Consider the following 53,397-nt stretch of genomic DNA (forward strand, 5'->3'; position numbering starts at 1 on the left):
GGACGGTGATGAGTGCTGCCGCTGCAAATTTTAATCATTGAAGATGACCGTGACATTGCCACGCTTGTCGAAAGCACGCTCACCAGTGATGGCTTTAGTTGTCGTTTGTGTCATGATGGCCTGCAAGGGCTAGAGTTAGCCAAAGACCTCCAACCCGATTTAATTATTCTTGACCTGCTGCTACCGCGCCTTGATGGCCTTGAACTGTGTGCTCGTCTGCGTCAAAAGCCCCTTGCCAAAGATCCTTATATTTTGATGCTGACAGCTAAAAGTGATGAAATTGACCGTATTGTGGGTCTTTCCACGGGCGCTGATGATTACTTGGTGAAGCCCTTTAGCCCTCGGGAACTCATTGCCCGGGTGCGGGCATTGTTGCGACGGAGTTTACGCCAAGGGGGGCAAACCCCCATCTACCGTACGTCCAGCTTTACCCTTGACCCCGACCAGCGAAAGGCAGTGCGCCATTTAGGTCACCAGCCCCCAGAAACCCTTGATTTAACAACCCTTGAGTTTAACTTACTGATGCACCTGATGAGCCAACCCGGGCGAGTGTGGCAGCGAGAACAATTAATTGAGCGGGTGTGGGGGAGCGACTACTTTGGGGATGATCGCGTTGTCGATACCCACATCGCGCGACTGCGAAAAAAGGTGGAACCAGATCCCAGTGAACCAAGGTTTATTAAAACTGTCATTGGAGTGGGGTATAAGTTTCAAGACCATGCTTGAGTAGAGGTATGCTGGCGCGGGTTTGGAGTGCAGCGGTTTTGGGCATTGATGCCATTCCAGTAGGGGTTGAGGTGGATGTGGCTGGGGGGCTGCCCGCCATTGTGGTGGTGGGGTTGCCGGATGCAGGGGTACAAGAGGCTCGGGAGCGGGTGAAGGCGGCCATTCGCAATGCTGGGTTTAACGTGCCGATGCGGCGGATTGTAGTCAATTTAACGCCAGCGGATTTGCGGAAGGAAGGCCCCAGTTTTGACCTGCCCATTAGTCTTGGTATCTTGGCGGCCTCTGGTCAGGTCGCCACGGAGGTGCTGGGGGATTATCTCTTTCTGGGGGAGTTGTCTTTAGATGGCACACTACGTCCGGTTGCTGGGGTGCTCGCGATCGCCGTTGCTGCCCAAGCCCAAGGCATGAGCGGGTTGGTGGTGCCCATGGCCAATGTAGCTGAGGCGGCGGTGGTGCAGGGCTTAAGGATCTACGGTTGCCAGACCCTTACGGAGGTGGCCGCATTCCTCAATGACCCGGCATCGCGATCGCCTACAACAGCACTGTCGGAACCAGTGCAGCGCCCTTCCTTTMCCCTTGATCTAAAAGATGTCAAAGGCCAGTACCAAGCCCGCCGCGCCCTAGAAATTGCTGCTGCCGGCGGCCATAATCTGATCTTTGTCGGGCCACCGGGGAGTGGTAAAACCATGCTGGCACGGCGACTACCCACGATTTTGCCACCCCTGAGTTTTAGCGAAGCCCTAGAAGTCACCAAAATCCACTCTGTTGCGGGGTTACTCAAGGAGCGGGGGCGGCTGATCCAAGAGCCACCCTTCCGCAGTCCCCATCACTCAGCCTCAGGTCCCGCCCTAGTGGGGGGTGGCAGCTATCCTCGTCCGGGAGAAATCTCCCTTGCTCACCGTGGTGTCTTGTTCCTAGATGAATTAACGGAGTTCAAGCGGGATGTTTTAGAATTTTTGCGCCAGCCCCTTGAGGATGGACAGGTTACCATTTCCCGCACCCGCCAATCGGTGGTTTTTCCCGCACAATTTACCCTAGTCGCCAGTACCAATCCCTGCGCCTGTGGCTACTATGGCGATCCGGTGCAACCCTGTACCTGCTCMCCCCGCCAGCGGGAACACTACTGGGCAAAGCTTTCTGGCCCACTCCTAGATCGCATTGATCTGCAGGTGAGTGTGAGTCGTCTTACCCCTGAGGAAATTACCCGCCAGACCTCAGGGGAAGACTCGCAAACAGTACGGCAGCGGGTTTTGGCAGCGCGGCAGCGATCGCAACAGCGCTTTGCCCACGACCCCGGTCTGCACTGTAATGCCCAAATGCAGAGTCGCCATTTGCGCCAGTGGTGCCGCCTTGATGACTCCTCGACCACCTTACTCGAAGGGGCGATCGCCAAGTTAGGCTTATCGGCGCGGGCAACAGACCGTATCCTAAAAGTAGCCCGTACCATTGCCGATCTGGCTGCCAGTGAACCCCTACAAGCACCCCATGTGGCCGAAGCCATCCAGTACCGCACGATTGATCGACTCCAATAGGCGCTGGTTACTGCTTGGCCTACTGGCACTCCTCAGCATCCTGCTGGTGGGATGTAGTGCGCCCCGTGCCAGCGATCGCCTCGAGATCACCTTCTGGCATGGGGTCAACCCCCCTGCTAACCGGGTTGTCCTGCAACGCTTGGTCGACCGCTTCAATGCTCAGCATCCTCAAATCCACGTCCAAGCCCTCTACGTCGGGCAACCCGACCAGCAATTGCCGAAAATCTTGGCCGCTGTTGTGGGGGATGCCGCGCCAGATCTGCTCTGGTACAACCCCACCATCACCGGCCAATTTGTCGATCTGGGGGCATTGCGTCCCCTTGATGACTGGTGGGCTACCACCCCCTATCGGAAGCACATCAGCCCTGCCCTCCTGCCCACGATGCGCTACGGTGACCACTACTGGTCCATTCCCTTTGCCACCAACAATGTCGGTATTTTTTACCGCCCCAGCCTGTTTGCTGCCGCAGGCATTACCACTCTCCCCACCACTTGGCAGGAGCTAGAGGCCGTTGCCCAAACCCTGAAAACCACGGGAACCATGCCCCTGCTGCTGGCTCTAGGACAAGGGGAATTCACAGTCTTTACATGGTTGCCCTTTTTTTGGAGTGCCGGGGGGCACCTCGGAGACACTGCCGCCACCGCCCACATTGACACCCCTGCCGCCATCACTGCCCTTGAATTTTGGCAACGCCTCCGCCAAAAAGGGCTAGCCACCCTGTCTGCCCCCGAGCGCGGCTACGAACTGGATCAATTTATCCGTGGGGAGGTGGCGATGCAAATTAGCGGACCATGGACCCTAGGGCAACTGCAACAGTCAGGGGTGGACTTTGATGTTTTGGCCATCCCTGCCCTGACAACCACCGCCACAGCTCTCGGAGGTGAAAACTTGTTTGTCTTTCGCTCTAGCCCTGAGCGTGAACAGGCCGCCCTAGAATTTCTGAGTTATGTCCTCAGCGAGGAGTTTCAAACCGAGTGGGCCGTGGGAACCGGCTATTTACCCGTAAATGAAGCCGTCTTGACTAGCGATCGCTATCAAGCATTTTTAGCCACACAGCCCACCCTGAAGGTATTTTTGGAACAACTACCAACAGCTCAAGCACGGCCAAATTTTCGCGGTTATGCCCGCTTTTCCCAAAATGTGGGTCGCGCCATTGAAAGTGTCTTACTACAAAAAGCGACTCCCACAGCCGCTGTCAAGACTGCTGAGAGCCGCTGGCAACTGATGCGCCCCCGCTAGGCTTAAAATAGACTGGCCGCCGCCTTCACCATATTGCCGGGGTTAAAGGCATCCATAGCCGCAGTGGGTTCATAACCACAGTGCACCATACAATCGCGGCACTTGGGATTACCACTCTTGTGGCCATAGTTCTCCCAGTTCGTATTGTCTAGGAGTTCTTGCCACGTTTGATAATGACCTTCGTTCAGTAAGTAGCAAGGCTTCTGCCAGCCTAGCACACTGTAGCTCGGCATCCCCCATGGAGTACACTCATAATCTTTCTCGCCAACAAGAAAGTCGAGGAACAGGGGATTGTGGTTGAAGTTCCAGTTCTTCTTGCCCGCACGGTAGGGTGCCAGAATCTCGCGGAAAAGGGCACGGGTTTGCTCTCGCTTCAGGAAATGCTCTTGATCCGGTGCCCACTCGTAGGCATACCCCGGAGAAATCATCATCCCATCCACACCAAGGGAGCTAATAAAGTCAAAGAAGGCTTGCATGTCTGCCACATTCGCGCCCTCAAAAATTGTCGTGTTCGTGGTGACGCGAAAGCCTTTTGCCTTGGCTGCCTTAATGGCCTTGACCGCAATATCGAAAACTCCCTTGCGATCCACACACTTGTCGTGCCACTCCCGTAAGCCATCTAAGTGAACGCTGAAGCTAAAGTAGGGGGAGGGCTTAAATTTGTGGAGGTTCTCCTCCAGTAAAATACCATTGGTACACAGATAAACAAACTTGCGCCGTGCCACTAGGCCACTGACAATTTCATCAATTTGCGGGTGCAGTAGGGGTTCGCCGCCGGGAATGGCCACAATGGGCGCGCCACACTCTTCAACCGCCCGAAAGCACTCTTCCGGGGTGAGGTATTTCCGCAAAATGTCTAGAGGATGCTGAATTTTGCCGCAACCGGAACAGGCAAGGTTACAACGGAAGAGAGGCTCAAGCATCAAGGTGAGCGGAAAGCGTTTTTTCCCTTGGAGGCGTTGTGAGATAATGTAGGTGGCGACTTCCACTGCTTGCTTGATGTGGACTCCCATGCGTTAATCTCCTCAATGGGGCTAATGACTCCATCTAAAACTCTTAACAGATGTTTATAGATGCTTATAGTTGTAGCAGCTTTACAGGCGATCGCTAAAGTGTCCTATCAAGTTTCCAAAGTGTCACACACGAGAGGTAGGGGTGGGTAGCGATCGCCACCAGCTCCAAGGGGCAAGAAAGTTTTTTCTAAAGACCCCTAGTCAATATTGACAGAGGTGCGTATAATCAGAGACCATTAGAGTAACTGTAGAAAAATGACTCTAATACTTAACTTTAATAGCCCAAGAGACAAAAAGTTAAGTACTCCCATCTCATCCCAGTTGGCCTTCGGTGGCATCTTTACTACCTGCAACCTGTGCAGAGTCTTCAGGTATCACCAATTTTGCATTCTAGCGTTCGTTGCCAACTGACCTCTACAGCAACTCTGACACCAACCTTACCTCTAGCCATACGTGCTGTCGTCTCCACTGTTTGCGGGGGGCAGCGATGGCTTAGATCTAGCCGTTAGCTTTTTAGCCAATTCATGCTTACGTTTGTTGCGTTAAACTATCCAAGGATAATGAATGCCTAAGCAAATTATTATTGCCGAGCAGCATCGGCTGGCGGCAGTTTTTGCCGAAGATCAAATTCAAGAGCTCATTGTAGCCACCGGCAGCCATCAGGTGGGAGATATTTACCTCGGTGTGGTTGAAAATGTGCTTCCCGGTATTGATGCTGCCTTCGTCAATTTGGGTGACACCGCCCGCAATGGCTTTATCCATGTCACTGACCTTGGACCGCTGCGGTTAAAGCGTACCGCTGGGGCAATTACCGAACTGCTCAGCCCCCAACAAAAGGTGCTGGTGCAAGTGATGAAAGAACCCACTGGCAACAAGGGGCCACGGCTGACGGGGAACATTTCCCTGCCCGGTCGCTATCTGGTGCTCATGCCCTACGGGCGAGGGGTGAACCTGTCGCGGCGCATTGCCAACGAAGCGGAACGGCACCGGCTGCGCGCCCTCGGTATTTTGGTGAAGCCAGCGGGGATGGGGCTACTTGTGCGCACTGAAGCAGAGGGCATGAGCGAAGAGGCCATTCTCGAAGACCTAGAGCTATTGCAACGGCAGTGGGAAACCATTCAACAGCAAGCCGCATCTAGTCGTCCTCCCCTGCTGCTAGGGCGAGATGACGATTTTATTCAGCGGGTGCTGCGGGATGTCTATAGCAGTGATGTGAACCGTATTGTGGTGGATACCGCCGGTGGGGTGAAGCGCGTGAAGCAGCACCTAATGAACTGGAACAGTAATAAACCCCCCGTGGGTGTGCTCATTGACCATCACCAAGAGGCCATTCCCATTCTCGATTATTTCCGGGTCAATGCTGCAATTCGTGAAGCCCTGAAGCCACGGGTCGATTTACCCTCAGGGGGCTACATTATCATTGAACCCACAGAAGCCCTAACGGTCATTGATGTTAACTCTGGCTCCTTTACCAGTTCGGCCACCTCCCGCGAAACAGTGCTGTGGACCAACTGCGAAGCAGCAACGGAAATTGCCCGGCAACTGCGACTGCGCAATATTGCAGGGGTGATTATTGTTGACTTTATTGACATGGACYCCCGCCGTGATCAACTTCAGTTGCTTGAGCACTTTAGTAAAGCACTGCGAGCCGATAAAGCCCGTCCCCAAATTGCCCAGCTTTCAGAACTGGGACTGGTCGAGCTGACGCGGAAACGGCAAGGGCAAAATATCTATGAATTGTTTGGCCGTCCCTGTGCAGCCTGTGGAGGCTTAGGTCATTTAGTGCATTTACCCGGGGAACCGGACGATAGCCCCGGAGAAAGTGTGGAGCGATCGCCCCTGCCACGACCGGCAGACCCCCGCCGTAGCATCGATAACCGCAGCGAACCCAACGGCTTCACCTCAAGTGGTACCACCACAGAGACGCAGTTTCTCAATCATCCCGACTACCAAGAGGTAGGCGGAGCACGGCGATCCACCTCGCGCTCCCCCCGCGGTTCTAGTGGCAGTAATAGTCGTCCGCTGCGCCGCAACAGCGACAGCCGCAGTAGTGAGAGTAGCAATGGTCGCAAGGTGATTACAACCCCCACAGTGGTTGAGGTTGCCAGCCCTGTGGTCAAGCTCAGTCCTGAAACCCGGTCGGCTCGTCCACCGCGCCCCAGTCGTTCGGAGCCGCCAGAGGTGGTCACAGTCACGATGACGGATCAAGAGCAAGCTATCTATGCAGAAATCGGTATTTCACCCTTAGTTTTGCACAGCGAGGAGGTTAAAAATCCGCGCTCAGCCATTGTGATGGTGGCTAGCCCGGGTCAAGAGCCGCTGCCCTTACCAGAGAAAGTGACGCGCCCCCTTGGGGATCCATTGCCAGAGGATCCCCTTGAAGGTGAGACCCCCTTAGATAGCAGTGATAGCAGTGGGGAGTTGCCGCCCATCCCCCTTGAGCCGATCGTTGCGACCGTGCCACCAACTGAAATAGAGCAGGTCGTAGAGGTTCCGCAAGCAGCCCCTACGGAGAGTTCACTCCCCGCGGAGCCAACCGTATCGGCAGGACGACGGCGACGGCGGCGCGTCACCAGCGGTAGTGACTCCTCTGCTCCTGACACCTAGAGACAGCCAGCATGGTGGAACGCCTGCGGCAGCTACAATCCGAGCAGATTTATGAGTGGGTGGGTCGGGTTCCCTTAGACGGCACCCCGCTGCAACGGCTTCCCAAGGTTGCAGCCGATGCCTTTGCCTTTGAGGTGCTGACCCATGACTATGCATTAACTGTGGGCAATGGGGCATTATCGTTTCCCTTAATGAGTGTGGTGAAGCCGTTTTTGTTGCTCTATGCCCTCACGCATTGGGATCAGCAGGTGTGGGAGTGGGTTGGGCAGCGTCCCTCCGAGTACCCGTACAACTCTGTCTTGCAATTAAGCTTGGATCAGGGGTGGCCCCGAAATCCGATGATCAACAGTGGAGCGATCGCCTTGGCCAGCCGTTTGAGTCAAGCCGGTGGCGTGGCTGCATTTCAAGAGTGGCTGAATCAGTGTGCGGGGACAGCCTTGACGGTTGATCCGGTTGTGCTTGCAGCGGTCTATCGCCATCCTAACTGGCACAATCGCAGTTTGAGCTACTACTTGGCAGAGGCGGGTAGCATCACAGATGCAATGGCCGCCTTAGACAGCTATAACCAAATCTGCTGCCTTCAAGGGACCATTCACGATGTTGCCCGCTTGGGACTGCTTCTGGCGTGCCCCCATCCTGCAATTCGCGATCGCCATCGCCACATAGTGAATACCCTGATGCTCATGTGTGGCCTCTACGAGGATTCGCCCCGCTATGCCCTTGACATTGGCTTGCCCATGAAATCTGGAGTGAGTGGCCTTGTCCTAGCAGTGGTACCTCAACAGGGGGCGATCGCCTGCTATAGCCCTCCCCTTGATGCCAGTGGTAACTCTGTCTTGGGGCTGCACCTCCTCCAGTGTATCAGTCGCCACCTCAGCCTCAGTCCCTTGAGCTAGGTAAACTCAGTAAACTCAGTGAACCTCACAGCTTGAAAAATGTCTCAAATTCTCACCGTATCTTGCAAACTGGAGGTGTTGCCGCAGCAGGCTGAAACACTTGATGCGGTGCTGGCTGCCGTTGCAAAATGCTGTGAGATCGATAGATAATCAACCTACAAACGTTGTTCCCTTTTGCAAATGTATTGTCGGACATCACTCTCATTACACTAACGAGGCTAGGACATGCAACCCCCTAACCCCGACCAGTTTACCGACCTCACGGTACCTCTGGGCACGGGCAGCACCGAAGGAGTTTGGCAAAAACCGCTACTATGTTGAGTAACAATTTTAGCGTTGCCTATTCGGATGAGTCCCTCGACCCGCAGTCCTGACCTTGAGGTGGAACAACTCCCCCAGTTATTACAGGCCGCTCGTGCCCGCTATCTGGCCGGGGAGCGATCGCCAACGGTTGTCAAGCCTCTGTGTCAAGCCCTGCGAGCCATTTTAGAGCGCAGTATCGATCCCAATGGCGACAGCCAGCAACGGGGGGGCTACCTCCAACGCCTCGTTGAAGCCTATTTTCGCTTATTTCCCCGCTGTTTGGACGGTGTGAGCCGCACTCAACTGCAACAGCAATCGCTCCACAAAACCGTCCTGCGGCTGCTGCAAATTCCCGCTACAGTGATTCAGGATGAGTACAATCGTCTCAATCGGGGACACTATAACGGCCCACTCAAACAACTGGTGCTAGCGTTTAGTCGGCCAGCGCTGATGCAGCGCACCCCACCCCCAACCCTCACAGAAGCAGAGTGTTTTCTCGCCTTTTTTATTCAATGCTTGCGCCAAGAGCTGGGAGCCAGCGTTCTGCTGACCCCCCAATTTCGCCAAGAGTATCGGGATCTGCTGCGCACCGTTTGCCTTGGCAGTGCTGACCCCGATCACTGTCAAAGTAATCTTATAGGATGGCTATGGGAAGCCATGAAATCCTTTGACCCGCTGAAGCCCTTTAGTGCCAGCGGCCATGGCCGACCCACCTTTGAAGCATGGGTTCGCACCGTTGTCAGCAATAAGCTGGCGGACGAAAAACGAAAACTGCTGAAACGGGAAGCGGATGAACTGCTATTTTACGAAAGCCGCGCCCTGCAAGTCTTTCAGGATCGCTACAGCGCATCGCCGCCAGAGATTCAGCGGGAGATTGACCCCAAGGCCTGCATCAGCCTGATTACGATTGTGCAAACGGAAATTACCGATCCGCGCATCCGCGCCTCCACCGCTCGCCTGCGGCAGCACATCGCCCAACTACTCGGTTGGAGCATTGAATATACCCGCGATGTCCATCAGCAGGTGCGGCGCATTTTGGGGCGTTACGTCCAGTCCACCCGCTCCTTGAATATTTGCTCCACTGATAGCAACCAAGAATGGATTGATAACTATCCTGATGCCCGCTCTCTACCCAGTAACAGTGGCCAAGGCATTGAATGTATGGTGGACTTTCTCAATGATCCCCAAACCCCCACATGGGTACGGGACTGGTGTGAGCGGCGCCGCACCCAAGCGGAAATTGCCCGCGAACTCTTTGTGAGCCAACCAACAATTTCCCGTTGTCTGGGTCGTGAATATCGCCTCTGGCTCTACCGTAAATTCTTTCAAGATCCGCAGATTCCTGAGTGGATGAAACGCTGGTATGACACCCAATCAATTCCCAGTCCCCATCAACGGCGGCAAACTCGACGGGAGATTCACCCCGAATATGCCCGTGGTACCTGCACTGCGAAGCAAATTGATGACCAAATAGAAACCAAACTCGCCCAGTGGTGCGATCGTAACGGCATTTACTATCTTCCCTAGGCGGTTTGGCTCAGTTTCTCGTACTTGGTTTGGATAATAACTGCTATGACTTCTTTCTTGGCACCGGTTGTTCCCATTCGTTCCCTGACATTAGATGCCGCCCACGCCGTCCTCAAGGAGTGCCGCCCAAGCCGCCAGCAACAGGTACTGCCCTATCTTGTAGCTCTCTATACATTTATTGACTGGTGGGAACATGAAGGGGTGCTGAGTAAGGCAGACGACTGGGAGGATGTGCCTCCACAACTTACCCTTAGTACAACATGGTGTGAGCGTCCAGATGTTTTAGATTTACTCGATATTGCGGATCTGAATTTGGAAGGGGTGCAACTGGCTCTTTATCCTGTAGAGCAAGGTAAGGCGCTAGAAATCCACTGCCCCACCTTCTTAGGGGTGGTGAATGCTGATATTGCGGTTGCTGTTGCCCTGGATCGCGATCGCCGCTGGGCACGAATTCTCGGCTTTAGCGATCGCCAAACCCTCGTCAATCATTGGCAACAGTTCCCTGCGAATGCCCAAGGCTTCGGTACCTTTCCCCTAGAGCAACTGCAACCCATTTACTATCTTGCAGAGCAAATTAGCTTCCTGACTCCGCTGCCGGAAGCCCCCCCCAAAGCTGCCCCCACCAAGGGCAATACCTATGGCGAGCCGTTGCACAACATTCCAGAGTTGGCCGCCTTACTACAAACCCTTGAGAGCGAGCCTCCTCTGGAGCGCTCCAGCATCGATCAAGCAGCGGTACAGCGTCTTTTGCAAGCGCTTCAGCAGGGCTATGGCACTCCGGCCTCGGAAACTCCCTTATCGCGGGACTAGATCTCAGCGACTGCTCGCTCAATTAAGCGGCGTGCTAAGGTCTGAACCCCTGTGTGGTAGTAATAATTCGTGGTCATGTCGAGGAATGCCCCTAAGTAATCAAGGTTATCCTTCGAGAGTTCAATAAAGTTCTGTAAACTGTTCACCACCTTTTCGGGCGTTAGATCCCGCGAGGCCACAAACTGACTCATCCAACCTTGCACCGCGCCAACGCTTTGGAGAATAAAGCCCAACTGACCCGCAGGGCTGCCGCCGGGGACAACGCTACTAATGGCCTTGAAGGTTGGATTTTCTTGCAGGTCGTTGGGTTGCAGACTGTGGAGCGTGTTGAGACATTTCAACAAAAAGTCGGGGCCTAAGGGAATTAAGCCATCGAAGCAGATCAGTGCCGCCATACGCATTAAGGATTCGCCACCATAGTCCCCGAGGGCGCGGAGGAAGTCACTGAGGCTGTCCCCCGGAATCCCGTTGATTTGGCAGAAGGCAAGGATCTCAACAATCAGTTTAATGCTCAGATCAATGGCTTGTGCCCGCTCGGGTTTTGGGGTGATTTTGTCGAGAAAGCCAAGGAAGGAGATTTTTTCACCGACCTTGTTCGCTAAGGCGGCGGCACCTAGGAGTGCGTCGGTATTATCCACGGTTTGGTACAGCCACAGTGCCCGCTGATACCCCTGCGACCGATCGTTAAACAGCCGTACAGCGCGCTCGCCAATTTGTCGCACCAAGGCTGGATCGGTTTCTCCCGTCACATGGCGGATGGTGTTATCAAAGCCAACAATATTCTGCCACTGTCCGGGGATGACGAAATCTAGGGCTTTTAGCGACATCACCGTAATGCCGCCGCTGGGAAGTTGGTCAACAACTTTGAAGATGGCCTCGCTCACGGAATCTCCTTATGACTGGGGGATAGGTTACTGCGCTAGTTGCGCCAAACCAGCTAGGTCAAACTTTTCAATCCAAGCGCGGCGATCGCTGGCGCTAAAGCTTGGATCGCGGGAGAGCACTTTCACCTGATACCGATTGGCCACCAGAATGGCGGTTTGAGTGGTACCAATTTYGAGGGCAGGGTAACCCGCAATGGTAGTGGTGCTGTTTTGGAATTTGGCAGCGGCGTCCGGCAGACTAATGGTGTCTGAAATCGCTAGCATGGCAAGGTCTTTGCCATCTTTTTTGAGTTTTGCTTCCGCAAACCCTTTTTTCTCTTGCACGTAAATTCGCTCGTAGCCATCACCCTCTGGGGGAAAGAAGCGGTTAAATTCACTGCCTTGGGTGGCCTCGCGAGCCACTGCTGCCGGAGCATTGCGCTGGGTGCTCTCCTGCTGAACCTGTTGGTAGGGTGACGGAGGTGTAGCGGCACAACCAGTCACCACTAAGGTGAGGGCTAGCAGTAGGGCGGTGAACCAGCGGGTGAACGGCATTATTGTTCCCTATTCCAACACGCTGATTCTAGCTTAGAGGGTTTGGCCTGCGACCAATGTTGCAATTCTCTTAACGTCTTGCCATTCTGCGTGGGTGAGCGGTTCGGGGGTTAAGGTGACGTGCCACTGCTCGGCAAAGGCGCTCAGGAGAGCGTCTTGTACCCGCTCCGGTGGCGGTAAGGCCAATGAATGGGGTGCGCAGCCAAAGACCTGCTGCCAAAGATCACGGTTGGGTTGCAGGAGAATAGAGCCGTGCTGGAGGACGCGATCGCCTCGCCAGCCCTGAGCACTGCCGATGATCTTCTCACCACTGAGCAGGGTAATATCTGCGGCGGTGGCGGKGGCAAAACAGTTGACGGGTTGTTCCCCGTAGGCACTGAGGGCTGCATGGCCAAACGCTAGGGAATACCCTAACGCTTCCCAGCCCTTGAGGAGAAACTGGCAGAGTTGCCTATAGAGGTGATGGCGCGATCGCCCTAGCCCCCACACCACAATACTGTAGGTCAGATCCCCTTGGTGAAGCACCGCCCGCCCACCGGTGGGTCGCCGCACTAGCGAGAGGGGTTGCCCTTGCCACCCCAAAGAGCGCCAAGATGCTGGGAACTGCCGCTGATGATACCCCAAGGAAATGGCAGCGGGTTCCCATGTATAAAAGCGCAGGCAGGGGCGATCGCTGTGGTGCCACAACCACGTATCGATGGCCATTTGTAAGGCACCCGTGGTGGCGATCGCTGGAATGTAGCGCCAGTTCAAATCCCCTTGCAAGGGCATCCTAGTAAGTAGGAACGGTGGGATCGACCTCTTGGCTCCAAGCGTTAATCCCCCCCTTGATGTTAATCCCCTCAATGCCCGCTTGCTTCAAGATTGCCAGTGCCTTGGCCGAGCGTCCCCCCATCTTGCAGTGCACAAGAAGACGATGCCCATTCACCAGTTGACGGACTGTTTCGATCCCAGTGCCGTTTTCAATCTCTGAGAGGGGAACCAAAACTGAACCCGGGATTTTGGCAATCTCGTACTCGTTCGGATTGCGGACATCCACCAGAACATAGTCCGTCGCACCGCTATCTAGGAGGTGTTTGAGTTCCTGAACCGTCATTTCTGGAATGTCTGCCATTTGCGCTGCCTCTTGGGCTTGGGCTTGTCGAATACCGCAAAATTCTTCATAGTCAATGAGCTTGTCGATGACAGGGCGCTCTGGATTGGGGCGCAGTTTTAGCTCGCGAAACGTCATCTCAAGAGCGTTAAACAACAGCAGCCGACCACTGAGGGTAGTGCCCTTACCAAGAATAATTTTGATGGTTTCTGTGGCCTGAATCACGCCAATAATGCCCGGCAAAATACCCAGAACGCCCCCCTCTGCACAGGAGGGAACCAATCCCGGGGGTGGCGGTTCAGGATAGAGATCGCGATAGTTAGGACCACCTTCGTAGTTAAACACGGTGGCTTGGCCTTCAAAGCGGAAAATAGAGCCATAGACATTGGGCTTGTTGAGCAATACACAGGCATCATTCACCAAGTAGCGAGTTGGGAAATTATCTGTGCCATCCACCACAATGTCGTAGCTTGCGGCAATATCGAGGGCGTTAGCGGCATTCAGACGGGTTTCGTAGAGATCCACTTGGCAGTAGGGATTAATCTCAAGGATGCGCTGCTTGGCCGACTGAATTTTCGGCTTGCCCACCCAAGACGTGCCATGGATGATTTGCCGTTGTAGGTTAGAGCTATCGACAACATCAAAGTCCACAATGCCCAAGCGGCCAATGCCTGCGGCTGCAAGGTATAGCAGCAAGGGGGACCCCAGCCCACCGGTACCAATGCAGAGTACGCTAGCGGCCTTGAGGCGTTTTTGTCCCTCAACGCCCACTTCCGGCAAGATCAAATGGCGCGAATAGCGCTCATAGTCATCTTTAGTTAGTTCAATCGTTGCAAGATCAGGATTTAGCATGGTGAGAATGCAGTAAGGTCAAGCTGATCTAACCTGATCAGCAAAGGTGAGGGGTTAGTCTCTCCATTGTACTCAGAGAGTCCTCTCGCAACGCTCTAACTTGCAAGTGGTCTCAACGAAGATGAGTGTCGCGAGCCGTTCATCCAAATCCCTCGCCCTTACCAATATGCAGTGTACTGCTTCGCCGATGGGGGTGGTTGAAGGGTTTAGAGGACTGGTGCAGAATCCCCATCTGTTAGGGCAGGGGAATATGCCAACATAGGACTATTGAGTCAACACTATACGCTCTCGGCATGGATATTAAACAGGGATTTGTGGGTACTATTGGTCAAACGCCCCTCATTCGCCTCAACTACTTTAGTGACCTGACAGGTTGTAACATTTTAGGCAAAGCTGAGTTTCTCAACCCCGGTGGCTCCGTTAAAGACCGGGCTGCGCTCTACATTATCGAAGATGCCGAAAAAAAAGGATTACTCAAACCCGGTGGCACGGTTGTTGAAGGGACGGCTGGGAACACGGGAATTGGCTTAGCCCACATCTGCAATGCCAAGGGCTACAAGTGCCTAATTGTTATCCCCAACACCCAATCCCAAGAGAAAATCGACCTGCTGCGCACCCTAGGTGCCGAGGTGCGAACCGTGCCCGCCGTTCCCTACAAAGATCCCAATAATTACGTCAAGCTCTCGGGGCGGATTGCGGCGGAAATGGAGAATGCCATCTGGGCAAACCAGTTTGATAACCTTGCGAACCGCCAAGCCCACTATGAGACGACTGGTGCGGAAATTTGGCAGCAAACGGATGGCCAAGTGGATGCATGGGTTGCAGCCACGGGAACGGGTGGCACCTATGCTGGCGTGGCACTATACCTGAAGGAAAAAAATCCGGCTATTCGTACGGTGGTGGCAGATCCGATGGGCAGTGCCATCTATAGCTATGCCAAAACGGGAATCCTTAGCAGCAGCGGCAACTCAATCACGGAAGGGATTGGCAATAGCCGCATTACCGCCAATTTAGCGGGCGCACCCATTGATGATGCCATCCAAATTACTGATCAAGAGTGCCTGGAGGTGATCTATCAATTGCTGCATTACGATGGCCTGTTTATGGGTGGGTCAGTGGGCATCAATGTCGGTGCAGCCCTACGCTTGGCCAAAGAACTTGGCCCCAATCACACTATTGTCACAGTACTATGCGACGGTGGCTCCCGCTATCAGTCTCGCCTCTTTAACCCGGAGTGGCTAGCCAGTAAGGGACTCACGGTTCCTGAGATTAAGAAACCTTAAGGACTGGGAACAAGACGCTAGGGCTACCGGTCACAGGAGGGCAAGTAGCCCCTAGGCGTGGGTGTGGATTTTTGCACTGCTTGTGTGCTGTCTAGGTGAAGGATCAAGTTTGCCGTGAAACAAAGACGCTGGTTCCTGCTGTTAATGAGTGTGGTGTGTGGGCTAGCCATTGTCCTGCACCCCGGCATGGTACAGGCTCAAAACCTTTGGCAGCGCCTCCTGCTACAGGGAGTCCAAGTTCTCCAACTGTCCAATATTTCACCGCGACAGGAGGTGGCGCTTGGGCAACAGATTAATGACCAAATGCTGCGGCAAGGAATGCGTATCGTTCGCAATCGGGCAGCTCAGGATTACATTAACAGCATTGGCCAACGATTGGTGAGTGTAGGCGATCGCCGCGGTTTGCCTTACCAGTTTCAGATCATTCAAGACCGACAAGTGAATGCCTACGCAACCATGGGCGGGTTTGTGTATGTCACCACCGGGCTGATGCTGCGGGCTGAAAACGAGGCCGAGCTAGCCAGTGTGATTGCCCACGAAATTGGCCACATTGACCAGCGCCATGTGATCCGGCAGCTACAGCAGACCGCTATTGCCCAAGGACTGATGACCGCCGCTGGTTTGGATCGCGATCGCGGCATTCAACTGGCGATGGAACTGGCCTTCCGCCGTCCCCGTAGCCGTGAGCAGGAATTAGACGCCGATCGCTATGGTCTCAACCTGTTGACCCGCAGTAATTATGATCCGCGGGGAATGGTCACCTTCCTGCAAAAGTTACGACAGCAGGGGGGAACCCCACCAACCATTTTGAGCACTCACCCTGCCCCGGGCGATCGCCTCGCCATTGCTGAGAACTTAATTCGGTCTGGTTTAGGGAATGCGTGCTTGCATACCCCGCAGCCGATGTGTGGTACCGATACCATTGCCTATCAGCAAACCCTGCGTTCGTTTAGCAACTAGGCTTGCTCTCGCCACCGCGCATAGCGACCTAAAGCAGTCAAGGGAAAATGCTGTTGGTAGTAGTGGTACTTCAGGTAAAAATGGCAAGGAAACCCCGTCCCCGTAAAATAATCCTCATTCCATGTGCCATCACTACGCTGGGTTTCTAGGAGGTAGGTTACCCCACGCTCAATTGCCGCTGTTGCAGCCTCCCCCGTCGCCTCTGCCGCCGCTAGCAGGCCAATGAGCGCCCACGCCGTTTGCGAAGGCGTACTATCCCCTTTGCCTTTCAACGAGGGATCATTGTAGCTCCAGCAGGTTTCCCCCCAGCCACCATCCCTATTTTGGCACTGCACTAACCATTCCGCCGCGCGGCGAATTCGCCAGCGATCGTAGCGGGGAGCAACCAGAGCTAACGCGGAGAGCACCCCACTGGTGCCATAGATATAATTCACCCCCCAACGGCCAAACCAGCAGCCTTCCGGTTCCTGCTCATTGCGCAGGTAAGCCAAGGCGCGATCTACTGCCGTGCTGTCAAACGAAAGAGCGCATCGCCCCACCATTTCCAGCACACGTGCCGTTACATCCGCCGTATTCGGATCAATCATCGCCTTGAGATCGCCGTAGGGAATAGCATTCAACCAATCTTGGTCGTTGTCCACATCAAAGGCTGCCCACCCTCCCGGACGGCACTGCATTGAAGCCACCCATGCGGCAGCACGCTCCATGGCCTGTCGTTTCACCTTTTCGTCAGGAAGTGTGACCGCCTCTAACGCCATCACCACCACGGCGGTATCGTCAACATCTGGGTAAAAGCGATTTTCAAACTCAAACGCCCAGCCACCGGGCTGACCCGTTTTATTTTTAACGCACCAGTCACCATAGTCGAGAATTTGCTTTGAGAGCAACCACTCCCCTGCCTTGACCAACGCAGGATGATCCGCAGCTATCCCTGAGTCCACCATTGCCCGCATCACCAGCGCCGTATCCCACACCGGCGAGACACAGGGCTGCACACGGTACTCCGTCTCTGTTTCAATGGCAAAGCGATCAACCGCCGCCATTCCCCGCTGCACAATCGGGTCATCCACTGCATAGTTCAGAACCCGCAGCGCCAGTAGGGAGTTCAGCATCGCCGGAATAATGCCCCCCCAGTCACCGCTGGCCTCTTGTCGCTCGAGCACCCATTTTTCTGCTGCCTTGATCCCTTCCTGCCGCAGAGGGGTGAGATTCCATGCTTCGCAGACCTTGAACACCTGATCCAAGCCAATAAACACATCCCCCCAGTTACCTTGGCGCGGCAGTTCATAGGATGCATTGGCGCGGCCTTCCACGTACAGTTCATCGAGGCTAAGGGCAGGCTGCATCGGATAGACAGGTTTGCGATCCATCACAATCAGCAAGGGCACCGTACTCCCTCGTGCCCAACTAGACATGTCATAGATGGTGAACGGGCTGCCCTCAGGCAGGAGCATAATCCACGGCGGCAGTGAAGGGATCCCCCGCCAGTCATAGCACCCCAAGAGGGCAAGATGCAGCTTGGTAAAAATACGGGTTTTGGTAATGCCGCCCCGTGCCAGAATAAACTGTCGGGCTTTGACTAGGGCAGGATCATCCACGGGAACCCCCAGCAGCCGTAACCCCATGTAGGCTTCGACACTGGTGCTGAGGTCGCCGCCATCACTGTAGAACAATTCCCAACCACCATGCTCTCGCTGGTGAATGCGCAGGTAATGCTCGGCTTTAGCTAAAGGAAGTCGCTGCTCAGTGCCCCAAATTTTGTGCAGCAGAATTACCTCTGCCGTCATTGTGACATTTGACTCCAATTCCGCCCACCAGTAGCCTTCTGGATATTGCTGGGAGAGTAAATAGTCTTGGCTAGCGCGAATGGCCTGTTGGAGCTTCTGTTGATCAATGGCAGGAGCAAGTTCAGTGTGCATGGGGTTCCGGTTGTTCACTGAAGGTTAGTTTAGCCGTGGCGATGCCCTGTCGCAAGTTGTGCGACGTTGAGCTAGGATCAGTACTTATGTCTCTCCGTCAGCAACAACATCCCCTCATTCAACGCTTGGCCGATCGCATCGAGCAGATTTGGCAGACTCACCTGCAGCTTGCTCCTTACGAGTTACCCGCAGACCTTGGCTATGTTGAAGGCAAACTGGAGGGAGAGCGCCTCGTCATTGAAAACCACTGCTACCAAGCTCCTCCCTTTCGCAAACTGCATTTAGAATTGGCACGGGTGGGGAACACCCTCGATATTTTGCACTGCGTGATGTTTCCGCAGCCAACCTATGATCTGCCCATGTTTGGCTGTGACTTAGTGGGAGGGCGTGGGCAAATTAGTGCTGCCATTGTTGATCTGTCTCCTGTGACTGGGGAGCTACCCCCTGCCTACACTACTGCCTTGAATGCACTGCCCAAAATAGCTTTTAGCCAGACGCGGGAACTGCCGCCATGGGGCTATATTTTTTCGCCATTTTGCCTTTTTATTCGCCCCCAAGGTGCTAGCGAAGAGCAGCAATTTTTAGATCGCATTGGCGACTATCTAGCGCTTCACTGCCAGCTAAGCCAACAGAGCACCCCCCTCCTCGATCCCCAGCCAGTGATTGCTGGTCAACAGCAATATTGCCAGCAACAACAGCAAAACGACAAAACACGGCGAGTCCTTGAAAAAGCCTTTGGTCACGATTGGGCGGAGCGGTATATGACCACTGTACTGTTTGATGCACCATAGCCACCCATACTCTAGTCAAAGGGTTGTCTGAAGCTTGCTTGCAGGCAAGATCAAATCAGCCTGTGGGTCAAGACTGACCAATTGAAGACTGTTTTTTAGGGCAATCAATCAGTTGATGTGGTCAAGGCACCTAGAATCTAGGGTTCCATTGGCGAACACCCTCTGCTATACTCAAAGATCGCGATGAATGGGTCGGTGCCCGAGTGGTTAATGGGGGCGGACTGTAAATCCGTTGGCTACGCCTACGCTGGTTCGAATCCAGCCCGGCCCATCAAGACAAAACACCTCATAAGGTTGTATTTGTAGCCAAATCATAGCTGCTTGGCTGCTTTTTTCTCTGTTTTCTTACCAAATTCAACACTCGTGGATAGCTACATGTAGGGCTCAAGAATAGAGTGATGACAGGGCACCATCGCATCTCCACTGTTGGCGCAGTTCTAGAGAGGCAATCGTTCACTTCTGGTCGCTAGCTAGGGATTTGAGGGCTTGCTCCAGTTCCTTTTGGGAGCGGGGCATCCAGTGTTGTCCCCGTAGTCGCCGTAGCATTTCAAGCGCCTCTTCACGGCTTTGGCCGGTATTTTGCTGATGGCGTTGCCAAAAGTCATCCCACCAGCCGGGAGGTTCCTGCTTACTGCCGGTATATTCTGTGGGTCGCCCTGTATCCCCATCAATAACAAGGCTGCCCACATAATCGGCATTACTATAGACCTTGGCGATCTGATCGTGAATGTGGCGCATATCCGCTGCCGAGACAACGCCATTATCGGTAGCTTTATAGAATTGCACCGTGACGCGCACGGGGAATCGCGGATCTCGTTCAATGGGTAAATTATCAATTTCTGTAAAGGGACCTTCCACCTTGCCGTGGCTAATGACAGCAGCCTCTACATTAGAGCGACTTAGACCGGTAGGGGCAGCCGACTCAAAGACAACAGATGGAGCAGGGAACACGGACATTGGCTGACGGGGGCGTGGGGTTTGTTTGAGGGGGACTTGAATGAGCATGACCATATTCATACCAGCGGCTTCTGCTTGGGTAGAGGTGATCTCGCTACCACCGCTGATAACGCCAAAGTCACTGGCGCGCTGTCCCACAAGGCTCGCTCGCTCGCCATTTTTGTTAAAGAAGAGCCGCTGCCCCCACGTCATTCCTGCTTCAAAGGCATCCCGCTTGTTGTCAATGATAGTGGCACTGGTGCCTTGGCGGGTCACAAGAATGGTTAAAACCGCCGGATTTTTCTCATAGCTTTGGTAGTTAAAGAGGACGGGGTTAAAGGTGGCTTCTCCTTGAGCGGGAATTGGTAAGAAGCAGGCTTGGGCACTTACGAGGACGTGGCTGTCGCGCGCAGCAAGTAACGAACGCCGGTTCCCAGCCCAAGAACGGGGGTTGTGCAGGTATTTTCGGAAGTTCCCTAAAAGTTCCTTTAAGCTGACCCGCTCTAGGGGTTTGCCTTTTTCATTCCCCACAAGGATAAAGAAGCGCTCGAGGGGAATATCCGCAGTGCGATCGCTGAAATTGGGAAAGCGAATCACGGGCATGAGGCTGAGTTCGTAGGTTTTAGTGCGGGGGTTGTATTGTTGAATTTGAATGGTCATGTCGCTAATGTTGGGGCCTACCGCAGAGTTCTGATAGCGGCCTGTATCTTCCCATGTCACATCTAGGATGTTGAGGCCGTACTGCTGTGCTAGGCGTTGAGCCTCAGGATTGTGGATCATGCTGCGGGTTTGCTCAATGACGTGGCGGTAGCGATCGTACTCAATGGGGGTCGTCGTTGGTGACGGGGGGGTAGAGGCCACGGATGGCGTTGTGTCAATGCCCCAACTGGGTTGACTCTGGGCAGGTTGGATCATAATGGCATCTCCTTGGGGGAGCGATCGCCCCGATAAACTGAGTCCTAAACCAAAAACAGCCGCAAGGGTAAGGCTAAGCTTGAGTGGCGCAGACATAGGGCACATCCTGAGGGTAGGCTACTGTCTAGCCTAGACAAGGTATCGCAGCATAGGATGGTGGTTTCACTTTTTGCAACATCACAGGTAGATCACGATATGCAAACTGAGGTTCTGGTGGTGGGAGGGGGCACAGGGGGAGTTGCTGCTGCTTTAACCGCTGCTCGTTGTGGTGCTAAAACCCTGTTGGTAAGCGAAGAGCCATGGTTAGGGGGTATGCTCACCAGTGCTGGGGTGCCTGCGCCTGACGGCAATGAGCTATTGGCATGGCAAACGGGGGTGTGGGGACGGTTCCTGCGGGCGATCGCCCAACGACAATCCCATGGCTTAGATCATGCGTGGGTGAGCTTTTTTACGTTTGAGCCTAAAGTGGCTGCTGCCATATTCCATGATTGGGTGACGGCCAGCCCCAACTTAACGTGGATGGCCGGTCACACTCCCCAAGCGGTTTTGCGTCGGGGCGATCGCATCACCGGGGTAGAATTTAGTGCCTTTACCGTCTATGCAGAGATTACGATTGATGCCACGGAACTAGGGGATCTGCTGCCCTTGGGAGAGATTCCCCACCGTTGGGGGTGGGAGTGGCAGCCAGAGACCGGTGAACCCTCGGCACCCCGTGCCCCGAATGCGCTGACCACAACCTATCCTGTGCAAGCCCCCACGTGGGTAGTGATGTTGCGAGATTACGGCAGTGGTGAAACAGCGCCAGAGATTCCGCCGTCTCCCCTGTGGGATGATCATAAGTTTGAGGGAGCATGGCAGGGGTACGATCCAGAGCACTTCTTGAACTATGGCCGCCTGCCGGGCGATCGCTTCATGCTCAATTGGCCGCAGCAAGGGAATGACTATGGGGTGAACCTAGGGCGATTAGTGCAGTCTGCCACTGCTAAGCAAGAATTTCTGCAAGAAGCCCGCTGGCACAGCCAAGATTTTGCTTGCTACATACAACGCCACTTGGGTCGCCGTTATGGTCTTGCCGAGGATACCTTTCCCGTCCTACCAAACCAGCTTGGTGGGGGAGCCTATGCCTTGCATCCCTACTACCGTGAAAGCCGCCGCCTGATTGGCCTAACCACCGTGCAAGAGCAAGACATTTTGCCAGTGGCGGGGGGCATCGTAGCCCCAGCTCCGAGCACCGTAACAGGGCGCTATACAGGGGTGGCGATCGGGAATTATGCCAACGATCATCATTATCCGGGACACAACTTTGCCCTTGCGACCAAATCCATTCGCTGGGGCGGGCGCTGGACCGGTACACCTTTTATGATTCCCTACACCTGTCTGATTCCCAAGGACATCGACGGCTTCTTAGTAGCTGAAAAGAATATCTCGGTGACCCACATTGCCAATGGGGCAACCCGACTGCAACCCGTTGTAATGGCGATTGGTCAGGCGGCAGGTTGGCTGGCCGCTACTGCCGTTCAGCAACACCGACAGCCTCGGGATCTGGTTGATAGCTTAGATCTTATACCCCTCATTACTGAGCATCGGCAGGCGATTTTTCCGTTTTTCAACCTCCACCCCGATCACCCAGAATGGGAAGACTGGCAATGCCACACCCTCCGCACCTTTGAGGCCACACGTCCCTTGAGCGGCTACGCCCCCTTGCAAACCCCCGCACCAGACCCCTCCCCTGAGGGCTTGGTCTCTGTTTGTGGTGAGTTCCAAAAACTAGGGGACCAGCAATACCAACTTCTTGAGGGCGATCGCCAGTGGCCGTTGGTCACCCTGCGCTCAACGATCAATGACCGTCTGCACGAGTGTGTAAGCGGTCAGCAGGTACACATTATGGGGGTTGTCAATCCCTATGCACCATGGATTCGCGTTGAGATTCTTGACAGCTAAAATAGCCGTGGCGGTTGGCAGCTGCTCCATGCCTTAAGCAAATAGTGTTATGACACCCTTTGGTACAATGACATCGCCAGTCTCTTGAAACCTTGGCATGACCATCACCGCCCTTGGAATTGATTTTGGTACCTCCGGTGCCCGGGCGATCGCCCTCAACGCCAAGGGTGAGATACTTGCCAGCACTCGCCGCACCTTAGCCCAGCCAGATAATCCTCAAGAATGGGCGGCAACCCTGTGGGAGTTAATTCAGGAGATTCCCCTTAAAGTACGGCAACAGATCCAGCGCATTGCCATTGATGGCACTTCTGCCACGGTCTTATTGTGCAATCCTGACGGTGACCCCATTTCCCCCGCTCTTCTCTACAACGATGATCGTGCTCAAGAGTCCCTCAAGGTATTAGCAGGCATCGCGCCAGCCAATCATCTCGTCCTCAGTGCCACTAGTAGTCTTGTGAAACTGCTGTGGTTATGGGAGCACTACCCCACAGCAGGCGGTTATTTCTTGCACCAAGCAGACTGGCTAGCCTTTTTGCTCCACGGCCAACTGGGTATATCGGATTGGCACAATGCCCTCAAATTGGGGTATGACCCCGCTGCCGAGACCTATCCTGACTGGTTTTATCATCCCATCCTTGCCCCTTTGCAACCGTTGCTCCCTAAGGTTGTTGCCCCTGGAACAGTCATCGGCACTCCAACAAGGATAGCGCAATCGTTGGGACTGTCGTCAGAGTGCCAAATTTGTGCAGGCACCACTGATAGTATTGCTGCCTTTTTGGCCAGTGGTGCCCATCACGTGGGGGATGCGGTAACGTCCTTAGGCTCAACCCTAGTGCTGAAACTTCTGAGTAACCGTCCTGTGCAGGATCGGGCAGCAGGAATCTACAGTCATCGCCTTGGCGATCTCTGGTTGGTGGGGGGTGCCTCTAACTGCGGTGCAGCAATTCTGGGACAATTTTTTACCCCTACAGAACTAGAGCATCTCAGTCGCCACATCAATCCTCAGCAGCCTACGGGGTTAGACTATTATCCCCTCCTCAGGCGAGGAGAGCGTTTTCCCGTTAATGATCCGCACCTTGAGCCGCGTTTAGAACCACGACCTGCTGAACCCCATTTGTTTTTGCAAGGACTTCTAGAAAGCCTCAGCCGCATTGAACAACAGGGCTATCAGCGATTACAAACCCTTGGTGCGTCACCACTGCAACGGGTTTGGACAGCAGGGGGAGGTGCCCATAATCCAGCATGGCTAGCCATTCGTCAACAATTTTTGGGGGTGCCCGTGGCCATTTCGCCGCAAACAGAGGCGGCCTACGGTGCTGCACTCCTTGCCTGTGGCTCAACCAACTCCTTACAAAATCGACAACAAAGCTACCCTTTTACAAGCGGCTGCTGAGCACACATTACTGGTTTTCAACGCTCTATGTGTAGCAGCTATTTGGAGAATTCGTATTATATCCCCATAGCTAAAGCTAGGGGCTTTACGGCGCTTTTTCGGTAGAATAGAGTTTCTGTGCTGTATCAGTAGCGATCCATGCGCCTGTCGCAAATGCTTTTTGTCACCTTGCGGGATAACCCTGCGGAAGCGGAAATTCCCAGCCACAGGCTATTGCTGCGGGCTGGCTATATTCGCCGCATTGCCAGTGGGGTGTATAGCTACTTACCCCTGATGTGGCGGGTGCTCCAGAAGGTGAGTGCCATTGTACGCTCCGAAATGGATCGCAGTGGTGCCCTTGAGTGCCTGCTGCCGCAATTGCAGCCCGCTGAGCTATGGCAGGAATCTGGCCGTTGGGATACCTACACCCAAGCAGAAGGCATTATGTTTGCCCTCACGGATCGGGCAGAGCGGCAGTTGGGGCTAGGCCCAACCCATGAAGAGGTCATTACCACCCTTGCTAAGGATCTGATTCGTTCCTACCGGCAGTTACCGGTGCACCTGTATCAAATTCAAACTAAGTTCCGCGATGAAATTCGCCCCCGGTTTGGCCTGTTGCGGGGACGGGAATTCATCATGAAGGATGGCTACTCCTTCCATGCTGATGTGGCCAGCCTTCAGGACACCTATCAGGTGATGTACGACACCTACAGTCGTATCCTCAGCCGTTGCGGTCTTACTTTTCGGGCAGTTGAGGCAGATTCGGGGGCAATTGGCGGCTCTGGCTCCCATGAATTTATGGTGCTAGCCGATGCGGGTGAAGATGAAGTGCTCTATACCGCCGATGGTGAGTATGCTGCCAATGTAGAAAAGGCGGTGTCTGTGCCGCCAGCGGCTGTACCTAGCCCCTATAGGAAAATGGAAACCCTCAGCACCCCCAATGCAACCACCATTGAGGCATTAGTGGCGCAACTGGGCTGTGATCCGACCCAGATTGTCAAAACGGTTCTCTATCGTGCTGGGTTTGATAATGGTTGCTGCGGCTTAGTATTGGTGAGCATTCGTGGCGATCAAGAGGTGAATGCGGTGAAGCTTCAGAATGTGCTGACGGGTTTAGCTGCCAACTATGGAGCCAGTAAACTGTTGGATCTGAGGGTGGCCGACGCTGAAACCGCGCAGGAGTGGGCAGCACAACCCTTACCCTTTGGTTATATTGGGCCTGATCTGCCGGATACGTATCTAAAAACCACGGCCAACCTCATTCCCCAATTTATTCGAATTGCCGATACAACGGTGGCCGAGCTGAAGCGGTTTGTCACGGGGGCGAATAAGGCAGAGCACCATCGGGTTGGGGTGAACTGGGGCAACACCTGTGCCCTGCCAGCGTTAGTGGTGGATGTGCGCAAGGCGCAAGCGGGCGATCGCGCCTGTCATGATCCAACGCAGTACTTAGAAACTGCCCGTGGGATTGAAATTGGCCATATCTTTCAACTGGGCACTAAGTACTCCCAAGCTATGCAGGCTACCTATACCAATGAGCAGGGGGAGGAGGTGCCCTTAGTGATGGGGTGCTATGGCATTGGTGTCTCCCGCTTAGCCCAAGCTGCTGTGGAGCAGCACCACGATGCCAACGGGATTATCTGGCCGTTGGCGATCGCCCCTTATCAGGTCATTATTGTTGTCCCCAACATCACCGATCCCACTCAGATGCACTTGGCCACTGAACTCTACACCAAGCTGCAAACAGTCGGAATTGAGGTGCTGCTAGATGATCGCGATGAGCGTGCTGGGGTCAAATTCAAAGATGCGGATCTCATTGGAATCCCCTATCGGGTGGTAACGGGGCGCACGAGTGCCAAAGGGGAGGTGGAATTAGTAGAGCGCGCTACGGGCAAAACCGTGACTCTCTCTGTGAGCGAGGCGATCGCCTATCTGCAACAGCAAGTAGATCAGCTTTGACATTCCCTTAAAAGATGGATCATGGCTCCTGCAACCCGCACCGAATCCGATTCCCTAGGTACGATTGAGGTTCCCGCTGACTGTTATTGGGGCGCCCAGACGGCACGATCCCTAAAATACTTTCCCATTGGCGGCCTAAAAATGCCCCTTGCGGTCATTTATGCCATGGCACGGCTGAAGCAAGCAGCGGCGATCGCCAACCGGGATCTAGGTGTTCTGGCGCCGGAGAAAGCGGCGTGGATCTGTCAAGCAGCAGCGGAAATCATTGACGGTCGTTGGGATAATCAGTTTCCGCTATCGATTTGGCAGACCGGCAGTGGCACGCAAACCAATATGAATGTCAATGAGGTCATTGCCAACCGTGCCATTGAGTTAGCGGGAGGCACAAAGGGAACCAAAACCCCCATTCACCCTAATGATCACGTTAACTGTAGTCAGTCCTCGAATGATACGTTTCCCACCGCAATGCACATCGCCACTGTCTTAGAGGTACAGGAGCGGCTGCTGCCCATGCTGCAAAACATGCTGGCGGCTCTGGAGGAAAAAACCGCTGCGTTTGCCAACATTATTAAAATTGGGCGCACTCACCTGATGGATGCGGTGCCCCTCACCCTTGGTCAAGAGTTTTCGGGGTATGCTAGCCAGTTGGCGGCCTGTCAACACCACTTGCAGTACTGCCTCCAGCACCTTTATCCCCTAGCCATTGGCGGTACCGCCGTCGGCACCGGCTTAAATGCCCCCCCCGGCTTTGGCGATCGCGTTGCTCAAGAGTTAGCCCGGATGACCGGCTATCCCTTCTGTGTTGCTGAAAATCGCTTTGCGGCCTTGGCGGCTCACGATCCCCTAGTGCTGTTGAGTGGTGCCCTCAAAACGCTGGCGGCGGCCTTGATGAAAATGGCCAATGATATTCGCTGGTTAGGGTCGGGTCCTCGCTGTGGGTTGGGGGAATTAATCTTGCCCGCCAATGAACCCGGCTCATCGATTATGCCTGGCAAGGTGAACCCGACCCAGTGCGAAGCCTTGACCATGGTGTGTGTGCAGGTGATGGGCAATGATGCGGCCATTGGTATTGCTGGTAGTCAGGGCAACTTTGAACTCAATGTGTTTAAGCCCCTCATCATCCACAATGTGCTGTGCTCCATTGAACTCCTCAGCGATGCGGGGTCTGCCTTTACGGACTTTTGTTTGCGGGGGCTACAGCCGAATCACCCCCAAATTCAGACGCATTTAGAGCGATCCTTGATGCTCGTGACCGCCTTGAACCCCCGTATTGGTTACGACAAGGCGGCAGCCGTGGCTAAAAAAGCCTATAGCGAGCAGAAAACCCTCAAGGAGGCTGCCGTAGAGCTGGGCTACCTCACCCCAGAGGAGTTTGATCAGTGGGTGCGTCCAGAGGACATGCTTGGCGAAAGCGCCGACAGTTGACCCCGTAGGGTGCGCTGCCAGTAGGGGGTATTGTGGCAGCGCGATCGCAGGCTTTGGGCATTTACCGTCCATGCTGCCGTCGGATCAAACAGGATAACGTTGCGGCTAGGGGGCTGCAACTGCGGGGGGGCAAGGCCAAGAATGCGGGCAGGCGCGGTACTGATGGCGTGCCAGAGGTCAACCGCCGTGAGGTGCCCAGGGGCGACTAATCCCTGCCAGAGGGCGGGCAAGGCCAACTCCAGACCAATTGCCCCCGGGAGGGCTTCGGCAAAGGAGATCATTTTTTCCTCGTAAAGGAGGGGGGTGTGGTCAATGGCGATCGCCTCAATCACGCCTGTTTTGACCCCCTCAATTAAGGACTGGCGATCCGTAGGGGTTCCGAGGGGTGGCTCAAGGCGCAGGTTTGGATCGTAGGTGGCCAAGTCCCCAGTGTCAAACAGTAGATGCAACCAACAAACGCTGGCGGTAACAGTCTCCGGCTTAGCCTGCGTTAAGATTTCAACACTGCGAGCGGTGGAGAGGCGCATCAGATGAATAGGGGTCGTGACGGTGCGCCCTAGCTCCAAAATTGCCAGTAGGGGAATGGTTTCACAGCAGATTAGTTGCTCTGCCAGACCCAAGCGCAGGGCGTCTAAACTCTCGCGGGCAACGCCATGGGCCGCCAAGGTTGCGTCAAACGGCCAAAGCGCCACACATTTCTGGATAGGTTGCAAATAGGTGAGAGCGCGCTGCAATAATGGCCAATTGACGAGGCCGGAGTCATCGCAAAACCCCACTACGCCGGCTGCGGCCAGTTCCGCTAGATTGCTAAGAGCCTTGCCTGCACCCCCTTGGCTGAGAGCCGCCCACACCCGCACCTGCGTCCAACTCTCTGCGGGCAAATCGTGCTGGATTGAGTTCCACACCGCTGGATCATCAATGACGGGTTGGGTAGTAGGCAAAAGAGTCAGGTGCTGCACCCCCCCCGCCGCCGCAGCAGCAAGCAGAGAGGTTAGGCTTTCGCGCGCTTCGTACCCTGGTTGGCCGCTGTGGCTGTAGAGATCTACTAAAGGGGGTGCCAAAATTAACTGCTCAGCAGGGACCCGCTCGCTCTCAGGGGGAATGTCCGCTGGGGCGATCGCCACCAGTTCATCGCCCCTAAAGAGCACATCCGCACGGTAATCTGCGCGGTTGAGCGGATCCACCACCCGCACCTGTTGCAGCAGTCGCCATGCCATGGCTTTACAAGGCTCCGGCTGCCGTCCGATCCAGCACGCCCCCTAAATGGGTGGTAATGTTGACCGCCTGTAGCCGCGGCAGCCCTCCTTTTAGCGGATAGTCAATCACCGTCACACTGCCATTGCCTTGCTTAAAGAGCCAGAAGTTCTCGATCCCTAGGCCGACAATATGACACAGCAGCACTTTATTCGTGGCATCGTGAGCCACAACCAAAACATTGTGGGGGGTGAGGGCACTGGCTTTCCATGCCTCGAGCCACTGCTCCCACGCTGTGACGACGCGATCGTGCACCTGTTGCAGGTTTTCCCCGTGGGGCATTTGCACCGCCGCTGGGGTGGTGCGCCACCGCTCTAGCTCCCCTGGGTACTGCGCTTCCACCTCTGGCTCAAACTTGCCTTCCCAGTCACCATGGCTAATTTCTGCCAAGGCTGGCTCTAGCTCTAAGGAAACATCGGGATGGTGCTGCAAAATGGCTAAGGCTGTGTCTTTGGGGCGCAATAGGGGGCTACTCAGGGCATGGTGGAAGGTTACATCCTTGAGAAAATCTGCCACAGTTGCCGCTTGGGCACGACCATTCTCATTGAGGGGCACATCAATCTGGCCTTGAAACCGTCCTTCGCGGTTCCAATTGGTTTCACCATGGCGCACCAAAAAGATACGCAGGGTGTGCGCCTTAAACCGGGGTTCCGGAAAGGGATCGTTGAGATGACTGGTAAGGTTCAGGGCTTCTATCTGCGCCGGTTGGTGCCGACCGTGGGCAAAGTTGAGAACACTGATGCCGCCATTGGCCTGTTGCAGCCGCAAATAGCCCTTGACCCCCAAGCCCAAGGCTGTGCAGATTAAGGCGCGGTTCATACCACTGTGGCCCACAATCAGGATAGTATCATTGTCGTGCTGGGGCAGCAGCGTATCCAAGACTAGACCGGCCCGATCAAACAAATCTAGGACTGGGAAGAAGTCCTTTGGCTCCCCAGTCTCATCTAGGGTCCGCATGACTAAGGTGTCCGGTGCCTCTTGCCAGCGGCGATAGTCCTCTGGAAACCGCTCTTTCACCGCTGCAAAGGGTAAGTCTTCCCACGCAGGTAAGGCAATTTCCTTGAGCAAATCCATAGGGATAGGGGCAGGGATCCCTAGACTGCCTAGTTGCTGGTAAATGTCCTCAGCCGTTTCCTGAGCACGCTTAAGGGGGCTGGTGTAAATTTTGCGGATGGGGATGCCCTGTAATGCTGCACCCACCTGCTGCGCCATCCAATGACCACGCTCCGTCAGCGAGGAGGAATCACTATGACCTTGGACGCGCTGTTCAACGTTAAATGTGCTTTCACCGTGGCGGACAATAATAACTCGGGTACTCAGATGTCTCTCCTTGGATGCACCATAGGCAATTGTATCTTGTCTGTTACCTCTCGAGGCCAGCCGTGCGTATCTTAGGGGTTGATCCGGGCTTGGCCACCCTTGGCTATGGCTGCATTGAAATGACACCCACAAGCTGCCACGTCTGCGATTTTGGGGTGATCACAACCACTGCCAAGGAACCTGTTGGCGATCGCCTGCACAGTCTTTACACTGACCTACACCAGTTAATTCCAGCCCTGCGCCCTGACGTGGTGGCGATCGAAAAATTATTTTTCTATAAAATGAGCCACACCATTGTGGTTGCTCAGGCGCGGGGGGTGATTCTCTTGGTGCTGAGTCAACTGGGGTGTCCGCTTTTGGAGTTTACGCCTGCCCAGGTCAAGCAAACACTGACAGGGTATGGCAACGCCACCAAAACTGAGGTGCAACTGGCGGTACAGCGGGAACTTGACTTGGCTACCCTCCCTAGGCCGGATGATGCGGCTGATGCCTTGGCGATCGCCCTTACTGCCAGCCGTCACCACGAGACTCCCTGTTCCTAGACAGGGGCGATCCTCCCTAGAGGTAGTTGTCAAAGTGGCGAATACTTAGTCCTGTTTGGCAGTATTGGTAGATGCTTCTGTGAGAGCAGAAGGGGCAGTCTCACTCACCGGAATTGCAACGGGAGGGCGATCGAGGCTGAGCATCAGGCCAACAGCTGTAGGTTCAACAGGTACAGGAGACACCTCTGGAGCAATGCTGGCAGGACTAGTCACTGCAATCTGTGATCCGGGGAGTGGGTTAGGGAGAAGCCCATTGAGAACACCCACCACCGATGCAGCTAGGGTGGCACCCACCCCTCCCCATACCCACACTGCGCGGGGGCGACGCTGCGCCTTGGCAATGACCCGAGCTGCCAAATAATCCGTAGGGCAAGGGGACACAGGCACGGGAAGTTGCTGCATTTGCACTTTTAGGGTTAACAGCCGCTGGTACAGTCGTTGAGCCTTAGGATCGCTGGCGAGCCATGCCTCCACCTGCTGTCGCTCCCCAGCCGTGACTTCACCATCGAGATAGGCACTCAGCAATTCGAAGTGATCTCGTTTGCAGTGATCCAGTTCGTCCATCATTGTTCAACATCCTTCATCAAAATCTAGCCAAAGCCAAGGTGTGGGGCAATAGTTTAGGAGCGGGGGCTGTCAAGGTGGGGTTGCAATTCCGTTTGCAGTCGCTGCCGAGCGCGGGCAATTCTTGATTTTACTGTTCCTAAGGAGACACCCGTGATCTGGGCAATTTCTTCGTAGGACAATCCCTCAATTTCCCGCAGGACAATCGTGGTTCGGAAGGTTTCCGGCAAGTTGGCGATCGCCTGTCGCAATTGGTCATAAAATTCATCGGTATGCAATAACTCATCCGGACTGGCATCACTGGAGGCGAGTTCCCATAGTATTTCCCCATCATGGGTCTTGAGGGGGGCATCGAGGGAGAGGGGAGCTTGGTGGCGCTTCCGTTTGCGCAGCTCATCATAGAATAGGTTTGTGGCAATACGGCTGAGCCAACCGCGAAATTTACTGGCATCCTGCAACTTATGAATATTCCGGTACACCCGTATCCACACTTCTTGTACTAAATCGGCTCGATCCTCCCAGTCCGGTGCCAAGTGATAGATCAGTCGCTCCACGTGAGCCTGATGGCGGCGTAACAACTCTGTAAACGCGGCCCGATCGGGTGATCTGCCCGCCTGACAGCGAATCACCAATTCCTGTGGTGAAAGTTTTGTTAGCGGCAGCGTCACCCGGTAACAGGTCTCCTCAACACTGGGCCAAGCAAGGGGGATACTGGATGTCATGGAAACAACAGACCTCAGACCAAACTATCTCCCATGACGCAAGGTCGGTGATCAGGTTCCCTCCTCCGTTATACCGTGCTAGCTGCCACTCTATGCGCAACAGCTCCTCTGGGCGGGCTTCACTTGCTGAGGGATGTTGATGGATTTTTATTGCCCACTGCTTAATGTTTTCTTAATGTTGGCCAAATTCAGACTAAACTTTAATTGTAGCGGCGATCGCCCCTTGATTTTCGTTAGGCTAACCTGTGAACMCCTTATTTAGTCAACTGCCATAATCACCATGCCGTGGATACGCATTTCCAGTGGACTTGTTGCGATCGCGGTGGCATTGATGATAACCCTCTTGGGGGGTTGGTACTTTTGCTTGGGTATTGGTGCCTTAATTTACCTAGGGCAACTGGAATATTTTGAACTAGCGCGTGCCAAAGGCAGTGCCCCAGCGGCTAAAACCACCTTAGTTGTCAGTCAGGTGCTACTGATTACTGCGCTGTTGCGTCCCGATTTGGCCGATGCCGTCTTTCCTGTCGCCGGTACCCTAATTTGCTTTTACCTGCTGTTTCAGCCTAAACTGGCCTCCATTGCCGACATTTCTACCTCCATCATGGGGCTATTCTACGGCGGGTATCTCCCCAGCTATTGGGTGCGCCTACGGGGGCTAGATCATACTGCCACCCTTCCCTTAGGCGGGTTTTGGCCACAGCAGTGGCACTTAGAGGCTCTCCCCCTAGGATTGCAGGCAACCCTGTTAGCGTTTACCTGTATTTGGGCGGCGGATATTGGGGCTTATACCGTCGGCAAGCTGTTTGGTCGCACCCGCCTATCGCACATTAGCCCCAAGAAAACTGTTGAAGGGGCGGTATTTGGTGTTTTAGGGAGCTTAGCCGTCGCCTTTTGGGGTGCCTATTCCCTCCAGTGGCCATGGCCGTGGTTCGCCGGAGCCACCCTAGGCTTGCTCATTGGCATTGCTAGCCTCTTGGGCGACCTCACCGAATCAATGATGAAGCGGGATGCCGGGGTTAAAGACTCTGGGCAGTTGATTCCTGGCCATGGGGGGATTCTGGATCGTGCCGATAGCTACGTCTTCACCGCCCCGCTTGTGTTTTACTTTGTTACCTTGCTGCTGCCAGCCTTGGGGCAATGGCACCCCTGAGGTGTTGGCGATCGCAAGCGGTGCAGTTTCAACTACCCTAGGAAATAGTCCTTAACGTTTGCCGCGCAACCATGGCCGAAACCTTGATGTTTAATGCCCTCCGTGCTGCCATTGATGAAGAAATGGAGCGTGACCCTACCGTATTTGTACTGGGGGAAGACGTAGGACATTATGGCGGCTCCTACAAARTCACCAAARACCTCTACAAAAAGTACGGCGAACTCCGCCTGCTGGATACCCCCATTGCCGAAAATAGCTTTACGGGAATGGCCATTGGGGCAGCCATGACCGGTCTGCGTCCCATTGTTGAAGGCATGAACATGGGCTTTTTGCTGCTGGCCTTTAACCAAATTGCCAATAATGCCGGGATGCTGCGCTATACGTCCGGCGGCAACTTCAAAATTCCGATTGTGATCCGCGGGCCTGGGGGGGTAGGGCGGCAACTGGGGGCAGAGCACTCCCAGCGCCTAGAAGCCTATTTCCAAGCGGTTCCAGGGTTGAAAATTGTTGCCTGCTCAACCCCCTACAATGCCAAAGGGCTATTGAAATCGGCCATTCGTGACCCCAACCCTGTTCTCTTTTTTGAGCACGTGCTGCTGTACAACCTCAAGGAAAACCTACCGGAAGAGGAGTATTACTTGCCCCTTGACAAAGCAGAGGTGGTTCGTCCGGGAACGGAGGTCACTATTCTCACCTACTCGCGGATGCGGCACCATGTCCTGCAAGCGGTGAAAACCCTTGAAAACGAGGGCTACGATCCGGAGGTGATTGATTTAATTTCCCTGAAGCCCCTTGACTTTGAGACCATTGGTGCATCAGTTTGTAAAACCCATCGTGTTGTTATTGTTGAAGAATGCATGAAAACCGGTGGCATTGGCGCAGAACTCTCGGCCTCTATTATGGAGCGTTACTTTGACGAGTTAGATGCCCCAGTGGTGCGGCTCTCCTCTCAGGACGTTCCCACCCCCTACAATGGCACCCTCGAGAACCTAACCATCGTGCAACCGCCGCAAATTGTGGCCGCTGTGCAGAAACTGGTGCGGGGTCAGATTTAATCATGGGGAAATATCGCGGCTGGCTAATTGCAATTTTAGTTTTACTGATGGCCGCCACATGGGTGATCGTGCGCACCCCGGCTCGCTTAGGTCTGGATCTGCGCGGCGGTGCCCAACTGACCCTCCAGGTGCAAACGACGGATAAAGTGCCGCAAATTACGCCCCAAGTGCTCTCAGCGGTACAGAGTGTGGTGCAAAAGCGCATCGATGGCTTGGGGGTTGCCGAGGCGGTGGTGCAAACCGCAGGCGACGATAAGCTACTGGTGCAGCTGCCGGGGGTCACCGATCCCGAGCAGGCAGAGCGCATTCTCAAGGGAACCGCCCAGTTATTGTTTGCACCCCAAAAGCCCGGCACTGAAGCGCAACTGCAAGTGGAGCGACAAATCCAAGCGCAGCTTCTCCTAGAGCAAACGCAACTCCTGCTAGAGCAATCCCAAAATGCCAACAATCCTGAAGCGTTAGCCGATATTGAGGCCAAGCTTGCTAAAAACCGCGAGTCTCTTGCGGCCAGTCAGCAGGCGATCGCCAACCTCTTTGCGCCTTCAGAGCTTACTGGAGCCATGCTGCAAGAAGCCTTCGCTAGTCCGGTGGCGCCCGGCTCCCCCAACTGGAATGTCATTGTCCGCTTTGACCCCCAAGGGGCAGAGTTGTTTGCCCGCCTCACCAAAGAGATTGCCGGTACGGGCCGCAGCATTGGCATTTTTCTTGATGACCGCCTCATTAGTGCCCCCACGGTGTCTGCGCAGTATGCTGAAACCGGCATTATTGGCGGCAATGCGGAAATTTCCGGTGGCTTTACCGCCCAAACTGCGAACGATCTTGCCATTCAGCTCCAGGGGGGTGCTCTACCGGTACCGCTGGAGGTAGTTGAAAACCGGACGGTGGGCGCGTCCCTTGGCCAAGACAGTATCCGTGATAGCCTCTACGCGGGGGTGGCGGGCCTAGTGCTGGTGCTGGTGTTTATGGTTGCCTATTACCGTTTGCCGGGTCTGATTGCCGATATTGCCCTTGTGCTCTACGCCATTTTTACCTATGCCGCCTTTTTGCTGTTTGGGGTGACCTTAACCCTGCCGGGCATTGCGGGTTTCATCCTCAGTATTGGCATGGCGGTGGATGCGAATGTGCTGATTTTTGAGCGCACCCGCGAAGAACTACGGCTGGGTAAAACCCTCTACCGCTCGGTGGAGTCGGGCTTTGATCGTGCCTTTGCCAGTATTTTAGACAGCAATGTCACCACCCTGATTGCCTGTGGGGCGTTGTTTGCTCTTGGCACGGGCTTTGTGCGAGGGTTTGCCGTGACCCTAGCCATTGGCATTGGGGTGAGTATGTTCACCGCCCTGACCTGTAGCCGTAGCTTCTTGTTCTACGCCATTAGCATCCCCAGCTTGCGTAAACCCACGTGGTTTTGTCCCAAACTGGAGACCCTGAAATGAGTTTTAGCGTCAATCGCCAGCGATCGCTGTGGTGGGGTATATCCCTAGTTGTCATTCTCAGTGGTCTGATGGCCATGGCCATCTCTTCGGTCTCCTTAGGCAGTCCGCTCCGCCTAGGCTTAGACTTTATTGGCGGAACGCGACTGCAATTTGAACTTGCCTGTAGTACCACAAACACCTGCAAGCAGCCCATTGACATTGATGTGGTTCGCCGCATTCTGAATCAAGAGGGGTTGGGCAACAGCAGCCTACAGGTGATTGATCAGTATGGGATTGGTATCCGCACCATTCCCTTAGGGGTAGAGCAGCGCACACGGCTCAGTAGTGCCTTGACTCAAGAATTGGGTGCCTTTAATCCGGCGCAGACGCAAATTGAAACCGTCGGCCCCACCCTTGGGGGGCAAATTTTGCGCTCCGGTCTGCTTGCGCTGCTGGTGGCCTTCATTGGCATTACGATTTATCTGACCCTACGCTTTCAGTTTGACTATGCCTTTTTTGCCCTTGTGGCGCTGTTTCACGATGTCTTGCTCACCGCAGGTATCTTTGCCATTTTAGGGCTGACCCTTGGGGTTGAAATTGACAGCCTGTTTATTGTGGCGTTGCTCACCATTATTGGTTTTTCCGTGAATGATACGGTGGTCATCTACGATCGCGTCCGCGAAACCCTTAAGCTCAACCCCGACCTGAACATTAAGGAGGTCGTCGATCAGGCCGTGGTACAAACCCTTGGCCGCTCCATTAACACGACCCTGACGACTCTGTTGCCCTTGGTCACGATTTTTATTTTTGGGGGCGATACTCTGCGCTTTTTTGCCTTAGCCTTAATTATTGGCTTTGTGACGGGTGCGTATTCTAGTATTTTTGTGGCGAGTACCCTGCTTGCTTGGTGGCGCGATCGCCAACCCACACCAACCCCTTCGCCAGTCACCTAGGCCAGACCCACTCCCGTCTCTCCCCCTGTGTTGTGCTAATTCCCATTACCCAAGAAAAACTGCGCCAGCTTGTTCCTGCGGTTGCCACAGGTGCTCAGTATCTCTACGTGTGGGGGAAGCTACAGGACGTTTTACGGCGGGTAATCTTTGCTGTGGTGGCCGTAGCAATTGTGACGTTTGGCCTCGAGTTTTTGGGAGATGGCACCCAGCTTGTGCTTGGTTTGGTGGCGGGGCTGTATTGGCTGTGGGCACCGGCTGTGTTGGCCAGTTGGCGCAACCGTCGCTACCGCCGATTTCCCTACGCCGGCTTTTGGCAAGGGCGGGTGCTAGAGGTCTATGTCACTGAAGAACTGGTGGGCAAAGAAGAGACCGTTGACGATCAAGGCCAGTTAGTCATCATCGAGAACCGCGAACGCTGCCTTAACCTTGAGATAGGCGACAAAAGCGGCTTTGAAACAACAGTGCGCACTAAGCTGCTGCGGCAGCACCGCGTGATTCGGCCAGGAGATGTCGCACAGATGCTGGTGCTATCGCGGCGACCGGACTTAGCAGAGATTGAGATGATTTCGGAAGTTTATTTGCCACGCCATCGCCTCTGGATTGGCAACTATCCGATGTTGCAGCGGGATATCTTCGTGGAATTATCGGAAACACTACGGCGGCAGCGGCGATCGCCCCGAAGATCCCGTTCTCCACGGCGGTCAACCCTGTGATACCTTAAAGGGAAAGACATAAAAGTTAACATTTCCCAAGAGTCCCTTGACCGCGCTGACCTCGACCGCTGTTTTCCCCGCCCTGCGCTTTGGCTCCCGGCCAGCGTGGTGTATTTTTTCTCTTGCGGCTTTTTTAGTCTCTGTCCCTGTCTTTATTGAGGCACCACTGGTACGTACCTATCCTTGGTTGAGCTTAGGGATCACTCCCCTGCTGTGGGGGATCAGTCGTTACCTACAAACCCAAACTCGCTACCAGCGCTTCGGTGCACTCCTCTATGGCTTTAGTTGGTGTTGGGGGGCAGGGTCGCTGTACTGGGGCTGGTTGCGCTGGGAACCGCTGTGGCACTTGCCGGTGGAGGCGCTGCCGTTACCCCTGATGGTTTGGCATCTGCGACAACGGCAACAACTGGTAGGGGTCTTTTTCTTTTTGGGGTCATTTTTAGGCACGGCCATTACGGATGCCTATTTTTACCTGATTGATGTGATTCCCCATTGGCGAGCCATTATGTACCTCGAGCAGGATCTAGTGTCAGTGCAAGAAATGCTCGTGCAGGCGATCGCCCAAGCCCAGACCTTTAGCGGGGAAGTGTGGGGTGTACTGCTTAGCCTAAGCCTACTGCTCATTGGCCTGTTGCCCCTGTTTCAATCCCAGATTCGCCAAGGAATACCTGCCATGCTGCCGAGTTGGGCGTTTATGGGGGCGGTACTAAGTACCCTTGTGGTGGATGGGTTATTTGGTTTAACGATTGGGCTTTTACCCCTTTAGGGGCAACATTTTGGCACACCGAATCGTCAATTTAAAAACTAGAAACTAAAATAGGAATGGATACCAAAAGGAACTCTGGAAGAGGCCGAAATAAAGTGTATCCATTACTACAAATCTCTGATGATTCAAGGAGACAGTCTATATTGCTGAATAATGCATTGACTTTTCTCTGGTGTTTACAGTTCATCGCAACGCCACGCAAGGTACGTCTAAAGCCCATTCGCCAGAGTGCACAAATTTAGTTTTTTCCTATCCAAATCCCAGCTTTGATGTTCTATTCTCAGTCTTGTATTTTTAGATGCTGATTCACGCTCTAGAAGGCTACGGGAATAGGCAATCTGTGCTGTGGCTATCTTTATTACGATGAGGTGTTGAGTTCACTATGCTTCGTCAGTCTGTTTTAACGCTGGGGCAACGGTTTATCAAAGCGGTATTGCTGCCGGTGCGTCGTTGGCTAGAGTGCTTTGACGTGCGCGATCGCCAGCTTGCTCACCGTCTGTGCCGTTTGATCCCTGCCCAGTGCCCCTTTGAGCGGGATATTGTGGTTGCAAAGTGGCACATCCATATTCCTCCCCTGTGCCATCTCAATCCCCTCTACGAAGAGTTGATGCTGTTACGCTATCGTGCTCTCTGTTATTTAGCGGACGAGTGTCAGGAAGATATTAGCGCCTACTGCTAGGGGGTACGTCGGAGTGTGGCGATCCCTAGCCGCCGTGCTGTTCCAACAGCCCTGCCCCTGCTGTGGTCGTCTGAGTCGGCAACCTCTGTGCCCAAGCTGCGAACGGCGGCTGCGAACGTGGGAGCTGCGCGATCGCCGCTCTTACTGGCGCGGATCAGTGCCCCTATTGCCGTGGGGCAGCTACCGTCAGGACTTAAAGCGGGCGATCGCCACCCTCAAGTACCATGCCCATCCCGAATTGGGCACCCTCTTTGGTGAATGGCTCGCTGTTGCTTGGCTAGAGAGTCAGGTCAGCCACAACCTGCCGCTCCAGGTGGTTCCCATTCCCCTCCATGCCGATAAATTAAAGGCGCGGGGCTTTAACCAAGCAGAAATCATTGCCACCAGCTTTTGTCGTGCCCTAGAATTGCCCTTGGTTCCCCATGCCTTAGTACGGCAGCGCGCAACGCAGTCAATGTTTCAACTGACGGTGGCTGAGCGGGTCGCTAATTTAGAGCAGGCGTTTGTCTTAGGGCGGGGGTTACGGCGGCAATGCTGGGTGCTGCTGTGTGATGACATTTACACCACGGGCACAACCGCCCGTGCGGCGGCAGAAACCCTGAGAGCCGCAGGGCATCGGGTACTGGGAATCGTTACAGTGGCGGTAGCGCTCCCTGACCCACACTAAGGCCAACCAGCATCAGAGCCTCGTTCCACTCCACCACGGCACCGTAGGTATCGCCGGTGTGCCCTCCCACTTGGTGATAAAACCATGCCGGTACCAAGAGCATCAGGAGGAGGCCAAGACTGTGGAGGTATAGCAACTGGCCAAGGGAGAGGGGCAGTATCACACTCATGAGACTCAATACGAGGCCACTTGGCCAAAAATCCCAAGGGACGCGGCAGGAGACTTTATGAATCTGACCAGTTCCTGTGGGCTTGAGGTAGGGGTAGCGGGCGATCGCCCACACTTGTGCCACCCGTCCCCACACCGCCGCCCACAGCACGCTAAAGGGCATGGTTGAACTCGCCAGAGCACTGACTTTCAGCAACAGGATCACGATGGCAGCCATCACCCCAAACGCACCGCTGCGACTGTCTGCCATGACTGCGAGCCGCCGTTGCGGATCCCTCACCCCTAAGCCATCTGCTGTATCCATTGCCCCATCCAGATGCAGCCCACCGGTGAGCCCTAACCAGAGCGCCACCAGCAACACGCCTTGCACCAGCCGTGGCAGGTAAAGCAGGTCTAGCAGCCAGTCTGCCCCGAACAGTAGCCCGCCAATCAGTACCCCCACCCCTGGGCACCACTTTGCTGCGCCAGCAAGTTTGATAGGGCATCTAGGGGGAAGGGGCAAACAGGTGTAGAAGATCACTGCCCCTAGCCATTCCTGCCACAGGGACTTCATAATCGTGTTTGAATTTGGGCTACGGTGCGTTGCTGTGGCCGGAGGGACTGTGCTACCTGTTGAATATCAGCAGGGGTGATCTGTTCAATGGCCTCAAGGCGATTAAATAATTGCTGCCACCCCTCCCCCTTGACGGCGTAATCGGCCAAGAGCTTGGCCATCCCCTCGTTGGAGGTCAGGTTTTGCAGCAGTTCCATACGCAGTTGTGTTTTTACCCGAGCCAACTCGTCGGCTCTGATGGGATCTGCCTGTAGTGCTTGTAACTCCTTGGCAATGCCCGCCGCCAATGCTGCGGTAGTATGCCCTGGAGCCGGTGCGCCATAAATGAGAAAACGGTTGGGATATTTATTGCCCGGAAAGCCGACGTACGCTTGCACATTCAGGGCAGTTTTCTGTTCTAGGACAAGGGCGCGATAAAGGCGGGAGGTGCGGCCACCACTGAGAATCTGCGCCAACATTTCGTACTGGAGGTAAGTGGGGTCGCGCAGGGCAGGACAGGGATACGCCTCGATATAAAGGGGTTGGCTAGCTAGCTCTAGGGTAATGCTACGCGGTTCAGTCGGCGGAGGTTCAGGGGCGATCGCCGTGGCCTTGCCCTGACCCTTGGGATAGCGACCAAAATATACCTGCGCCAACCGTTGCACCTGTTTGGGGTCAACATCCCCCACCAGCACCATGGTCATTTTTTCAGGGGTGTAATACTCCGCAAAAAAACGCTCGACATCAATGCGGCGCAGATTTTGAATATCGTCGCGGTAGCCAATCACCGGACGGCGGTAGGGGTGTTCCTGAAACGTGGTAGCTAAAAAGGCTTCAAAGAGTTGTCCTGAGGGTGAGTTCTCTGTTCGCAGGCGACGCTCCTCAAGGATGACTTCTTTTTCTTGGTAAAACTCACGGAACACCGGCTCTAGAAATCGCTCTGACTCTAAGGACATCCACAGTTCCAGTTTGTTGGCCGGAAAACTGTAGAAATAGCGGGTGGCATCAGCAGAGGTGGTGGCATTGAGACCGACCCCCCCTGCCTGTTGGACAATTTGACCATACTGGTTTTGCAGCACGTAACGATCTGCGACCCGTTGCACTGCCGCAAACTCCACCAATAGCTGCTGACGTTGGGCATCATCATGGGTAGCCTGTAGCTGATCAAAGAGCTGATCGAGTTGGGCAAATGTTTCCTTTTCTGCTGCATAGTTGCGAGTGCCAATGCGGCGGGTTCCCTTAAAGGCAAGGTGTTCCAGATAGTGCGCCACCCCAGTTTGCCCCTCCGGTTCATCTACCCCCCCCACATCGACATAGGTCAGGAAAGAAATAATGGGGGCTTGGTGCTGCTCCATGACAATAAAGTGCATCCCATTGTCAAGGTAAAACTCGCTAATTTGATTCATGGCGCGGTCAATGTAAGGCCGGATCGTCTGGGCAGACGCAATGGGCGTGAGCCATACCCACAGGGCGATCGCCCCAACACAGAAGCACTGGCATTGACTCCAAATAAGCTGCAACAATGACACAGGGATGTCTCAGGTACTGCTTCTATTACACCCTATTTCAGTCGTTCAGACGCTATGCTGCTGTCTTGATCTTCTGCGTGGTTTTTACCTCTTGCGCAGCAACACGCTTGGCAGCACTGACAAGATTAGCTTTTGACTTCTCTCCTCCTTGAAAGAGAGGGGATTCCCAAAGGATGCTACGCAACGGGCTGAAGCCGCGTTGCTTCGCTTTTCCCTTGAGCTGTCACCCACAACTTAATGCGGGTGGGGGCAGTCAAAGACCCCCTACCAACTCCGCTCAGACTCAATCCAAGCATCGTCGCTACTTTACGCAGGATGTTGGCAGCGCCATTACAATCCGCGTTGATGTACCAATTCTGAGCAGTCCTGAACAAGCCTCGCTTCGTCCGCTTCCCCGATGACTTCCAGCTATCAGGTTTTTCACCGAATGTCGGCAAAAAGTCACCATCCACAAACGATGCTTGAGAGGTATACGACTCCTCAGTTTCAACAAACTCTATCCCGTATTGCTCCGCTAACTGAGCAATCCGCTCTTTCAGTCTCGCAGTTGGGATCTGCACAAACTTCTGATTGGTCTTCTTGCCCAGGTTGGAACCGTCCTTTTGCCGCGGGTTCCAGCCAAATACAATCCGGCCAATCCGGTTACGGGTGCAATGGTCAATCACAATCCTGGCCGCTTTGTTCACTGCATCACGTATCTGCCGATTGCGCTTCTCAGTGAGTTGTGCCAGTCGCTTTGACCAAAAGCCTTGAGGCTTACCTTCTTTCAGCTTGGCAATTTGCTTGTTGTACCAGCGGTTCAACGATTTAAGATGCCTCCCATCCACTATGAAGCTGGTTTCTACATTGCTGACGCAGGTGAGCCAGTTGTTTAATCCCGAATCGATGCCCAGCACCCGCATCGGGTCTACATCAATCTGAACGGGGTTCAGACGATAGACAAACTCAGTGTAGAAACACCCATTGCGCGGCAGAATCCGCAGTTCCTTGATGTCCTCAAATTTGAGATTGGAGGGCATGGGGACAGTGAACGAATCAATCTGAAACCACACTTTCACTAACTGCCCCAGCGGAACCCGGATCATCCCATCAACCAACTTCAGCGCTTGTTTGGGATAGCTGACTACTGCCAACCCTCCCTTCTTGCGGTAATTTGGCATCTTGGGTTTCTCTGCCAGTTCTCCACCTCGCCACAGTTTCAACAATGCTCGGTAGGACTTAAACGACTCGTAGACCGAAATCAAGGTTTGCTGTGCAGCCTGGGAGTAAAGAGCTTGGAAGTGCTTACTGGTCTTGTATTCGTAACTCAGGCTATGCTTGCCAATCCACTGCCCGGTCTTAAAGTGCAGTTGACGAGCATAGTAAATGCCCTGATTGGTTAGCTTGTTTGCCTCAGAGCAGACAAATTCCATCACCCCCTTAAGTTCGTTATTGGGGTTGAGCAAAACTTGCTGACATCCAAACATGGTGAGTTTATGCAACAATTGTCTACAGCGTAGCACAGATAGACAAACCGGTGAACTATGGACTACCAGAAAAGCCGCAGTGCAACGTATTTGCTGAACTATCACTTTGTCTGGATTCCTCGGCGGCGTAGACCTGTTTTACGGGGAGAAATAGCAAATCGGTGCAGGCAGTTGATATGGGAAGCAGCAGAGGAGATTGATTGTCAAGTTGTGTCGTTGGCAATTGAACCGGATCATGTCCACCTCTTTGTTAACTGCCCTCCAACAATTGCACCCTATCAAATCATTCATCGAATTAAGGGGCGAACTGCACGGTTCCTCAGACAGGAATTCCCTAATCCATTAATGAAACTGCCGTCCATGTGGACATCCAGTTACTTTGTCTCAACGGCTGGCAATGTTAGCAGCGAAACAATTCAGCGCTACATTGAAGCTCAGGGCAAGAGTAATTGACCTTACTAGGGGCTAAAGCCCCCTGAGTTGGCTGTATCCCCTCGCTAAAGCGGAGGGGTTTTAGCCCGCCCACATCACTCCTATAAAGAGTAAAAAAAAGCTAAAGCTTTCGCGCGGGCAGGGTATTTAGCTTGTCAAAGCTGAATTAGCCTTGTTACAAGTTAACTAGTCAACGCCTAGGGTACATCCAGAATGCTAGAGAGCTTAAATACGGTTGCGTTATCCCGCTGGCAGTTTGCCCTGACGGCAATTTTTCATATGCTCTGGCCAGTCCTCACCACGGGTATGGGCATTTACCTAGTAGTGATAGAAGGACTCTGGCTGAAAACGAAGAACCTCACCTACTACCACCATGCCCGCTTTTGGTCAAAGCTCTACATCCTGAACTTTGGCATTGGCGTGGCCTCTGGGTTGCCGATGGCGTTCCAGTTTGGCCTGAACTGGGCACCTTTTTCCCTAGCCGTGGGGGATTTTTTTGGGACGGTTCTCGGCTTTGAAGGCACGATGGCCTTTATGCTCGAAGCCAGTTTCTTAGGCATTATGGTGTTTGGCTGGCAGCGGGTTCCGCCCCTGATGCACTGGGTGGCCACCATTTGCGTTGCCTTTGGTGCCAACCTCTCAACGTTTTGGATTCTCTCGGCCAATTCTTGGCTGCAAACGCCTGCTGGGGGTGTTTTTGTCGATGGTAAGTTCCAGGTGCAAGACTATTTCCAAGCGATCGCCAACCCTTTCATGGTCAATAGCTTTTTGCACATGTTCTTTGCCACCCTAGAAACCTCCTTATTTGTGATTGGCGGCATTAGTGCTTGGTACCTACTGCAAAATCGCCTGCCTAACTTCTTTACCAAATCCTTGAAGGTGGTTCTGGTGATGGCCTTGATTGTTGCGCCGCTGCAAATTTTTGTGGGTCACCTGAGTGCCGAGCAAGTCTATCGCTATCAACCCGCTAAGCTGGCCGCCATGGAAGCCCAATGGGAGACCATTCCCGCCGGAACGTCCGCCAGTTGGAGTTTAATTGCCATCCCTGATGAAGCAACCCAAACCAATAAGGTGGACGTAAAAATTCCTGGCCTGCTCGGTTATTTACTGGAGCTAAAACCCACTCTGGATAGCCCTGTGCTGGGGTTGAAGGAGTGGGCACCGAGCGATCGCCCCCACCTGATTGGTCTGATCTACTATTCCTTCCGCACCATGATAGCCATTGGCCTGTATCTTGCTGCCTTAGTGAGCGTGACGGTATTTATTTGGTGGCGCACTGGCCTTGCTGGCGATCGCCTTGGCAACTACAAATGGCTGTGGTGGGGCTGGATTTTTGCCGGACCGCTGGGCTACATTGCGGTAGAAGCGGGTTGGATTGTGCGTTGCGTCGGACGGCAGCCGTGGATTGTCTATGGCCAAATGCGCACCGCAGAGGCTGCCTCGGCCTTACCGCCTCAAGTCGTCCTGTTTTCCCTCAGCGGCCTTGTTGCACTTTACACCATCTTTTTCTTTGCCGCCCTCTTTTTTGGTAGCCGCATCATCCAGAAAGGCCCCAACGTGGCCTTGCCCGTTCCCGGCCTACGTAATGCCGAAGAACTCGAAATTCGTATCAAAATGGCAGAGCATCAGCCCGATAGTCGCCCTCTAGAAACCCAGCAGTAACGGCAAACTCCTATGGACACCAATCCTCTAGCCCCCCTCCAGCATTTCCTGCCCCAGGTGTGGTTTTGCATTCTGGGTTTATTTCTGTTCCTCTACATTCTCCTCGATGGCTTTGATTTGGGCATTGGCATTCTGTCGCTGACCGCTAGCAGCGAGCAACGGCGGAATATCCTCATGACCAGCCTCGGCAATGTCTGGGATGCAAACGAAACATGGCTCGTGCTGATGGGGGGCTCCCTCTTTGGTGCCTTTCCCTTGGCCTACGCCMCCATCCTCAATGCCCTTTACCTGCCCGCCGTCATCATGGTCGTAGGACTGATTTTGCGAGCCGTTTCCTTTGAATTTCGCGAAAACGCCAACAACAAGCGGGTATGGAACCTGACCTTTGGCGTTGGCAGTTTCTTGGCCGCCTTGGGGCAAGGGTTTGCCGTAGGCACTGTATTTGAAGGCATTAACGTCGATGCCGCGGGGAATTTTGCGGGCAGCATGTGGGACTGGCTGACATGGCACTCGGTTTTAGTGGCGCTGACCCTCATTCAAGGCTATGTTCTCATTGGCTCCACCTACTTAATCTACAAAACCAGCGGCGAGTTGCAGAACACCCACTATAAAACCGCCACCATTGCCACATGGACAACCTTGATCGGTGCCATTTTGATTACGATTACGGCTCCGATTTTCCATGTACAGGTGCGCGAACAACTGTTTCAGCCACCGCTGTTCTACGTTTTTGCTGCGATTCCCCTGTTGGGAGTGTTCCTCATTGCCATGCTACTGCGGAGCCTGAAGCGTCGCGAGGAATCTATGCCACTGGTCTGGACATTTCTGATTTTTCTTATGTCCTTTATTGGGCTGGGGTTTGTGATTTTTCCCAACATCATTCCCCCCAGTGTCACGATCTATGAGGCCTCGGCAGCCCCTAGCTCCCAAGTTTTTATGCTGATCTTTGTGGCCTTTTTAATTCCGATTATGCTGGCCTACAACCTCTATAACTATTTGGTATTCCGTGGCAAGGTGGTTGCCTAGAGACCCACCAACTGTTATGGCTACCTCCACTAGCGTTGATCTCGATGCCCTCAAGAGAGATTGCACCCTGTGCTGCTGTTGTGAATCCGTTGAGCAAAGCTGTTTGGTATAATCAGGGTGCCGTTTTCCATCAAAGAGGATGTCAACTATGGCAACAAAGTCTGCAAAGCCCACCTACACGTTTCGCACATTTTGGGCAGTGCTCCTGCTGGCGATTAACTTCTTGGTTGCCGCATACTACTTTGGCATCCTTAAGTAATCGGTAGTCATTGTTCGTTACCTAAGCGGCTAGGGGGGGTTGCTCGAGGGCGATCGCCCCTAGTTGGCCGCGGCGATAGTCCTGTAGCAGTTGCCGGGCAGCGCGCTCAAGGTTACCGTGATAGCGCTGCTGTGCAAGATCGTAAAGATAACTCTCCCCAGAGCGATCGCCCACCGCCAGATCGTAGCGATCCTTGAGCCGGTGCTCCTGTTTCAGGTCTTTGAGCAACGCCACCAGCTCCGGCGCAATGCGGCACGGATCGTAAGCTGCTTCGCCAATATCGTCACAGATGGCCAGTTTAATAGCCGCCTGCTGATCCTGCAAGTTAGCAGGCAATATCCCCGGCGCATCAAGCAACTCCAAAATGGGAGAAATACGAATCCAGCGCAGTTGTCGCGTCACTCCGGGTCGCGCCGCACTTTCAGCAACGCGCTGCTGAAGGAGTCGATTAATCAGTGCCGACTTCCCAACATTGGGAAATCCCAACACCACAGCGCGTACCGCTCGTGCTTGCATCCCTCGCTGCTGCCGTCGTTGGTTAATAGTAGTTCCTGCTTTGAGGGCAGCATTTTGGAGCATGCGAATCCCTTGCCCCCGCTGCGCATTGGTAAAAAAAGGCACCTCGTCTTGACGACTGAACCACTGACTCCACCGTTGGCGATCGCCCTCCTGAATCATATCGACCCGATTTAGAACCAATAACCGCTGCTTCCCCCTTGCCCACTGGGCCATTTGAGGATGATGGCTGGCAAGGGGAATGCGGGCATCGCGCACCTCCAAAATGAGATCCACCTGCTTGAGCTGCTCTCGCAACGCCCGCTCCGCCTTGGCAATGTGGCCAGGATACCACTGAATTAACGAACCCATAGAAATTGCACTCCCTTTCTTGACATAACAATAGAGCGATCGCCCATAAGTACTAGTTTTGATTGACTATTAGCAATACTTCGATACAATTAAATAGATATAGGGCTATGCAAGTAAGCATTTGATTAGAAACCTATAAACAACTCTAAAGATTGATAACTCAAACCTATAGAATAATTAAGAATCTTCAAAGCAAAAGTTATTGCATTGGGTATCAACTAAGCTGATGCTTAAGCATAAGACCTACGACGACACAACAGACTTGCGGATGTTTGCACCATCTCGCTGAGTTTCGTATTGCTAAATTTTGCCCCAGCAGTGGGGTCAATCGTAGCGTTGCACACATATTCCATTGCAAAGGTTGCCAAGTGCAGAGGCTGCTCTCAACGGCACATTAACTGTTAAAAAGGAAAAACGTCTATGGCCTATACGCAATCAAAATCCCAGAAAACTGGGTATCAGGCTGGGGTAAAAGATTACCGCCTCACCTACTACACACCGGACTACACCCCCAAAGATACCGACATTCTAGCGGCATTTCGGGTCACCCCTCAGCCGGGTGTGCCCTTTGAAGAAGCGGCTGCTGCGGTGGCTGCGGAATCCTCCACCGGCACATGGACAACGGTGTGGACCGACCTCCTCACCGACTTAGATCGCTACAAAGGCCGCTGCTACGACATTGAGCCGCTGCCTGGCGAAGATAACCAGTTCATTGCCTACATTGCCTATCCCCTCGACCTGTTTGAGGAAGGCTCTGTTACCAACATGCTCACCTCCATCGTAGGGAACGTCTTTGGCTTCAAAGCCCTGAAAGCGCTACGCCTCGAAGACCTGCGAATTCCTGTTGCCTACCTGAAAACCTTCCAAGGGCCACCCCACGGTATCCAAGTCGAGCGGGACAAAATCAACAAGTATGGTCGCCCGCTGCTCGGTTGCACCATCAAACCGAAGCTGGGTCTATCGGCAAAAAACTACGGGCGTGCGGTTTATGAGTGTTTGCGCGGTGGTCTCGACTTCACCAAAGATGACGAGAACATCAACTCGCAACCCTTCCAACGCTGGCGCGATCGCTTCTTGTTTGTCGCCGATGCGATTCATAAAGCCCAAGCAGAAACCGGTGAAATCAAAGGTCACTACCTGAACGTTACCGCCGCCACCTGTGAAGAAATGCTGAAGCGGGCAGAGTTTGCCAAAGAACTCGAGATGCCGATCATCATGCATGACTTCCTCACCGCTGGGTTCACTGCCAACACCACCCTTTCCAAGTGGTGCCGCGACAATGGCGTGCTGTTGCACATCCACCGTGCTATGCATGCGGTGATTGACCGTCAGAAAAACCACGGGATGCACTTCCGCGTCTTAGCCAAGTGTCTGCGGATGTCTGGGGGCGACCACATCCACACGGGTACGGTGGTCGGCAAACTTGAAGGGGACAAAGCAGTCACCCTTGGCTTTGTGGATCTGCTGCGGGAAAACTATATCGAGCAAGATCGCTCCAAAGGCATTTACTTTACCCAAGACTGGGCATCGATGCCCGGCGTCATGGCCGTAGCCTCTGGTGGGATTCACGTTTGGCACATGCCTGCCCTCGTGGACATCTTTGGGGATGACGCTGTGCTGCAATTTGGTGGCGGTACCTTGGGTCACCCTTGGGGGAATGCGCCCGGCGCAACCGCCAACCGCGTTGCCCTTGAAGCCTGTGTCCAAGCCCGCAACGAAGGCCGTGACCTGATGCGTGAAGGCGGTGATATTATCCGTGAAGCAGCTCGCTGGAGTCCTGAGTTGGCTGCTGCCTGCGAACTGTGGAAAGAAATTAAATTTGAGTTTGAAGCTCAAGACACGATCTAGAGGGTGGTAATGGGGTTCAATCGGAGCTAAGCATAAAGTTGCTGCTGCGGTTTTCCCCCACGCCTATGGATGTTAAACACATTGCCAAACAAACCAGTAAAACCCTGATTAGTTACCTTACCTATCAGGCGGTGCGGACGGTAATTGCCCAGCTTGCAGAGACTGATCCACCGCGATCCCTGTGGTTGCAGCAATTTACCAGTCGTGAAAATGTTCAAGATGGCGAGCGCTACCTTGAGGCACTCTTTCGCGAGCAGCAGGATTTGGGCTTTCGTATTCTTACGGTGCGAGAGCATTTGGCAGAAATGGTGGCAGACTACTTACCGGAAATGCTGCGTACCGGCATCCAGCAGGCGAACCGACAGCAACGCTGCCAGCAATTAGAGCGGATGACCCAAGTGTCAGATGTCTCGGTTGAGGGCAGCCCACCCCCTGAATCAACAACCGACTGAATGCGATTGATTGTCCTTGTTTTTTGATTGAGGAACCTATGAAAACATTACCCAAAGAGCGTCGCTACGAAACCTTTTCTTACTTGCCGCCGCTGAGTGATGCCCAGATTGCGCGGCAAATTCAGTACACCATTGAGCAAGGCTACCACCCCTGCGTCGAGTTCAACGAAAGCTCTGATGCTGAAATCCGCTACTGGACCATGTGGAAGTTGCCCCTGTTCAACTGCACCAGCCCCCAAGAGGTACTCAACGAGGTGCAGCAGTGCCGCTCGGAATACCCCAACTGCTACATTCGTGTTGTGGCTTTTGACAACATTAAGCAGTGTCAGGTGATGAGCTTTATCGTCCACAAACCCAATCAGGGCAATAGTGGTTATAGCGGCTACCGTTACTAATCCCTAGCCCTATTACTACCTGCTTAAAACGGCAAAGCCCCCAGTCTGAGCATGGGGGCTTATTTTTTGCTCTAGGTTTTTGGCTCTAGGTGCTCATTCTCTCCCTAGAATTACTAGAGGGCGTTACCACGGGGGAGTACCTCTTCGGGGAAGACTAGGTTTTCATGGGGTTGGTCTTGCGGCGCCATCCACGCCCGAATCCCTTCGTTCAACAGAATGTTCTTGGTGTAGAACGTCTCGAACTCAGGGTCTTCAGCCGCACGAATCTCTTGCGAAATGAAGTCGTAGGAGCGCAGGTTCACCGCTAGCCCTACGACTCCAATCGCACTCATCCACAGACCTGTCACTGGCACAAACAACATAAAGAAGTGTAGCCAGCGCTTGTTCGAGAAGGCAATCCCAAAAATTTGGCTCCAGAACCGGTTCGCCGTCACCATCGAATAGGTCTCTTCCGACTGGGTGGGGGTAAAGGCACGGAAGGTACTGGCCCCTTCCCCATCCTGGAACAGGGTATTTTCAACCGTCGCACCGTGAATGGCACACAGTAGGGCACCCCCCAGCACTCCGGCAACCCCCATCATGTGGAAGGGGTTCAAGGTCCAGTTGTGGAACCCTTGGAAGAATAGCAAGAACCGGAAAATCGCCGCTACCCCAAAACTAGGCGCAAAGAACCAGCCCGACTGCCCCAGTGGGTAAATCAAAAAGACACTCACAAATACGGCAATCGGCGCACTAAAGGCAATGGCGTTGTAGGGGCGAATGCCAACCAAGCGGGCAATTTCAAACTGCCGCAGCATAAAGCCAATGAGGCCAAAGGCACCATGGAGGGCAATAAACGTCCACAGGCCTCCCAGTTGACACCAGCGGGTAAAGTCCCCTTGGGCTTCGGGTCCCCACAGCAGCAGCAGGGAGTGTCCCATACTGTTGGCCGGGGTCGAGACTGCCACGGTCAGGAAGTTACAGCCTTCCAAGTAGCTGGAGGCTAAGCCGTGGGTGTACCACGAGGTTACAAAGGTGGTGCCGGTCAGCCAACCACCCAGGGCAAGGTAGGCACAGGGAAACAGCAGGATGCCTGACCAGCCCACAAACACAAATCTGTCGCGCTTGAGCCAGTCGTCGAGAATGTCGAACCATCCTCGCTCCGCTGGCGCACGTCCGATTGCTATTGTCATGGGATTAAACTCCACAAAGATAATACCGGGTTCGCGCTTGGCTGCACCTTTAGGTTGCCCTAAAGATAAAGTGAGCGCCAAGTTTACGAATCTTAACAACGCTTTTAATCTAGCAAAGGTCGTTTTGAGATTTCAACTGCTGGCTTGGGATGACTGGCTCTGCGCCAATTGCCAAAGGGGGGCACCACTCAAGCGGCAAATGCGCCAGTCAGGTAACACCTCAGCACCAATGCCTTCATAAAAGGCAATGGCGGGATGGTTCCACTCAAGGACACTCCACTCTAGGCGGCCATAGTGGCGATCGCGGGCAATACGAGCCAGTGCTCTGATCAAAGCGGTGCCAACTCCTTGGCGGCGATAGGTGGGCAGCACAAACAGATCTTCGAGGTAGAGTCCCGGTCGGGTCAAAAATGTGGAGTAGGTGGTAAAGAACAGGGCATAGGCAATCCCTTGGCCGTGGCTTTCAGCGAGGAGGGCTTCCGCGTAGGGGCGATCGCCAAACAGGTGCTCCCTTAGCTGCGCAACGGTGCCACTGACGCTATGGCTTAGATGTTCGTAGGCAGCTAGGTCTTGAATCAGGCGAAATAGAGTCGGTACATCGGCGGGGGCAGCCGCACGAATCTGGAATGCTAAGGACAAGGCAGAGACTCCGTCTATCCGGTGGGGTAGTTCATAATAAAGCAGAAGCGACGGCAGAGTTAGGTATATTTGGCACATCAGAGCGAATCTGGCCATCGCGAAAGTGAATGATGCGTCGCGTAATACTAGCTACGTCTGGCTCATGGGTAACCATGACAACCGTCATCCCAGCAGCATTCAACTGACTAAAAATATCAAGGATTTCAATAGTTGTTTGACTATCAAGGGCACCCGTTGGCTCATCAGCTAACAGCAACAATGGCTGATTGACAATGGCACGGGCGATCGCCACACGTTGCTGTTGTCCCCCAGATAGTTGATTTGGGCGGTTATGTAAGCGGTGCCCCAGTCCTACCTTTTCCAGCGCCACAATCGCTCGCTCCCGTCGTTCTTTGGGGGGAACTTGGGCATAGATCATCGGCAGCATCACATTTTCCAGCGCTGTCAGTTGCCCCAACAAATGGAACTGCTGAAACACAAAGCCAATTTTGGCATTACGGATATGCGCCAATTCATCATCCGTGAGCCGCGAGACATCTTGACCATCCAGAAAATACTTACCAAAGGTGGGTCGATCCAAGCAGCCGATAATGTTCATCATCGTGGATTTGCCAGACCCTGAGGCCCCCATAATGGCAGCGTATTCTCCGTGCTGGATTTGGAGGTCAATGCCATTGAGCGCACGCACTTCTGTTTCACCTTGACCATAGATTTTCTGTAAATGCTCAAGACAAATCAGAGGAGGTGTGCTCATGAGCCGGTTGAATTGAATGCAACTATTACAAATTGTAGCGGGACTCCTTGGCCTAGTTACCGATGCATCAACTCACCCTTTCACGGGGGCAGTTTTGAGCACAGCGCTTATACGCATCACCAGTTGATAAATGCCATAGGCGATCCAAGCCCCCGGCTCTATCGTCCGAGTTATGCTTAATCAATAGCTAAATGCCAGCAAATTAAGCAACGTAACTGAAAATTGTCAAAGTTCCTGAACCCATAACCTGACCGCTTGATCAGCTTCAATTTATTGTTAATACCTTCAACAACACCACTATTTGTGTGATTATCAAAATAGGCGGTGACTTCACCAAACCACCGACAAATTGTTCTTACGCTCTCTTGAAAAGAATCCTGAGCTTGAGCTAACCAATCGAGCAATTGAAAGGTTCCATTTTTCCAATCTTTTGCTTGCTCAAAGATGGCTCTAAACGATTCCTTCTCCTGATGCATTCGAGCCAGACTTGGCACTACTTCTCGAATTTCTTCCAGTTTTGCTTTTTGCTTCTGAGTTAGATTTTCCTCCGGCGTGAGTAACGCATATTTACTTTGTTTGAGCGTGGCTGCAATCTGGGCTTTCTGGACTTCATTTACCGTCTGCTCATTCGCTTTACAAATACTTTGTCGAGCCTTATCCAATTCCTGATTCACAATTTTTATAACATGAAATCGGTCAGCAACCACCGTAGCATTCGGTAGGAGTTTATGAACCAAACTTTTATAGTTTCCAGACAGGTCAATGCTCACCTCAATAATTTGATTGAGTACTGCTGCTCCCCATGCCTCAAGCACTTGCCTCACATCTTCCTGCTTCTGGCGCTGCTGCTCATCCGCCGTTAAGAACTCCCTGATGTCGTC

Annotated in this window: 49 protein-coding genes and 1 tRNA gene; 31 read left to right on the top strand and 19 right to left on the bottom strand. The window is 53.8% G+C overall.

What is annotated here, in order from left to right:
- The first annotated feature begins 12 nt into the window (after positions 1–12).
- From L5470_RS03940 to L5470_RS03950, 3 genes are read left to right on the top strand one after another with little or no spacing between them, the layout of a single operon-like run.
- Positions 13–726 carry a response regulator gene (locus L5470_RS03940; RefSeq protein ID WP_227517456.1) on the top strand — a complete coding sequence of 238 codons (714 nt, stop codon included), beginning with the start codon at positions 13–15 and terminating at the stop codon, positions 724–726.
- Between the two features lie 8 nt (positions 727–734).
- Positions 735–2,258, top strand: coding sequence for a YifB family Mg chelatase-like AAA ATPase (locus L5470_RS03945; RefSeq protein ID WP_499498283.1), 1,524 nt, complete (start codon positions 735–737; stop codon positions 2,256–2,258).
- Positions 2,212–3,498 (top strand): ABC transporter substrate-binding protein, encoded by a 1,287-nt coding sequence (locus L5470_RS03950; protein ID WP_099797611.1) that lies wholly within the window; start codon positions 2,212–2,214, stop codon positions 3,496–3,498. The genes L5470_RS03945 and L5470_RS03950 overlap by 47 nt, the downstream gene beginning before the upstream one ends.
- Positions 3,499–3,500: 2 nt before the next feature.
- Here L5470_RS03950 and hpnH read toward each other — a convergent pair whose 3' ends face one another.
- The gene (gene hpnH / locus L5470_RS03955; RefSeq protein WP_448515160.1) at positions 3,501–4,511 is read right to left on the bottom strand and encodes an adenosyl-hopene transferase HpnH; all 1,011 of its coding nucleotides are present in this window, start codon (positions 4,509–4,511) and stop codon (positions 3,501–3,503) included.
- A gap of 564 nt (positions 4,512–5,075) precedes the next feature.
- Between hpnH and rne the strand changes: the two genes are divergently transcribed.
- From rne to L5470_RS03975, 4 genes are all read left to right on the top strand, one after another.
- Entirely contained in the window at positions 5,076–7,118 is a 2,043-nt protein-coding gene (gene rne, locus L5470_RS03960) for a ribonuclease E (protein ID WP_499498286.1), read from the top strand.
- A gap of 11 nt (positions 7,119–7,129) precedes the next feature.
- A complete protein-coding gene (locus tag L5470_RS03965; protein WP_499498288.1) occupies positions 7,130–8,014 on the top strand; it encodes a glutaminase in 885 nt (294 codons plus the stop codon).
- 348 nt (positions 8,015–8,362) lie between these two features.
- Positions 8,363–9,844, top strand: coding sequence for a hypothetical protein (locus tag L5470_RS03970; RefSeq protein ID WP_099797615.1), 1,482 nt, complete (start codon positions 8,363–8,365; stop codon positions 9,842–9,844).
- 45 nt (positions 9,845–9,889) lie between these two features.
- Positions 9,890–10,654: a hypothetical protein gene (locus L5470_RS03975; protein ID WP_198406074.1), complete on the top strand. Its 765-nt coding sequence runs from the start codon at positions 9,890–9,892 to the stop codon at positions 10,652–10,654.
- Here L5470_RS03975 and L5470_RS03980 read toward each other — a convergent pair.
- Genes L5470_RS03980 through moeB form a run of 4 tightly spaced genes read right to left on the bottom strand, consistent with a single transcriptional unit; the run spans position 10,651 to position 14,017 of the window.
- Entirely contained in the window at positions 10,651–11,538 is an 888-nt protein-coding gene (locus L5470_RS03980) for a hypothetical protein (protein ID WP_099797616.1), read from the bottom strand. The two genes, L5470_RS03975 and L5470_RS03980, sit on opposite strands and share 4 nt — an antisense overlap.
- 27 nt (positions 11,539–11,565) lie before the next feature.
- Positions 11,566–12,072: a hypothetical protein gene (locus L5470_RS03985; protein WP_499498290.1), complete on the bottom strand. Its 507-nt coding sequence runs from the start codon at positions 12,070–12,072 to the stop codon at positions 11,566–11,568.
- A gap of 33 nt (positions 12,073–12,105) precedes the next feature.
- Positions 12,106–12,843 (bottom strand): lipoate--protein ligase family protein, encoded by a 738-nt coding sequence (locus L5470_RS03990; protein WP_499498292.1) that lies wholly within the window; start codon positions 12,841–12,843, stop codon positions 12,106–12,108.
- A gap of 1 nt (position 12,844) precedes the next feature.
- Positions 12,845–14,017: a molybdopterin-synthase adenylyltransferase MoeB gene (moeB, locus tag L5470_RS03995; protein WP_099797619.1), complete on the bottom strand. Its 1,173-nt coding sequence runs from the start codon at positions 14,015–14,017 to the stop codon at positions 12,845–12,847.
- 293 nt (positions 14,018–14,310) lie between these two features.
- Here moeB and L5470_RS04000 point away from each other — a divergent pair, with 293 nt between their 5' ends.
- A complete protein-coding gene (locus tag L5470_RS04000) occupies positions 14,311–15,300 on the top strand; it encodes a cysteine synthase A (RefSeq protein ID WP_099797620.1) in 990 nt (329 codons plus the stop codon).
- A 114-nt stretch (positions 15,301–15,414) separates the two neighbouring features.
- Positions 15,415–16,260, top strand: coding sequence for a M48 family metallopeptidase (locus L5470_RS04005; protein ID WP_227517458.1), 846 nt, complete (start codon positions 15,415–15,417; stop codon positions 16,258–16,260).
- On the opposite strand, the gene shc is transcribed toward L5470_RS04005, so the two are convergent.
- Positions 16,257–18,179 carry a squalene--hopene cyclase gene (gene shc, locus L5470_RS04010; protein ID WP_499498295.1) on the bottom strand — a complete coding sequence of 641 codons (1,923 nt, stop codon included), beginning with the start codon at positions 18,177–18,179 and terminating at the stop codon, positions 16,257–16,259. The genes L5470_RS04005 and shc overlap by 4 nt on opposite strands.
- Before the next feature lie 41 nt (positions 18,180–18,220).
- Here shc and L5470_RS04015 point away from each other — a divergent pair, with 41 nt between their 5' ends.
- Together L5470_RS04015 and L5470_RS04020 are read left to right on the top strand one after the other, a co-directional pair.
- The gene (locus tag L5470_RS04015) at positions 18,221–18,970 is read left to right on the top strand and encodes a phycocyanobilin:ferredoxin oxidoreductase (RefSeq protein ID WP_499498343.1); all 750 of its coding nucleotides are present in this window, start codon (positions 18,221–18,223) and stop codon (positions 18,968–18,970) included.
- Between the two features lie 189 nt (positions 18,971–19,159).
- A tRNA-Tyr gene (locus L5470_RS04020) sits at positions 19,160–19,241 on the top strand.
- Between the two features lie 182 nt (positions 19,242–19,423).
- Here L5470_RS04020 and L5470_RS04025 read toward each other — a convergent pair.
- Positions 19,424–20,917, bottom strand: a complete 1,494-nt coding sequence (locus L5470_RS04025; RefSeq protein WP_499498297.1) for a hypothetical protein — start codon at positions 20,915–20,917, stop codon at positions 19,424–19,426.
- Positions 20,918–21,016: 99 nt separating this feature from the next.
- On the opposite strand from L5470_RS04025, the gene L5470_RS04030 reads away from it, so the two are divergent.
- The 4 genes from L5470_RS04030 to fumC all read left to right on the top strand — a co-directional run bounded on the left by L5470_RS04030 (position 21,017) and on the right by fumC (position 27,518).
- A complete protein-coding gene (locus tag L5470_RS04030; RefSeq protein ID WP_499498299.1) occupies positions 21,017–22,762 on the top strand; it encodes an FAD-dependent oxidoreductase in 1,746 nt (581 codons plus the stop codon).
- 97 nt (positions 22,763–22,859) lie between these two features.
- Positions 22,860–24,155: an FGGY-family carbohydrate kinase gene (locus tag L5470_RS04035; protein WP_099797625.1), complete on the top strand. Its 1,296-nt coding sequence runs from the start codon at positions 22,860–22,862 to the stop codon at positions 24,153–24,155.
- A gap of 138 nt (positions 24,156–24,293) precedes the next feature.
- The gene (locus tag L5470_RS04040; RefSeq protein WP_099797626.1) at positions 24,294–26,093 is read left to right on the top strand and encodes a proline--tRNA ligase; all 1,800 of its coding nucleotides are present in this window, start codon (positions 24,294–24,296) and stop codon (positions 26,091–26,093) included.
- Positions 26,094–26,114: 21 nt separating this feature from the next.
- Positions 26,115–27,518 carry a class II fumarate hydratase gene (gene fumC, locus L5470_RS04045; protein ID WP_499498301.1) on the top strand — a complete coding sequence of 468 codons (1,404 nt, stop codon included), beginning with the start codon at positions 26,115–26,117 and terminating at the stop codon, positions 27,516–27,518.
- Here the strand turns inward: fumC and L5470_RS04050 are convergent.
- Positions 27,470–28,735 (bottom strand): dihydroorotase, encoded by a 1,266-nt coding sequence (locus L5470_RS04050; RefSeq protein ID WP_099797628.1) that lies wholly within the window; start codon positions 28,733–28,735, stop codon positions 27,470–27,472. The genes fumC and L5470_RS04050 overlap by 49 nt on opposite strands.
- Positions 28,736–28,739: 4 nt before the next feature.
- On the bottom strand, positions 28,740–30,152 hold the full coding sequence (locus L5470_RS04055; RefSeq protein WP_499498345.1) for a histidine phosphatase family protein: 1,413 nt from the start codon (positions 30,150–30,152) through the stop codon (positions 28,740–28,742).
- Between the two features lie 2 nt (positions 30,153–30,154).
- Between L5470_RS04055 and ruvC the strand changes: the two genes are divergently transcribed.
- Positions 30,155–30,634 carry a crossover junction endodeoxyribonuclease RuvC gene (gene ruvC, locus L5470_RS04060; RefSeq protein ID WP_099799769.1) on the top strand — a complete coding sequence of 160 codons (480 nt, stop codon included), beginning with the start codon at positions 30,155–30,157 and terminating at the stop codon, positions 30,632–30,634.
- Between the two features lie 45 nt (positions 30,635–30,679).
- On the opposite strand, the gene L5470_RS04065 is transcribed toward ruvC, so the two are convergent.
- Together L5470_RS04065 and L5470_RS04070 are read right to left on the bottom strand one after the other, a co-directional pair.
- Positions 30,680–31,201 (bottom strand): anti-sigma factor family protein, encoded by a 522-nt coding sequence (locus tag L5470_RS04065; RefSeq protein ID WP_099797629.1) that lies wholly within the window; start codon positions 31,199–31,201, stop codon positions 30,680–30,682.
- 53 nt (positions 31,202–31,254) lie between these two features.
- Positions 31,255–31,920, bottom strand: a complete 666-nt coding sequence (locus L5470_RS04070; RefSeq protein ID WP_099797630.1) for a sigma-70 family RNA polymerase sigma factor — start codon at positions 31,918–31,920, stop codon at positions 31,255–31,257.
- Between the two features lie 280 nt (positions 31,921–32,200).
- Between L5470_RS04070 and L5470_RS04075 the strand changes: the two genes are divergently transcribed.
- The 8 genes from L5470_RS04075 to L5470_RS04110 all read left to right on the top strand — a co-directional run bounded on the left by L5470_RS04075 (position 32,201) and on the right by L5470_RS04110 (position 39,315).
- Positions 32,201–33,070, top strand: coding sequence for a phosphatidate cytidylyltransferase (locus tag L5470_RS04075; RefSeq protein WP_499498305.1), 870 nt, complete (start codon positions 32,201–32,203; stop codon positions 33,068–33,070).
- Positions 33,071–33,141: 71 nt separating this feature from the next.
- On the top strand, positions 33,142–34,125 hold the full coding sequence (locus tag L5470_RS04080) for an alpha-ketoacid dehydrogenase subunit beta (protein WP_499498307.1): 984 nt from the start codon (positions 33,142–33,144) through the stop codon (positions 34,123–34,125).
- Between the two features lie 2 nt (positions 34,126–34,127).
- Positions 34,128–35,558 (top strand): protein translocase subunit SecD, encoded by a 1,431-nt coding sequence (secD, locus tag L5470_RS04085; protein WP_448514604.1) that lies wholly within the window; start codon positions 34,128–34,130, stop codon positions 35,556–35,558.
- Positions 35,555–36,490, top strand: a complete 936-nt coding sequence (gene secF, locus L5470_RS04090) for a protein translocase subunit SecF (RefSeq protein WP_099797634.1) — start codon at positions 35,555–35,557, stop codon at positions 36,488–36,490. The genes secD and secF overlap by 4 nt, the downstream gene beginning before the upstream one ends.
- A 32-nt stretch (positions 36,491–36,522) precedes the next feature.
- A complete protein-coding gene (locus L5470_RS04095) occupies positions 36,523–37,203 on the top strand; it encodes a DUF8619 family protein (RefSeq protein ID WP_099797635.1) in 681 nt (226 codons plus the stop codon).
- A gap of 46 nt (positions 37,204–37,249) precedes the next feature.
- Entirely contained in the window at positions 37,250–37,969 is a 720-nt protein-coding gene (locus L5470_RS04100) for a DUF3120 domain-containing protein (protein ID WP_227517461.1), read from the top strand.
- A 382-nt stretch (positions 37,970–38,351) separates the two neighbouring features.
- Positions 38,352–38,648 carry a Mo-dependent nitrogenase C-terminal domain-containing protein gene (locus tag L5470_RS04105; RefSeq protein ID WP_099797636.1) on the top strand — a complete coding sequence of 99 codons (297 nt, stop codon included), beginning with the start codon at positions 38,352–38,354 and terminating at the stop codon, positions 38,646–38,648.
- 13 nt (positions 38,649–38,661) lie between these two features.
- Complete coding sequence (locus L5470_RS04110) at positions 38,662–39,315, top strand: ComF family protein (protein ID WP_499498310.1); 654 nt, start codon at positions 38,662–38,664, stop codon at positions 39,313–39,315.
- On the opposite strand, the gene cobS is transcribed toward L5470_RS04110, so the two are convergent.
- The 3 genes from cobS to L5470_RS04125 form a co-directional block, all read right to left on the bottom strand.
- Entirely contained in the window at positions 39,281–40,036 is a 756-nt protein-coding gene (gene cobS / locus L5470_RS04115; protein WP_499498312.1) for an adenosylcobinamide-GDP ribazoletransferase, read from the bottom strand. The two genes, L5470_RS04110 and cobS, sit on opposite strands and share 35 nt — an antisense overlap.
- Positions 40,033–41,544, bottom strand: coding sequence for a M16 family metallopeptidase (locus L5470_RS04120; protein ID WP_227517462.1), 1,512 nt, complete (start codon positions 41,542–41,544; stop codon positions 40,033–40,035). Before L5470_RS04120 ends, cobS begins: the two co-directional genes overlap by 4 nt.
- 176 nt (positions 41,545–41,720) lie before the next feature.
- Positions 41,721–43,010 carry an RNA-guided endonuclease InsQ/TnpB family protein gene (locus L5470_RS04125; RefSeq protein ID WP_499498314.1) on the bottom strand — a complete coding sequence of 430 codons (1,290 nt, stop codon included), beginning with the start codon at positions 43,008–43,010 and terminating at the stop codon, positions 41,721–41,723.
- A 57-nt stretch (positions 43,011–43,067) separates the two neighbouring features.
- On the opposite strand from L5470_RS04125, the gene tnpA reads away from it, so the two are divergent.
- The 4 genes from tnpA (at position 43,068) to psaX (ending at position 46,389) form a co-directional block, all read left to right on the top strand.
- Positions 43,068–43,463: an IS200/IS605 family transposase gene (gene tnpA, locus L5470_RS04130; RefSeq protein WP_099797888.1), complete on the top strand. Its 396-nt coding sequence runs from the start codon at positions 43,068–43,070 to the stop codon at positions 43,461–43,463.
- Between the two features lie 192 nt (positions 43,464–43,655).
- Positions 43,656–45,104: a cytochrome ubiquinol oxidase subunit I gene (locus tag L5470_RS04135; protein WP_448534419.1), complete on the top strand. Its 1,449-nt coding sequence runs from the start codon at positions 43,656–43,658 to the stop codon at positions 45,102–45,104.
- Positions 45,105–45,116: 12 nt separating this feature from the next.
- A complete protein-coding gene (cydB, locus tag L5470_RS04140; protein ID WP_499498316.1) occupies positions 45,117–46,130 on the top strand; it encodes a cytochrome d ubiquinol oxidase subunit II in 1,014 nt (337 codons plus the stop codon).
- A gap of 148 nt (positions 46,131–46,278) precedes the next feature.
- The gene (gene psaX, locus L5470_RS04145; protein WP_227517316.1) at positions 46,279–46,389 is read left to right on the top strand and encodes a photosystem I protein PsaX; all 111 of its coding nucleotides are present in this window, start codon (positions 46,279–46,281) and stop codon (positions 46,387–46,389) included.
- Between the two features lie 21 nt (positions 46,390–46,410).
- On the opposite strand, the gene ylqF is transcribed toward psaX, so the two are convergent.
- A complete protein-coding gene (gene ylqF, locus L5470_RS04150) occupies positions 46,411–47,256 on the bottom strand; it encodes a ribosome biogenesis GTPase YlqF (RefSeq protein WP_448514003.1) in 846 nt (281 codons plus the stop codon).
- Positions 47,257–47,676: 420 nt separating this feature from the next.
- Here ylqF and L5470_RS04155 point away from each other — a divergent pair, with 420 nt between their 5' ends.
- From L5470_RS04155 to L5470_RS04165, 3 genes are all read left to right on the top strand, one after another.
- Positions 47,677–49,104, top strand: a complete 1,428-nt coding sequence (locus L5470_RS04155; protein ID WP_099799013.1) for a form I ribulose bisphosphate carboxylase large subunit — start codon at positions 47,677–47,679, stop codon at positions 49,102–49,104.
- Positions 49,105–49,169: 65 nt separating this feature from the next.
- Positions 49,170–49,556 (top strand): RuBisCO chaperone RbcX, encoded by a 387-nt coding sequence (rcbX, locus tag L5470_RS04160; protein WP_099799014.1) that lies wholly within the window; start codon positions 49,170–49,172, stop codon positions 49,554–49,556.
- 38 nt (positions 49,557–49,594) lie between these two features.
- Positions 49,595–49,951 carry a ribulose bisphosphate carboxylase small subunit gene (locus L5470_RS04165; protein WP_099799015.1) on the top strand — a complete coding sequence of 119 codons (357 nt, stop codon included), beginning with the start codon at positions 49,595–49,597 and terminating at the stop codon, positions 49,949–49,951.
- 113 nt (positions 49,952–50,064) lie between these two features.
- On the opposite strand, the gene psbD is transcribed toward L5470_RS04165, so the two are convergent.
- From psbD to L5470_RS04185, 4 genes are all read right to left on the bottom strand, one after another.
- Entirely contained in the window at positions 50,065–51,123 is a 1,059-nt protein-coding gene (psbD, locus tag L5470_RS04170; protein ID WP_099799577.1) for a photosystem II D2 protein (photosystem q(a) protein), read from the bottom strand.
- A gap of 132 nt (positions 51,124–51,255) precedes the next feature.
- Entirely contained in the window at positions 51,256–51,762 is a 507-nt protein-coding gene (locus L5470_RS04175) for a GNAT family N-acetyltransferase (RefSeq protein WP_499498320.1), read from the bottom strand.
- Positions 51,763–51,793: 31 nt separating this feature from the next.
- Entirely contained in the window at positions 51,794–52,516 is a 723-nt protein-coding gene (locus L5470_RS04180; protein ID WP_099799017.1) for an ABC transporter ATP-binding protein, read from the bottom strand.
- A 176-nt stretch (positions 52,517–52,692) separates the two neighbouring features.
- Positions 52,693–53,397, bottom strand: a 705-nt coding sequence (locus tag L5470_RS04185; protein ID WP_499498322.1) for an ISL3 family transposase, incomplete at its 5' end; no start/stop codon positions are given.

This window comes from Synechococcus sp. PCC 6717, from assembly GCF_022698185.1.
Classification (GTDB): Bacteria; Cyanobacteriota; Cyanobacteriia; order Thermosynechococcales; family Thermosynechococcaceae; genus Thermosynechococcus; species Thermosynechococcus lividus.

Bases quoted from the DNA above. Each gene is read 5' to 3' on its own strand.
- shc (WP_499498295.1), bottom strand. From the start codon at position 18,179: ATGCACACTGAACTTGCTCCTGCCATTGATCAACAGAAGCTCCAACAG.
- L5470_RS04065 (WP_099797629.1), bottom strand. From the start codon at position 31,201: ATGATGGACGAACTGGATCACTGCAAACGAGATCACTTCGAATTGCTG.
- moeB (WP_099797619.1), bottom strand. From the start codon at position 14,017: ATGCTAAATCCTGATCTTGCAACGATTGAACTAACTAAAGATGACTAT.
- fumC (WP_499498301.1), top strand. From the start codon at position 26,115: ATGGCTCCTGCAACCCGCACCGAATCCGATTCCCTAGGTACGATTGAG.
- ylqF (WP_448514003.1), bottom strand. From the start codon at position 47,256: ATGGGTTCGTTAATTCAGTGGTATCCTGGCCACATTGCCAAGGCGGAG.
- tnpA (WP_099797888.1), top strand. From the start codon at position 43,068: ATGGACTACCAGAAAAGCCGCAGTGCAACGTATTTGCTGAACTATCAC.
- L5470_RS04155 (WP_099799013.1), top strand. From the start codon at position 47,677: ATGGCCTATACGCAATCAAAATCCCAGAAAACTGGGTATCAGGCTGGG.
- L5470_RS04025 (WP_499498297.1), bottom strand. From the start codon at position 20,917: ATGTCTGCGCCACTCAAGCTTAGCCTTACCCTTGCGGCTGTTTTTGGT.
- psbD (WP_099799577.1), bottom strand. From the start codon at position 51,123: ATGACAATAGCAATCGGACGTGCGCCAGCGGAGCGAGGATGGTTCGAC.
- L5470_RS04165 (WP_099799015.1), top strand. From the start codon at position 49,595: ATGAAAACATTACCCAAAGAGCGTCGCTACGAAACCTTTTCTTACTTG.
- L5470_RS03975 (WP_198406074.1), top strand. From the start codon at position 9,890: ATGACTTCTTTCTTGGCACCGGTTGTTCCCATTCGTTCCCTGACATTA.
- L5470_RS04000 (WP_099797620.1), top strand. From the start codon at position 14,311: ATGGATATTAAACAGGGATTTGTGGGTACTATTGGTCAAACGCCCCTC.
- L5470_RS04180 (WP_099799017.1), bottom strand. From the start codon at position 52,516: ATGAGCACACCTCCTCTGATTTGTCTTGAGCATTTACAGAAAATCTAT.
- rcbX (WP_099799014.1), top strand. From the start codon at position 49,170: ATGGATGTTAAACACATTGCCAAACAAACCAGTAAAACCCTGATTAGT.
- L5470_RS04135 (WP_448534419.1), top strand. From the start codon at position 43,656: ATGCTAGAGAGCTTAAATACGGTTGCGTTATCCCGCTGGCAGTTTGCC.
- L5470_RS03950 (WP_099797611.1), top strand. From the start codon at position 2,212: ATGTGGCCGAAGCCATCCAGTACCGCACGATTGATCGACTCCAATAGG.
- hpnH (WP_448515160.1), bottom strand. From the start codon at position 4,511: ATGGGAGTCCACATCAAGCAAGCAGTGGAAGTCGCCACCTACATTATC.
- L5470_RS04125 (WP_499498314.1), bottom strand. From the start codon at position 43,010: ATGTTTGGATGTCAGCAAGTTTTGCTCAACCCCAATAACGAACTTAAG.
- L5470_RS03965 (WP_499498288.1), top strand. From the start codon at position 7,130: ATGGTGGAACGCCTGCGGCAGCTACAATCCGAGCAGATTTATGAGTGG.
- L5470_RS03970 (WP_099797615.1), top strand. From the start codon at position 8,363: ATGAGTCCCTCGACCCGCAGTCCTGACCTTGAGGTGGAACAACTCCCC.
- cobS (WP_499498312.1), bottom strand. From the start codon at position 40,036: ATGAAGTCCCTGTGGCAGGAATGGCTAGGGGCAGTGATCTTCTACACC.
- L5470_RS04035 (WP_099797625.1), top strand. From the start codon at position 22,860: ATGACCATCACCGCCCTTGGAATTGATTTTGGTACCTCCGGTGCCCGG.
- secF (WP_099797634.1), top strand. From the start codon at position 35,555: ATGAGTTTTAGCGTCAATCGCCAGCGATCGCTGTGGTGGGGTATATCC.
- L5470_RS04015 (WP_499498343.1), top strand. From the start codon at position 18,221: ATGCCCTGTCGCAAGTTGTGCGACGTTGAGCTAGGATCAGTACTTATG.
- psaX (WP_227517316.1), top strand. From the start codon at position 46,279: ATGGCAACAAAGTCTGCAAAGCCCACCTACACGTTTCGCACATTTTGG.
- secD (WP_448514604.1), top strand. From the start codon at position 34,128: ATGGGGAAATATCGCGGCTGGCTAATTGCAATTTTAGTTTTACTGATG.
- L5470_RS04105 (WP_099797636.1), top strand. From the start codon at position 38,352: ATGCTTCGTCAGTCTGTTTTAACGCTGGGGCAACGGTTTATCAAAGCG.
- L5470_RS04030 (WP_499498299.1), top strand. From the start codon at position 21,017: ATGCAAACTGAGGTTCTGGTGGTGGGAGGGGGCACAGGGGGAGTTGCT.
- L5470_RS04075 (WP_499498305.1), top strand. From the start codon at position 32,201: ATGCCGTGGATACGCATTTCCAGTGGACTTGTTGCGATCGCGGTGGCA.
- L5470_RS04070 (WP_099797630.1), bottom strand. From the start codon at position 31,920: ATGACATCCAGTATCCCCCTTGCTTGGCCCAGTGTTGAGGAGACCTGT.
- L5470_RS04050 (WP_099797628.1), bottom strand. From the start codon at position 28,735: ATGGCATGGCGACTGCTGCAACAGGTGCGGGTGGTGGATCCGCTCAAC.
- L5470_RS04040 (WP_099797626.1), top strand. From the start codon at position 24,294: ATGCGCCTGTCGCAAATGCTTTTTGTCACCTTGCGGGATAACCCTGCG.